Annotated in this window: 44 protein-coding genes; 25 read left to right on the top strand and 19 right to left on the bottom strand. The window is 64.7% G+C overall.

Translation table 11 applies throughout. From position 1 onward, the window contains the following. Positions 1-1,019: 1,019 nt before the first annotated feature. Positions 1,020-2,198: an OmpP1/FadL family transporter gene (locus JYJ84_RS02590; RefSeq protein ID WP_175222107.1), complete on the top strand. Its 1,179-nt coding sequence runs from the start codon at positions 1,020-1,022 to the stop codon at positions 2,196-2,198. An 81-nt stretch (positions 2,199-2,279) separates the two neighbouring features. Here the strand turns inward: JYJ84_RS02590 and JYJ84_RS02585 are convergent, their stop codons facing one another. Beyond that, positions 2,280-3,095 carry a TetR/AcrR family transcriptional regulator gene (locus JYJ84_RS02585; RefSeq protein WP_174956588.1) on the bottom strand — a complete coding sequence of 272 codons (816 nt, stop codon included), beginning with the start codon at positions 3,093-3,095 and terminating at the stop codon, positions 2,280-2,282. A gap of 131 nt (positions 3,096-3,226) precedes the next feature. Here JYJ84_RS02585 and JYJ84_RS02580 point away from each other — a divergent pair, with 131 nt between their 5' ends. The 12 genes from JYJ84_RS02580 (at position 3,227) to fabG (ending at position 18,718) form a co-directional block, all read left to right on the top strand. Next, complete coding sequence (locus tag JYJ84_RS02580) at positions 3,227-4,480, top strand: alpha/beta hydrolase (protein WP_175222108.1); 1,254 nt, start codon at positions 3,227-3,229, stop codon at positions 4,478-4,480. Positions 4,481-4,512: 32 nt separating this feature from the next. Beyond that, positions 4,513-6,258 carry an AMP-binding protein gene (locus JYJ84_RS02575; protein WP_175222109.1) on the top strand — a complete coding sequence of 582 codons (1,746 nt, stop codon included), beginning with the start codon at positions 4,513-4,515 and terminating at the stop codon, positions 6,256-6,258. Positions 6,259-6,287: 29 nt separating this feature from the next. After that, the gene (locus JYJ84_RS02570; protein WP_175222110.1) at positions 6,288-7,148 is read left to right on the top strand and encodes a VOC family protein; all 861 of its coding nucleotides are present in this window, start codon (positions 6,288-6,290) and stop codon (positions 7,146-7,148) included. After that, positions 7,145-8,299: an FAD-dependent monooxygenase gene (locus JYJ84_RS02565; protein WP_175222111.1), complete on the top strand. Its 1,155-nt coding sequence runs from the start codon at positions 7,145-7,147 to the stop codon at positions 8,297-8,299. The genes JYJ84_RS02570 and JYJ84_RS02565 overlap by 4 nt, the downstream gene beginning before the upstream one ends. Before the next feature lie 17 nt (positions 8,300-8,316). Continuing rightward, positions 8,317-8,754, top strand: coding sequence for a thioesterase family protein (locus JYJ84_RS02560; protein ID WP_240201824.1), 438 nt, complete (start codon positions 8,317-8,319; stop codon positions 8,752-8,754). After that, a complete protein-coding gene (locus JYJ84_RS02555; RefSeq protein WP_275890700.1) occupies positions 8,751-9,509 on the top strand; it encodes an Asp/Glu racemase in 759 nt (252 codons plus the stop codon). The genes JYJ84_RS02560 and JYJ84_RS02555 overlap by 4 nt, the downstream gene beginning before the upstream one ends. Before the next feature lie 72 nt (positions 9,510-9,581). Continuing rightward, positions 9,582-10,766 carry an acetyl-CoA C-acyltransferase gene (locus tag JYJ84_RS02550; protein ID WP_175222113.1) on the top strand — a complete coding sequence of 395 codons (1,185 nt, stop codon included), beginning with the start codon at positions 9,582-9,584 and terminating at the stop codon, positions 10,764-10,766. 48 nt (positions 10,767-10,814) lie between these two features. Beyond that, positions 10,815-12,080, top strand: coding sequence for an MFS transporter (locus JYJ84_RS02545; protein ID WP_164462766.1), 1,266 nt, complete (start codon positions 10,815-10,817; stop codon positions 12,078-12,080). A 44-nt stretch (positions 12,081-12,124) separates the two neighbouring features. Continuing rightward, positions 12,125-13,354, top strand: a complete 1,230-nt coding sequence (locus JYJ84_RS02540; protein ID WP_236027200.1) for a porin — start codon at positions 12,125-12,127, stop codon at positions 13,352-13,354. Between the two features lie 87 nt (positions 13,355-13,441). Then, positions 13,442-15,550, top strand: a complete 2,109-nt coding sequence (locus JYJ84_RS02535) for a hydantoinase/oxoprolinase family protein (RefSeq protein WP_175222114.1) — start codon at positions 13,442-13,444, stop codon at positions 15,548-15,550. 21 nt (positions 15,551-15,571) lie between these two features. Further along, a complete protein-coding gene (locus JYJ84_RS02530; protein ID WP_122948438.1) occupies positions 15,572-17,899 on the top strand; it encodes a hydantoinase B/oxoprolinase family protein in 2,328 nt (775 codons plus the stop codon). Between the two features lie 78 nt (positions 17,900-17,977). After that, positions 17,978-18,718: a 3-oxoacyl-ACP reductase FabG gene (fabG, locus tag JYJ84_RS02525; protein ID WP_122948439.1), complete on the top strand. Its 741-nt coding sequence runs from the start codon at positions 17,978-17,980 to the stop codon at positions 18,716-18,718. Positions 18,719-19,031: 313 nt separating this feature from the next. On the opposite strand, the gene JYJ84_RS02520 is transcribed toward fabG, so the two are convergent. The 6 genes from JYJ84_RS02520 to JYJ84_RS02495 form a co-directional block, all read right to left on the bottom strand. Next, complete coding sequence (locus tag JYJ84_RS02520; RefSeq protein ID WP_164462767.1) at positions 19,032-19,499, bottom strand: hypothetical protein; 468 nt, start codon at positions 19,497-19,499, stop codon at positions 19,032-19,034. A gap of 83 nt (positions 19,500-19,582) precedes the next feature. After that, a complete protein-coding gene (locus JYJ84_RS02515) occupies positions 19,583-20,074 on the bottom strand; it encodes a hypothetical protein (protein WP_164462768.1) in 492 nt (163 codons plus the stop codon). Between the two features lie 46 nt (positions 20,075-20,120). Beyond that, the gene (locus JYJ84_RS02510; RefSeq protein WP_122948442.1) at positions 20,121-20,561 is read right to left on the bottom strand and encodes a hypothetical protein; all 441 of its coding nucleotides are present in this window, start codon (positions 20,559-20,561) and stop codon (positions 20,121-20,123) included. Positions 20,562-20,737: 176 nt separating this feature from the next. Further along, positions 20,738-21,784, bottom strand: coding sequence for a bifunctional transcriptional activator/DNA repair enzyme AdaA (locus tag JYJ84_RS02505; protein WP_122948443.1), 1,047 nt, complete (start codon positions 21,782-21,784; stop codon positions 20,738-20,740). Further along, on the bottom strand, positions 21,771-22,544 hold the full coding sequence (locus tag JYJ84_RS02500) for an isocitrate lyase/phosphoenolpyruvate mutase family protein (RefSeq protein ID WP_122948444.1): 774 nt from the start codon (positions 22,542-22,544) through the stop codon (positions 21,771-21,773). The genes JYJ84_RS02505 and JYJ84_RS02500 overlap by 14 nt, the downstream gene beginning before the upstream one ends. Before the next feature lie 134 nt (positions 22,545-22,678). Continuing rightward, positions 22,679-23,614, bottom strand: a complete 936-nt coding sequence (locus tag JYJ84_RS02495) for an AraC family transcriptional regulator (RefSeq protein WP_122948445.1) — start codon at positions 23,612-23,614, stop codon at positions 22,679-22,681. A 298-nt stretch (positions 23,615-23,912) separates the two neighbouring features. Here JYJ84_RS02495 and JYJ84_RS02490 point away from each other — a divergent pair, with 298 nt between their 5' ends. From JYJ84_RS02490 to JYJ84_RS02465, 6 genes are all read left to right on the top strand, one after another. Further along, positions 23,913-25,133, top strand: coding sequence for a cytochrome P450 (locus JYJ84_RS02490; protein WP_122948446.1), 1,221 nt, complete (start codon positions 23,913-23,915; stop codon positions 25,131-25,133). A 6-nt stretch (positions 25,134-25,139) separates the two neighbouring features. Next, complete coding sequence (locus tag JYJ84_RS02485; RefSeq protein WP_122948447.1) at positions 25,140-25,373, top strand: ferredoxin; 234 nt, start codon at positions 25,140-25,142, stop codon at positions 25,371-25,373. Next, positions 25,366-26,355 carry a PDR/VanB family oxidoreductase gene (locus JYJ84_RS02480; protein WP_164462769.1) on the top strand — a complete coding sequence of 330 codons (990 nt, stop codon included), beginning with the start codon at positions 25,366-25,368 and terminating at the stop codon, positions 26,353-26,355. Before JYJ84_RS02485 ends, JYJ84_RS02480 begins: the two co-directional genes overlap by 8 nt. 97 nt (positions 26,356-26,452) lie before the next feature. Beyond that, a complete protein-coding gene (locus JYJ84_RS02475) occupies positions 26,453-27,319 on the top strand; it encodes a fumarylacetoacetate hydrolase family protein (protein WP_240201823.1) in 867 nt (288 codons plus the stop codon). 72 nt (positions 27,320-27,391) lie between these two features. Then, positions 27,392-28,210 carry a polysaccharide deacetylase family protein gene (locus JYJ84_RS02470; protein ID WP_174976646.1) on the top strand — a complete coding sequence of 273 codons (819 nt, stop codon included), beginning with the start codon at positions 27,392-27,394 and terminating at the stop codon, positions 28,208-28,210. A gap of 113 nt (positions 28,211-28,323) precedes the next feature. Continuing rightward, entirely contained in the window at positions 28,324-29,253 is a 930-nt protein-coding gene (locus JYJ84_RS02465) for a transporter (RefSeq protein ID WP_122948451.1), read from the top strand. A gap of 183 nt (positions 29,254-29,436) precedes the next feature. On the opposite strand, the gene JYJ84_RS02460 is transcribed toward JYJ84_RS02465, so the two are convergent. The 11 genes from JYJ84_RS02460 to JYJ84_RS02410 all read right to left on the bottom strand — a co-directional run bounded on the left by JYJ84_RS02460 (position 29,437) and on the right by JYJ84_RS02410 (position 42,944). After that, positions 29,437-30,372 carry a 3-hydroxyacyl-CoA dehydrogenase NAD-binding domain-containing protein gene (locus tag JYJ84_RS02460; RefSeq protein WP_122948452.1) on the bottom strand — a complete coding sequence of 312 codons (936 nt, stop codon included), beginning with the start codon at positions 30,370-30,372 and terminating at the stop codon, positions 29,437-29,439. 28 nt (positions 30,373-30,400) lie between these two features. Next, positions 30,401-31,606, bottom strand: a complete 1,206-nt coding sequence (locus tag JYJ84_RS02455; protein WP_122948453.1) for an acyl-CoA dehydrogenase family protein — start codon at positions 31,604-31,606, stop codon at positions 30,401-30,403. 24 nt (positions 31,607-31,630) lie between these two features. Next, positions 31,631-32,386 (bottom strand): acetoacetate decarboxylase, encoded by a 756-nt coding sequence (locus JYJ84_RS02450; RefSeq protein WP_122948454.1) that lies wholly within the window; start codon positions 32,384-32,386, stop codon positions 31,631-31,633. A 69-nt stretch (positions 32,387-32,455) separates the two neighbouring features. Then, a complete protein-coding gene (locus tag JYJ84_RS02445; RefSeq protein WP_175222115.1) occupies positions 32,456-33,688 on the bottom strand; it encodes a CaiB/BaiF CoA-transferase family protein in 1,233 nt (410 codons plus the stop codon). Positions 33,689-33,766: 78 nt separating this feature from the next. Continuing rightward, a complete protein-coding gene (locus JYJ84_RS02440) occupies positions 33,767-34,570 on the bottom strand; it encodes an enoyl-CoA hydratase/isomerase family protein (RefSeq protein WP_122948456.1) in 804 nt (267 codons plus the stop codon). 106 nt (positions 34,571-34,676) lie between these two features. Continuing rightward, on the bottom strand, positions 34,677-35,033 hold the full coding sequence (locus JYJ84_RS02435; protein ID WP_205183368.1) for a DUF3331 domain-containing protein: 357 nt from the start codon (positions 35,031-35,033) through the stop codon (positions 34,677-34,679). Positions 35,034-35,446: 413 nt separating this feature from the next. After that, positions 35,447-35,911 (bottom strand): two pore domain potassium channel family protein, encoded by a 465-nt coding sequence (locus JYJ84_RS02430; RefSeq protein ID WP_122948458.1) that lies wholly within the window; start codon positions 35,909-35,911, stop codon positions 35,447-35,449. A 91-nt stretch (positions 35,912-36,002) separates the two neighbouring features. Continuing rightward, the gene (locus JYJ84_RS02425) at positions 36,003-37,397 is read right to left on the bottom strand and encodes a CdaR family transcriptional regulator (RefSeq protein ID WP_240201822.1); all 1,395 of its coding nucleotides are present in this window, start codon (positions 37,395-37,397) and stop codon (positions 36,003-36,005) included. Positions 37,398-37,502: 105 nt separating this feature from the next. Then, on the bottom strand, positions 37,503-38,450 hold the full coding sequence (locus JYJ84_RS02420; protein ID WP_174976647.1) for an alpha/beta hydrolase: 948 nt from the start codon (positions 38,448-38,450) through the stop codon (positions 37,503-37,505). Positions 38,451-38,612: 162 nt separating this feature from the next. After that, positions 38,613-40,061, bottom strand: a complete 1,449-nt coding sequence (locus JYJ84_RS02415; RefSeq protein ID WP_122948461.1) for a catalase — start codon at positions 40,059-40,061, stop codon at positions 38,613-38,615. 156 nt (positions 40,062-40,217) lie between these two features. Further along, positions 40,218-42,944 carry a LuxR C-terminal-related transcriptional regulator gene (locus tag JYJ84_RS02410; RefSeq protein WP_164462771.1) on the bottom strand — a complete coding sequence of 909 codons (2,727 nt, stop codon included), beginning with the start codon at positions 42,942-42,944 and terminating at the stop codon, positions 40,218-40,220. A gap of 856 nt (positions 42,945-43,800) precedes the next feature. Here JYJ84_RS02410 and JYJ84_RS02405 point away from each other — a divergent pair. From JYJ84_RS02405 to JYJ84_RS02380, 6 genes are all read left to right on the top strand, one after another. Further along, positions 43,801-44,883: a porin gene (locus JYJ84_RS02405; protein WP_122948463.1), complete on the top strand. Its 1,083-nt coding sequence runs from the start codon at positions 43,801-43,803 to the stop codon at positions 44,881-44,883. Positions 44,884-45,061: 178 nt separating this feature from the next. Further along, positions 45,062-45,496: a YtcA family lipoprotein gene (locus JYJ84_RS37590; RefSeq protein ID WP_240201821.1), complete on the top strand. Its 435-nt coding sequence runs from the start codon at positions 45,062-45,064 to the stop codon at positions 45,494-45,496. Between the two features lie 14 nt (positions 45,497-45,510). Continuing rightward, entirely contained in the window at positions 45,511-46,566 is a 1,056-nt protein-coding gene (gene mdtN, locus JYJ84_RS02395; protein WP_122948464.1) for a multidrug transporter subunit MdtN, read from the top strand. Positions 46,567-46,573: 7 nt separating this feature from the next. Continuing rightward, positions 46,574-48,667 (top strand): FUSC family protein, encoded by a 2,094-nt coding sequence (locus JYJ84_RS02390; protein ID WP_122948465.1) that lies wholly within the window; start codon positions 46,574-46,576, stop codon positions 48,665-48,667. After that, positions 48,664-50,148, top strand: coding sequence for an MdtP family multidrug efflux transporter outer membrane subunit (locus JYJ84_RS02385; RefSeq protein ID WP_122948466.1), 1,485 nt, complete (start codon positions 48,664-48,666; stop codon positions 50,146-50,148). The genes JYJ84_RS02390 and JYJ84_RS02385 overlap by 4 nt, the downstream gene beginning before the upstream one ends. Continuing rightward, positions 50,148-50,618 (top strand): MarR family winged helix-turn-helix transcriptional regulator, encoded by a 471-nt coding sequence (locus JYJ84_RS02380; protein WP_122948467.1) that lies wholly within the window; start codon positions 50,148-50,150, stop codon positions 50,616-50,618. The genes JYJ84_RS02385 and JYJ84_RS02380 overlap by 1 nt, the downstream gene beginning before the upstream one ends. Before the next feature lie 308 nt (positions 50,619-50,926). On the opposite strand, the gene JYJ84_RS02375 is transcribed toward JYJ84_RS02380, so the two are convergent. Next, positions 50,927-51,548, bottom strand: a 622-nt coding sequence (locus tag JYJ84_RS02375; RefSeq protein WP_205189112.1) for a membrane integrity-associated transporter subunit PqiC, incomplete at its 5' end; no start/stop codon positions are given.

Below are 51,548 nucleotides of genomic sequence, written 5' to 3'. Positions count from 1 at the left end.
TTGCCAAGCGTGTATCCGATAAATTGGTAGTCAATGATCGGGTCAATCGGGGTGGTTAAAGAAAACGCTGCAGTCGAATACTGTGTCTGCCATGCGTCGAGCCGGTCGGCAGGTGAATAATCCTGTAAGGAAAAACGGAAAGGTGGATTTGCCGCGCCGCTCATCTTGTGGCCCTCGATGTCGTATTTTCGCTTGCTGAATTATAGAGATGTTTATTAAAGGAAGGGGGTGGGGCGGGGTGGTTTGTTATATGGATTTTATTATATCTATATAATTTATATGGGGATTTTAATTGCATAGGGATTGAGCGCGGTTTTGTTGCTTTTAATGGGGTTCAACCGCGTGAAGTGTCTTGCGGAGCAGTGGGTTTGCTCCTGTCTATCCCTCCGGAATATCGCTGGAACAGACTCGTTAATATTGCGAATCAGGCATTCGACAGATGTCCGCCATGACGCCATCCGCAAAAATTTTGTCCTCCCATGTCTGGATTCCCTTGCCGGCTGCCGGAAGTGGCACAACCACGGGGCAGCCGGCGTGCATGTCAGGATTTCCGAACCCCAGCCCATTTCGTCTTCCTTCGGCCGAGGCCCTGAGCTGAAGCGAAGTACCGCATCAGGTCGCGTGATCGGTTCAGCCTCGCTTGAATGCGGCGCCATACGAGCTTCGGTGCGCCAGAGGGCGAGTCACCCGGGACAACGTGCCATGAGCGCACCGGGTGGTTGGCGGTCGGGCGACGTCGATTCCCGGTACTGATCCATCACGACGTCAGGGTTTGTGCCGACCTCGATAGTATTTGACACCCCTATCAATTCTGCTACATTTCCAGAAAATTGATACCCAGTCAAATTCGAAGTCAACGGTGAGCGACCTGATCGTGACGGCGTGAGGTTCGTCGCGTCCATGATCCGCGGAGGCATGACATCGAGACGGGCCCGGGGCTGCGCAATGGGTCATCAATTTAGTAGTGCGTTCTATTTGATCGAACCACAACAGAAGCCTATCGAGGCATGGAGACAAGGATGAGCAGTCTTGCACGACGGAATGTAGGTCTGGCGTTGTCCGCTACCGCACTTGCTGCGGCAACCAGCGCGTTTGCGACCGACGGCACCTATTTCACCGGGAATGGCGCGTCGTCGTCAGGCATGGGCGGAGCCGCGATTGCGTTCCCGCAGGATGTCGCGTCGGCGGTGGACAACCCTGCGGGGCTCGCGGAACTGGGCTCGCGAGTCGATTTCTACATGGTGGCGCTGCCGGTTTCCGCGAACTCGACGTTTGGTTCGCCGGACAATCACCTGTTTTCCCGCAAGATCGTCGTGTCGCCGGGCTTCGGCTTCAACTATCAGATTGCGCCGCAGTGGACGTTCGGCGTGGCCATGACGGGCGCGGGGGCAGCGTCGAACTATGGCCGGCCCGTCCTGCCGGTTCCCGGCGCCGGCGATGCGAAAGCGAGTCTCGTCATCGTCAATACCAGCCCGACGATTACGTACAAGCCGCGGTCCGACCTGTCGATCGGTGCGTCGCTGGTGCTGGGTGTCGAGCAGTTGCGCCTGAACGGCATCGTCGCGCCCGGCGCAGACGGCGCGCTGCAACCCGTGCCCAGTCACGGCAATGCCAATGCACTGGGTATCGGTGCAGGTGTCGGCGTGCTCTGGACACCCGTACCGATGGTGTCAGTCGGCGCATCCTATTTCACGAAGACGTGGTTTACGTCGTTGCAGGGCTACAAGGACGATGTGCTGGCCTCCAGCCGAGGGCATATCGACAGCCCGGCGCGATACGGCGCCGGCGTGGCGATCCGGCCGCTTCCGGGGCTGACGCTGGCGATGGACTATCTCCGGATCGAATGGGCGGGTGCCGCGGGCTACAACAGCACGGGCACATGGGGATATCGAAGCCAGAACGTCGGCCGTATCGGCGTCTCCTACGATATCAACCCGAAATGGACCGTGCGGGCCGGATATAGCTTCGCCAACAACAACGTGGACTCCGACCATACGATCGCGAACATGTATGGCCCGGGCATCAGTTCGCGAGCGGTAACGCTCGGCGCGACCTACGCAATCGACAAGAACAACCTGGTGACTGCCGCTTTCGAGTACGACATCCCGACGACGATCATCGGCACAGGGCCGAGCCAGGGTACGAACATCCGGGCAAGTTATCAGGGATACACGATCGGCTATACGCACAAGTTCTGACACGCCGCGTCGACTCCCGGCCTCGATCGACGGTGCGGGAGCAGACACCGGGGCCGCGTCGATCGGCCCGGGGTCTCGTCGTTACCGACGCGCCTTGCGGGGCGCCGGGGAATCGACCGCCGGTTTCGACAGCCACGTCTCGAATCCGTCGAGCATGAGCTGCAGGCCGGCGCCGAGCCGTTTCTCGCTGTCGATATTCGCGAAAGGCTCGACGAGGAAGGCCGCACCCGGAATGGCTTCGCGGTCGAACTGGGAGACGTGGCGGACGATGAATTCCTTGTGCTCGCCAGGCGCCTGCCGGTTGGCGAATTCGACGCTGATGCTCGTCACGAACATCATCGTCAAGTCGTACGCGAGTGCCGCTTGCGCAGGTGTAAAACCGGCGTGCTCGAGAATGCGCCCGAGATGATCGAAGTAGGCAAGGCCGTAATCCGTCTCGCCCGGCTGGACGCGCTGAAACAGCCTGAACCGGTTTTGCGTCGCGATATAGTTCGCGATGCCTGGCCAGCGTGCGAGGACGTCCAGCGACGATCGGCACACCCCTTCCAGATCGACGCGCCAGTCTCCCGTCACGGCCGGAAGTGCCAGCACCCGCTCGCGGAAAGCCGTGTTCAGCACGGCACTGAGCAAGTCGTCCTTGCTGCCGACGTAGTAGTGAACGAGTCCCGGCGCAACGCCCATCTCGCGAGCCACGCGAACCATCGACACGTCGAAGATCGATTCCTTCTGCGCGAGTTCGACCGCACTGCGGATGACGGCGTCGCGCGACAGCCCGGAACCCGGCGTGTCGCTTTTCGGGCGTCTGCCGGAGCGCCGGGGTGTGGACGGAACGGCTTCTTCTGGCGCGATTTTGGTTGATTTCATAGAGCAGGGTAAACGATAGCGTCGAGGCTGCACGCTTTAAATTGACACCGTCTCAACTCTAGCACTATTCTTTGCTCATGCGCATTTGAGGCGGTCTCAATTAATCTTAAATTGAGACTGTCTCAAATAATGTCGGATCAACGAGACGGGAAGACGGAGCACTCATGAAACAGCAGGGTTCGAACGGAAGAGTCGCCGTGACCGCCGGGTTGCGGGGGGCGTCGTGGACGCCTGCCCGCATGCAGGTTCCCTACACCACGACACCCTTCCCGTTGACGACGCAGGATGGGCAGGCGACGCTGGGCGTGCTCTTCTCACGAGCGCCCGTACGGAAGGTCGTATTCATCATGCACCCCCGCGAATTCGTGATGACGCACTATCTGGTGCCTGAAGCGCTGGATGCCGGATGGGCCTGCTGGGTGCAGGCGCCGCGTTCGATCGGCAGCGACCTGCGCCTTGAACACGAGATTGCGCTGCACGATGTCGCAGCGGGCATGCGTCAGCTTCGCGAACTGGGGTTCGAGACGATCGTGCTGGCAGGGAATTCGGGCGGCGCCGGGCTGTTCGCGTTCTACAACCAGCAATCGCGGCTCCCTGCCGAGGAGCGGATCCGCCGCACGCCGGCGGGTCGCCCGACGGGCCTCGACACCGCGGTCATGCCGGTCGCGGACGGCATCGCGTTCGTCTCGCCTCACCCGGGACAAGGCGTGTTGCTGATGAATGCACTGGATCCGTCGGTCACGGACGAGAGCGACCCGTTCTCGAGTGCTGCGGAGCTCGATCCGTTCAGCGCGGCAAACGGCTTTCGCCGTCCACCGGAATCATCCAGCTATGCGCCTGAATTCATCGAGCGTTACCGTCGTGCGCAACGCGAGCGCGTTGCCCGGCTCGACCAGCGCGCTCGGGAACTGGTCGAGCGCAGGCAATCGGCGCGCGCGCGACTGAAAGAGGCGCCCACGCGTACCGACAAGCAACTCGCGAGTCATGGCCCGATCCTGACGGTGTGGCGAACCGACGCCGATCTGCGCTGCTGGGACACGTCGCTCGATCCGTCCGAACGCCTGGTCGGCTCGCTATGGGGCGCCGACCCGTCGGTGTCCAACCTGGGAAGCGTGGGCTTTGGCCGGCTGGTGACGCCGGAATCGTGGCTGTCGACCTGGTCCGGCCTGTCGTCGAACGCATCGTTTGCCAAGTGCGCGTCGTCGATCGTGCAGCCGACCTTGTTGATCGAATACACGGGTGACAACAGCGCGTTCCCGGGTGACATCGATGCCATGTTCGCGTCATTCGCGACTGCCGACAAGGCGCGTCACCGTGTACGCGGCAATCACCACGGATTGCCGCTGGACGATGGCGAGGTTTCCGGTCAGGTGCTGGCAGGCCAGCATCTGCAGGCCTGGCTCAACGCGAAGTTCTGACAAGACATTACAAAACCATGGAGACGGTAAGGATGGACTCGGTACGTAATCCTCATGAAGCGGGTGCCTCGCCAGTCGATGCCGCTGCCGCACCGACGTCGGCCGCCCGTGCGGCGCACGTGCTCAACCCGATTCCGGGCGTTGTGTATCCGGATCAGGCCGATCTTGACCGCTATGTTGCGGAAGGCGTGCTCGGATTCGAAACACTCGCGGACGGGTTTCGTGCGGCGGCGGCACGCCATCCCGACAACCTGGCGCTCGTCGGGCCGGCATTGAGCATGACTTACGCCGAACTCGACTCGAAGTCGAACAGGCTCGGCGCGGCGCTGCTGGCGCAAGGCCTCGAACCGCTTGACCGTGTGGTATTCCAGCTCGGGAACAGCGCCCAGCTCGTCGTGATGTTCCTCGCCTGCGTGAAGGCTGGCCTGATCCCGATCTGTACGTTGGCGGCGCACCGGGAGCACGAGATCGGATATCTCGCGAACCTGGCTGAAGCGAAGATTCATTTCGTCCAGGGTGACGATCCGAAGTTCGACGATATCGCGTTTGCACGAGACATCCAGTCTCGCGCGCCGACGATGAAACTGATCCTGCAGGCACGCGGCGAGCCGCGTGACGGCGTGCTCCATCTCGAGCATCTGATCGAATTGATCGACGATGAAGCGGCCGCGGCGCGGCTGGCGGAAGTCCGGCTTGATCCGTTCCAGGTGGCCGTATTCCAGCTTTCCGGCGGCACGACGGGCGTGCCGAAGATCATTCCGCGCTTCAACAACGAATATCTCTACAACATGCGCGCGGTCGCGGAATGGCTCGGTTTCCAGCCGAGCGACGTGCTGTTCATGCCGCAGCCGATGGTGCACAACCTGAACATGGGGTGCTGCTTCGGACCGTTCCTGATGACGGGCGGCACGGTGACCGTGCCGCCGGATCTGGCACCGGAGACGTTGATCTCGTTGATCGAGACGACGCGACCGACCTGGCTGATGCTCGGCGGGCCGATCATCGCACGGATCGAGACGGCCATTCAGTCCGGGCGCATCGATCTGTCGAATGCGCGCGGTGTCATCGCGGCAAACAGCGCGCCGAAGCTGCGCGCGCTGCTCGGCGTGCCCGTGTTTCACATCTTCGGCATCACCGAGGGCGTGATCATGTTCACGCACCCGGACGATTCGCAGGAGGCGCTCGATACGACCAATGGCCGCCCTGTCAGCGCGTGGGACCGTATCCGTCTCCTCGGCCCCGGCACGGAAGAGCCGGTTCGCGCCGGTGAAATCGGCGAACCGGCGTTCAAGGGGCCTTACACGATCCACGGCTATTTCCGGGCCGAAGAGCGCAACAAGGAAACCTTCACGAGCGATGGCTATTACCGCTCGGGTGATCTGATGGAGGCGCGTGAGATCGACGGCAAGACCTACTTCGTGTTCCGCGGCCGTTTCAAGGACCTCGTGAGCCGTGGCGGCGAAAAGATCAACTGCGAAGAGGTGGAGATGGCCGTTGCCGGACATCCGTCGATCGCGCAGGTCGTCGCGGTGCCGTATCCCGATCCGGTATTCGACGAACGGCTGTGTGCCGTGCTCATCCTGCGTGACGGGCATGCCGCGCCCAGCCTCCCGGAACTTGGTGCCTTTCTGAAAGAGTACGGCCTCGCGAAATTCAAGTGGCCGGAGCGCATCGAGGTGGTCGACTCGTTTCCGTTGACCGCATCGGGCAAGCTCAGCCGTCAGTCGCTGCGCGAAATGGTCGCGCGACAAGTCGTCGGTTCCGAAAAAAGCTCGTGAATCTGATTGACCCATTACTGGAGAACACAGTGAATTCCACGCAACCGGTGCTGAAGGGCGTGCACCATACCGCCCGGCCTACCTGGAAACTTCGGGAAACCGTCGAGTTCTACCGAGACAAGCTCGGGCTGCCGCTCGTTCATGCGATTTCGGCGCGCGGCTGGGGGCCGGCGAACCATCCGGACTTCCTCCACTTTTTCTTCGAAAGCGGCAAGGGGAGCACCATCGCGTTCTTCTACTACATCGACACGGAGCAGCCGGATTACACGCGCGCCGTTGCCGACTATCGTTTCGAGGCGACGCATACTGCGTGGGCAGTGGACACGTACGAGGAATTGATCGCGTGGCGCGACCGGCTCGAGGCAAATGGCATTCCGCTGATCTACCAGATTCGCCACGAACTGATCGAGTCGATCTATTTCAGCGATCCGAACGGGTACTACCTCGAGATCACGCTGCAGCAACGTCCGATGAACCTGCTCGATGCGGACGATGCGAAACGAACGCTCGACGCAGCGATGAAGGCCGAGGACGCGATGTTCGCAGGCACCGGCGAATTCAAGTCGATCGACCAGGTCTGGCGCGACAAGGCGCACGGGATCGGTGAATCGAACGGCGAGAACGACGGCTCGGAAGCGGTGCTCTATGTGCTCGATGTGCCCGAATTCGAACCGCTCGTCGAATCGAGCAAGAGCAACCCGCGCTACCACGTCGACGGTCCGACCAACGGCTACTGGAAGATCTGCTCGCCCGACGCGATCGTCTTCGACCGCAAGGCACTGGGTTTCGTGCCGGCACTCTGGAACGCGTCGCTGACGGGGGGATTCGACGGCAACGTCAAGACCTTCGACCGCTATACGCTTGAAATCACGCCGCGGGGGGAGCAATGAAAATCGCGATCGTGGGGGGCGGCCCGTCCGGGCTGTATCTGGGGCTCCTGCTCAAGCGCAAGGCGCCTGACTGGCAGGTCGACGTGATCGAACAGAACGTCGCCGACGCCACGTTCGGGTTCGGCGTTGTGCTCGCGGATACCGGCATGCTGCAGTTGCAGGAGGCCGACGAGCGTTCCTACACCGCACTGTGCGACGCGATGCGCTACAACGATCGACAGGTCATCGTCCAGCGCGAGGAGCCGATCGAGATCAAGCTGAACGTGAAGGGCGGCGCCATCCCGCGCCTCGCGTTGCTGCAGGTCCTTCAGCGCGAAGCGGAGGCGGCTGGCGTTCGGATTCATTTCGGCCGCCGGATCGAGACGACCCTCGATCTCGCGTCGTTCGGCCTCGACGATGCGGATGTCGTGGTGGGCGCGGATGGCATCAACTCCGTGGTGCGCCGGCAGTATCCGGACGCCTTCGGTACCACGCAGCGATCGCTGAGCAACCACTTTGCGTGGTATGGCACGAAGCGCGTGTTCGAGGCGCCGGCACTCGTCTTCCGCAATTTCAATGGTGGCCATTTTGTTGCGCACTACTACGCATATAGCGACAACATGAGCACGTTCGTCGCGGAGTGCGACGACGCAACGTGGAACCGTCTCAACCTCGACGAGTTGACCGACGACGATCGCCAGCACCTGTTCGAGGAGATTTTCGCGCCCGAGCTCGGCGGCCTTCCGCTGATCTCGAACAAATCCGTGTGGCGGCAGTTCCCGGTCATCCGTAACGAAAAGTGGGTAAACGGCCGCCACGTGCTGATTGGTGACGCACTCGCAAGCGCGCATTTCTCGATCGGCTCGGGCACGCGCATCGCGATGACGGACGCGATCGCGCTGGCACGGGCGCTGCTCGATTGCGACGGCGACGCGGCACGCGGGCTCGCTGCGTTCGAGCAGGATCACAAGCCGCAGAAGAACAAGCTGATCGATGCGTCCGAACGTTCGTACATGTGGTACGAGGACGTCGCGACGTGGATGGACAACTACACGCCCGAGGAATTCGTCTACCAGTTCATGACGCGAACCGGGCGGATCGACGATGCGCGCCTGCGCAGCGAGTTTCCCGAACTCGTGCAACGGCTCGCAGGCAGCGCGGGGGTCCTGTGAACGAAAGCTCCGAAATCGTGGTGGCCGATCTGCCGTTCACGGTGCGGCGCATCGCGCGCTGGTCCGACTGCGATCCGGCCGGCGTCGTGTTCACCGGCCGCTTTACCGACTACCTCCTGGGCGCCGTCATGCATTTCTATCGACATATCGGTTACGGCGCCGTCGGGCGAGCAGGGCGCGAGAGCGGGGTCGGCTTGCCGTGCAAGCACATGAGCCTGACGTTTCACGCGTCGCTCTACCCCGAAGACGTCGTCGATATCCGTGTCGAAGTGGGCGAGATCCGCACGCGTACGTTCGATCTGATTGCACGCGCCTTTCTCCCGGACGGGCGCCTCGCGTTCGAAGGCCGGTTCACGCCGATTGCCATCCGCGAGGGCGTTCGAGAGAGCATCGAGATCCCACCCACATTGCGGGCGGCGCTCGAACCGTATCTGACCTCCAAGGAGCCAGCATGACTGCAAGAACCTACCGAATCGGCCAGATCGTGCCGAGTTCGAATACGACGATGGAGACCGAAATTCCCGCGATGCTGCGCGCGCGCGAAAGCATTCGCCCGGAACGCTTCACGTTTCACAGCAGCCGGATGCGGATGCACAAGGTGACGCGCGAGGAACTCGAGGCGATGAACCGCGAAGGACTGCGGTGCGCGGCGGAACTGGCCGATGCGCGGGTCGACGTGATGAGCACGGCCTGTCTGGTCGCGATCATGGCGATGGGCAACGGTTACCACCGCGAAGTCGAGCGCGAACTGACGGCGGTGGCCCGGGAGAATCACTGCAACTCGCCCGTGATGACGTCGGCCGGTGCGTTGGTGGAAGGGCTGAAGATCATGGGGGCAAAGAAGATCTCGTTGCTGGCGCCGTATATGCGCCCGCTGTGCGATCGGGTCGTCGAATATGTCGAAAACGAGGGCATCGAAGTCATCGATTCGCTCGCGTTCGAGATTCCGGACAACCTCGAGGTCGGACGGCGCGATCCGGCACGCCTGGTCGACGACGTGAAGAAGCTGAACATCGCGAATGCCGACGTCGTCGTGCTGTCGGCCTGTGTCCAGATGCAGTCGCTGCCGTCGATCCAGCTCGTCGAGGATGCCCTTGGCGTTCCGGTGACGTCCACCGCCATCTGCACGACGCGACGGATGCTCGATCACCTGGGGCTCGAACCGGTCGTGCCGAATGCCGGCGCCCTGCTGAGTGGCGCCTATCGATAGACGAATCGCGTTCGAATCATCTGGAAATAGTCCGTCATATAGTACGGAATCCTATTTATTGGAGTGGATGCAATGAGAGAAGCAGTCATCGTCTCGACGGCCAGGACGCCCATCGGTCGAGCCTATCGCGGGGCGTTCAACGCGACGAAGTCGCCGAGTCTCATGGGGCATGCGATTCGTCATGCGGTGGCGCGTGCCGGCGTCGAGCCGGGGCGCATCGAGGACGTCATTGTCGGCACGGTACTGGCGGCGGGCACGGCAGGTTCGAATATCGCGCGGAACGCGTCGTTTGCGGCCGGGCTTCCGCATACCGTCGCCGCGCAATCGATCGATCGCCAGTGCGCGTCGGGCCTGATGGCGATCGCGACCGGCGCGAAGCAGATCGTCGTGGACGGCATGGACGTCGTCGTGGCCGGCGGGCAGGAAAACATCTCCGCGATCCAGGATCGGTACTACGACTGGGTGTACGCGGAGAAGGACGCCGAGGTGCTGCGCCACGCCGAGCACGCCTATATGCCGATGCTCGAGACCGCGGAATGCGTGTCGACACGCTACGGCATCACGCGCGAGCAGCAGGACGCGTATGCGCTGGCATCGCAGCAGAGAACGGCGGCTGCACAGCGCGACGGCCTGTACGACGACGAAATCGTGCCGATCACGGTCTCGACGCGGGTGACGGACAAGCAGACCGGCGCGATCGACGTGCGCGAGATCACGCTCTCGAAAGACGAAGGAAACCGTCCGGACACGACATTGCAGGGGCTTGAGTCGCTGAAGGCGGTGCTCGCCGGCGGCACGGTGACGGCTGGCAACGCGAGCCAGCTCTCCGACGGTGCAAGCGCGTGCGTACTGATGGATGCGCGCTCGGCCGAACGTGCAGGGCTCGCCCCGCTGGGCATCTACAGAGGGATGGCCGTGGCCGGGACCGCGCCGGAAGAGATGGGCATTGGTCCGGTCTACGCGATTCCGAAGCTGCTCAAGCAGCATGGCCTGACGATCGACGATGTCGGCCTGTGGGAGCTGAACGAGGCATTCGCGTGCCAGGTGCTCTATTGCCGAGACCGGCTCGGTATCGATCCGGACCGCTACAACGTCAACGGCGGGGCGATCGCGATCGGGCATCCGTACGGGATGACGGGTTCGCGGCTGGTTGGACATGCGTTGCTCGAAGGACGGCGCCGGCGCGTGAAGCATGTCGTGGTTGCGATGTGTGTCGGTGGCGGAATGGGGGCCGCCGCGTTGTTCGAGGTGTGTTGATCGGGCGGGATGAACGCGCGTAGCGATAAAGATATTGGAGACAGACTCGTGGAAAACAACACAACCGTTGAGCTGGCACCGGACGCGACGCTGGCCGGCTCCGTCCGGAGCGCGCGCATCGTGTTCGGCTGCGCCGTGGGGATGCTCGTGGGATTCTCGGCCACGTACTTCAGTACGTTGTCGATCTTCCTCAAGCCGATCGCGCAGGCATTCGGGTGGACACGCGCCGGGACCTCCGCGATCGCGGGCCTGGCGCAGCTTGGCCTGGCCATCGGCGCACCCGTCACCGGGCACCTGATCGCACGCTACGGCGTCCGGCGGGTCGTGATGACGTCGTCGGTGCTGTTCTCGCTCGGGTTGTTCGCGCTCTCCGTGTCGCCCAGCAACATCGTGTTGTTCGGCGGCCTGACGCTGCTGCTCGGGTTCATGGCAGTGGGCACGACCCCGACCGGCTATCTGAGCGCGTTGCCTGCGCATTTCGACAAGCGGCTCGGGCTGGCAATGGGCATCGCGATGATCGGCCTCGGAATCGGCAACGCGCTGATGCCGTTGCTGGCGCAGCAGTGGATCGACGACGGTGGCTGGCAATCGGGCTATCGGCATCTGTCGCACGTCGTGCTCGTCGGCGGGCTCGCGGCCTACCTGTTGTTGCCGAGCGGTGGCCGTACGAACCGGGTGTGCGCGAAGGTGTCGCCGTCTGCGGCCAATGCGTCACGCGCCGGCCAGCGCGCGTGGCATGCGATGCGGACGTGGCGATTCGCGATGCTGAGCGCGGTGTTCTTCGTTGTTTCATGCGCGGGCCTCGGCGCCATCGTCCACATGGTTCCGTCATTGACCGATCGTGGCATGGCCCCCGCGCAGGCGACGAAGATCGCCGCGTTGATCGGCATCGGCGTGATGGTCGGTCGCGCGGTGACCGGACTGCTGATCGACGTCCTCTCCGCGCGCCACGTCGCCGCAGTTCAGTTCCTGCTCGGTGGCGCCGGTCTCGCGTTGATCGCGGGGAGCCCCGGTTCGCAACTGCCGATGGTTTCGGCCGGCGCCTTCGCATTCGCGTTCGTGATCGGGGCGGAAGGCGATTTCGTGCCGTTCTTCGTCCGCCGCTACTTCGGCGTCGAGCATTTCAGTTTCCTGTACGGCGTCCTGTTCCTGTTCTTCGCACTGGGCGGCGTGGCCGGACCGATCGCGTTCGGCTGGGTATTCGACCACTTTCATACGTACGCGATTGCGTATGCAGGGGCCGGCGCGGCATGCGCGATATGTGCCGCGCTGGTGTTGACGCTCGGCGAGTACGTCTATCCGGTCGACCGGTGAGCGTTGCGTCAATCATCACCTATAAAAATATCTGGAGACTTTTCATGCAGACGAAATGGAGATTGCCGGCCTTCGCGTCGTTGGCGATGACCTCGGCGGTACATGCGCAAAGCTCGCTGACGCTCTACGGCCTGATCGACGAGGGCATCACGTACGTGAATTCCGCGCAGACCGGACGCGCGGCGGGCAAGCCGACCGGAGCCTCGCAGTTCGCACTGACCGACGGGCATGCAACCGGCGTATCCGGGAGCCGCTGGGGATTGCGCGGTCTGGAAGATCTGGGCGGCGGGCTGAAGGCGACCTTCGTACTGGAGAACGGATTCATGGCGAACACGGGATCGCTCGCGCAAGGCGGCGCCGAATTCGGCCGGCAGTCGTATGTCGGGCTGGCCAGTGATCTTGGCACGCTCACGTTGGGCCGCCAGTACGATCCGCTGGTCAACTTCGTGCAGCCGTATGCGGCAGCGGGAACATGGGCGGGATACATGGGCTCGCATGCGGACGACGTCGACAATTTGTCGAACACGAACCGGATCAACAACGCGGTGAAGTTCACCTCCGCGACCTACCACGGATTCGCGATGGCCGCGATGGTCAGCCTGGGAGGTGTCGCCGGACACACCGGACAGAATCAGATCTGGTCGATCGCGGGCGGATACACGGGAACCGCATTCGCGTTCGGACTCGGGTACCTGAACGCGCGCGATCCGAACGTATCGTTCTATGGGAACACCCCGAACAAGGGAAGTGCCGTCGCGAACAACATCGGCTCGCCCGGTTCGGCCACGACGCCGCAGGCGTATCCGGTGTTCGCCGGCTATGCGTCGGCCAAGACGCTCCAGATCGCGGGCGCGGGCATGTCCTGGTCGTACGCCGGTTCGGTGGTCTCGGTGAGCGCAACCAACACACGCTTCGGCGGGCTTGGCTCGTCGTCCGGCCCGAATCCGCTCGGCTATTCAGGGCTGGCAATGTTCACGAGCGTCGACCTGAATGCACGCTACCGCGCTACGCCGACGCTGCAGTTTGCACTGGGTTTCGACTACACCACGCGGAGCTCGGTCAAGGGCGACGACGGCGCCCGGTATCTGCAGATGAATGCGGCGGTCGACTACAGCCTGTCCAAGGCAACCGATCTTTATGTGCTCGCGGCGGGCCAGCGCGTATCGGGAACGGACTCGCTCGGGCAGCCGGCCGTCGCGTCGATCGCGGGATTCAATCCGTCGGCAACGAACAAGCAGGTCGCGTTCCGCCTCGGCGCGATTCACAGGTTTTAGCCCCCAACCGGATGCCGGTCCCGCTGCCGACGGAATTCGGACGGACGAGACCGAAAGCCGGAATACGACATTCATAGGAGACATGAAATGGGATTCGTAGTAGGAGTCGATGTAGGCGGAACCTTCACCGATGGTGTGGCGGTCGACGATCGCGGCGTCATCGTGTCGGCCAAGACGCCTTCCACGCCGCCCGACTATTCGGCCGGTGTCTTCAACGTGCTGGGTCTGCTGGCCGAGCAATTCTCGATGTCGCGCGCCGAGTTCCTGCAGAACACCGATCACATTGCACACGGCACGACGTCGTCCCTGAATGCGCTCGTGATGGGCAAGGTGCCGCCCGTCGGATTCATCACGACGCGCGGGCACGGCGACTCGATCGCGATCATGAACGTCGAGGGGCGCTACCTCGGCCGCTCGTCGATGGAGTTGCAGAACGTGCTCGGCCACGCCAAGCCCGCACCGCTCGTCGCGAAGCGTCTGATCAAGGAAGTGACGCAGCGGATGGATCGCGAGGGGAACGTACTCGTCGACCTCGACGATGCGGAAGTTCGCGACGCGGTGCGCGATTGCGTGGCGCAGGGGGTGTCGGCAATCGCCGTGTCGCTGCTCTGGTCGTTCCGGAATCCGTCGCACGAGCAGCGCGTGCGCGAGATCATCCACGCAGAGGTGCCGGATATCTACGTGGCATTGTCGTCGGACGTAAGCCCGCGGATCCGCGAATATGCGCGCCATGCGACGACGATCATGAGCACACAGATCGGCCCGGGCCTGCGCGACTACCTGACGAACCTCGAAGCGGGCCTGCGCGGCGAAGGGCTCGCCGGGCCGCTGCTCGTGATGCAGAGTTCGGGCGGCGCGATCACGGCGGCCGAAGCACCGGCCACCGCGATCACGACGGTCGGCTCGGTGCTGACCGGCGGCGTGGTCGGCGCGATGCAGCTCGCGGGCCAGCTCGGCCATCGCAACGTGATGGCAACGGACGTGGGCGGCACGACGTTCCTCGCGGGCCTGATCGTCGATGGCGAGCCGGTGCGCGCGGCGCAGACCATCATCAATCAGTCGCCCGTCAACGTACCGACGCTGCGCGTCGAGGCGATCGGTTCCGGCGGCGGTGCGATCGCGTGGATCGATGCAGGCGGCAATCTGCGGGTCGGCCCGCTGAGCGCCCAGGCCGCGCCAGGGCCGGCCTGCTACGGCGCCGGCGGCATGGAGCCGACCATCACCGACGCGAACCTCGTGCTGGGCATTCTGCCGTCGCGTGGGCTGCTTGGCGGCAAGCGCCCGCTGTCGATCGAACTGGCGCGCGATGCGATCCGGCGACGGATCGCGGAACCGCTCGGGCTGAGCGTCGAGGACGCGGCCGCAGCGATCTACGCGGTGCAGAACGCGCAGACGGGCGACCTGCTCCGCAAGATCGCGGTGGAGGCCGGCCATGATCCGCGCGATTTCGTCGTCTACGCGTTCGGCGGCGCGGGGCCGGCCCACTGCGCGGCGTACACGTTCGCGGTCGGCGCGAGCGAAGTGCTGGTGCCGCTCGGTCCGGTTGCATCGGCGTTTTCCGCGTTCGGGCTGGCGGCGTCGCAGGTCAACGTGATTCGCGAGCTGTCCGATCCCGCGGTCGCACCGATCGATCCGGTGCGCGTAACCGAGAACTTCAAGCGGCTGGAGGAAGAGGTCAGCGCGGTGCTCGAGCGACAGGGCATCAAGTTCGTCGAAACGAAGCTCTATCGCGAGATCGACATGCGCTACGGGATGCAGATGGGCGAGGTGTCGACGCCGCTGGCGTCGGGCCCGATCACCGTCGAATCGCTGCAGGATGCCGTCGACAAGTTCGAGGAACGCTACGCACAGCTCTTCGGTGCCGGTTCCGGCTTCCGCGATGCAGGCATCCAGGTACTGACCTACCGGGTTCGTGGCGAAGGCATCCTGCCGATCTCGCCGGAACTCCCGGAAATCGAAGCCGCGAACGGCACGCCGGTCGAGCATGCGGTGATCGAACGCCGCCCGATCTGCCTCGATGCACACGACGGATTCGTCGATACCCCGGCCTACGACTACACGCTGCTGCGTGCCGGGCATGTGGTGGAGGGCCCGGCCGTGATCCAGGTGCCGACGACGACGGTCGTGGTCCCGAACGGGATGCGGGGCGTCATCGACCACCTGGGCAACCTGTCGATCAAGATGAACGCGGCGTGACCCGCGAATAGGAGAACTGTCATGCAATCCACGATTCCGGGTTCCGAAATTTTCGTCAGCCGACCCGTTGCCCCCGAAGTTCTGCTGCGGTCGCTGCCGCCGTCGCTGAAGGCGCACACCGTGTCGGACGACGTCATCGACGCGCTGCATCCGCTGACTTACGAGGTGATCCGCCATCGCCTCTGGTCGATCACCGACGAGATGGGCGAGACGCTGAAGCGCATGTCGGGCAGTCCGGTCGTGTCGGAAGCGAACGACTACGACTTCACGATCAACGACGAAGCGGGACAGGAGGTGCAGATCGGCCTCTACAACACGATGCTGGCCGGCGCGATCGATCTCGCGATCTACTGGACGCTGCAGAACCGTGCCGACAATCCAGGCATCCAGGACGGCGACATGTTCCTGTGCAACGATCCGTGGATCGGCGGCGGTTTGCACCAGAGCGACGTGCTGGTTTTTTCGCCGATCTTCCATGACGGCGAGCTGTTCGGCTGGACGAGCGCGATTTGCCATGAGCCGGATCTCGGCGGGGTGGCGCCCGGGTCGATGCCGATCGCCGCGCCGGACGTGTTTTCGGAGTCGCTGCCGACGCCGCCGATCAAGATCGTCCGGAATTTCGAGCTGCAACGCGACGTGGCCGACATGTGGGTACGCCGCTCGCGCGTGCCGCAACTCATCGGCCTCGATCTGCGCGCGAAGATCGGTGCGAACCTGGTCGGGCGCAAGCGCATTCTCGCGCTGATCGAGCAGTACGGCCCCGACACGGTCAAGGCGGTGATGAAGCGGATGATGAACGACGCAGAGCGACGCCTGCGCGACAAGCTTCGCAATGCGCCGGACGGGACGTGGCAGGCGACGAGCTACATGGATCAGTCCGAGGCGGGCGACCGTCGTCCGCACAAGCTGACGCTGTCGATGACGAAGCGCGACGATCACCTGACTTTCGATTTCACCGGCACCGCGCCGCAGGCGGGCGTCATCAACTGCACGTATGCGGGGTCGCGTGGCGGCGTGATGCTGGCGCTGCTGCCGACGCTCGCCGGCAATATTCCGTGGGCGGCCGGCGGCCTGATGCGTTGCTTCGACATCGTCACGCCCGAAGGGACAATGAACAACGCGACATTCCCGGCCGCGATCAACAAGGCGCCGATCGCGACGGCATGGGCGATCGGCAACCTGGCCGCGCAGTGCCTGTCGCAGATGCTCGACTGCACGGTCGACATGAAGGCGAACGTGCAGGCGACCTGCTGCGGCACCTGGAACACGGCGGTACTCGCCGGCGTCGATCAGCGCGGCAAGCACCACGCGCCGTTCGTCGATGTCGTGATGGAGTCGATGGCCGGCGGCTACGGCGCGCGTCCCGCTGCCGACGGCATCGACACGGGCGGGCTCTTTTGTATTCCGATGGGCAAGCTGCCGGACGTCGAAATGACCGAGTTGCTGTATCCGCTGGTCGTACTCTGGCGTCGCGAGGAGCCGGACTCGGGCGGCCCGGGCCGGCATCGCGGCGGCGTCAGCGCGTCCGTCGCGATCACGCCGTATGGCTCGTCGCTGCCGATGGCGATGGTGCTCTCGAGCTCGGGGATGGCGACTGCGCAAAACCAGGGGCTCGCGGGCGGCCATCCGGGCAATACGGGGCACAACGTCGTGGTGCGCGACGTGCCGCTCGACGCGATGTTTGCAAAGGGTGAGGTGCCGACCGACCTGTTCGCGCTTGGCGGCGAGCTGACGACTGCACAGTGCATGGCGGCAGGTGAACTCAAGCAAGGCGACGTCCTGTATCTGCATTGCCAGGGTGGCGGCGGCTACGGCGATCCGATTCGCCGCGATGTGCAGGCGGTCGCGACCGACCTGCGCAACGGCAAGATCGGTGGCGGCGCGGCCGAGCTCGTCTACGGCGTGATCGTCGACGCGGCGGGTCACGTCGACGCCGGGAGAACGGAGCACCGGCGCGCGGCGATTCTCGGCGAGCGCCGGAAATATGCGGAGGCGGCGCCGAAGCTGCTCACGGGCCGTTTCGATCCGGAGAAGGCGCGCGCGATCGACGACAACCTCGGCCTTGCGACCGTATCGGGCGGATCGGTTGTGGTCTGCCGGCACTGCGGGCATCAACTGAGCGATCACGACAAGCAGCTGTCGCTGGCGTGCCGCGATTCCGATCCGGTGTCAGGCAGCTCGAACGTGCGTGTCGATCCGTCGTATTACGTCGATGCGGAGATCGTGTTCCGCGAGCACTTCTGCCCGAGCTGCTGGACGACGGTGCATTCCGGCCTGGTGCCGAAGGATCACGTCGACGTGATCAGCGGGATGACCACGCTCGGTGCGGCGGATACGGCGTCGGCATAGGCGCTACGGGGCGTCGTGCGGTTGGCCGGCGGTCGGCGATCGCGCGACGCGATTCTTTCGGGTAACGAGGCAAAGGACATGAAACTCAAGGACAAGGTTGCGATCATCACGGGCGCTGCGGCGGGGATCGGGCAGGCAACGGCCCGGATGTTCGCGAGCGAAGGGGCGATCGTCGTGTTGTGCGACCGCTCCGGAGACGCGGTGCAACACGAGGCGCGGCACCTGAACGAGCGCGGCCATTCGGCGGTCGCGCATATGCTCGACGTGACCGACAGGGCCGGTATCGACGCGGTGATCGCGAGCGTGAAGGCGCAGTTCGGCCGGATCGACATTCTCGTCAACAACGCGGGCATTACGCAGGATGCGCGGCTCGTGAACATGAGCGAGGCGCAGTTCGACAAGGTCATCGACGTCAACCTGAAGGGCGTGTTCAACTGCACGCAGGCGGTCGTCGACACGATGCTCGAGCAGAAGCGCGGCGTGATTCTCAACGCGTCGAGCGTCGTCGGCATCTACGGGAATTTCGGCCAGACGAACTATGCGGCCAGCAAATTCGGCGTGATCGGCTTCACCAAGACGTGGGCCCGGGAACTCGGCCCCAAAGGCATTCGCGTCAATGCGGTATGCCCGGGCTTCATCGAGACGGACATCCTCAAAACGATGCCGGACAAGGTGCTCGACGGCTTTCGGGATGCATGCTGGCAGCGGCGGCTTGGCGCGCCGAGCGAGATCGCGAGTGTTTACGCGTTCCTCGCGTCGGAAGAAGCCAGCTTCGTGAACGGTACGGCGATCGAGGTTTCGGGCGGGTTGTCGGTGTAACGGCAATCGTGGGGCGAGGGCCGGGCAATGCCGCTTTGAACGGGATTGAAACGATGGATGACAACATCAGGGCGAACTCGCGCCCCGTGTCGCACGGGAGGTGATGCTCGCGCTCCCGGTTGTCGCTACGACAGCCGCGGCGGATGAGGGTTGGGGGGCGGTCGTCAATCGATACGCCCGTTGATATGCAGCGGCCCTTTGGACGAGACTGGCGGCCGGTCTGCCACGAAGGCCGGCGCCCGAGAAGCCCTCCGGCACGTCACCGCCGTGATCCGTCAGGTCGCCCTTGCGAGCAATGGCCGTCATGCAGCGGCTACACCGCCCGGTGCTTCTTCACCAGTTCCAGGGTTTCGCATGCTCGAAGAATCGTGTCTTGCGAGAATGGCGACAGCGGATGTCCGTCGAGCCACACGATCCACGCGATCACGGCATCGCACTCGATGTCTGTCAGCTTGGGCCAGCGCTGCAGAAAATAGTCATCCCAGTATTGCGCAACCGGCGATCTGTCCAGCGACCCCATCAAGCTCTCGATGACCGTCAGTGCAACCTGATTGTCTTCGACCGAAACACGGATGATCCCGGGTAGAAAGTAGCAGAATGCTTCTGGCGTCAATCGATAAATGGCGTCGGAGTATTGTGTCCAGTCGTGAGCAGTAGTCTCATCCCAGAGCAGGTTTGAGAAGTGCAACGCGTCGTCGTAGTCGTTCGTGTGGGATGAGACGGCCGGAACGACCGACGCCGGCCTCATGCGTTCGGAGAAGGCCGTTCTCACCTGTTTCATCACGAGACGCCCGACGTCAGCTGTGTGCATTTTCGGTCACTGCTTGCTGGTGGAGTACGACGCCGAGTATGGCTTCGACGGCCTCAACTTGGCTTGCGCCATACAAGCGAACGCGCCCAGCCGGCGATCGCGACAAACGTCAGGCCGGGGGAACACATCAATGCGACGAACAGGTCGAAGCCTTTGGAAAGCTCGGGCTCGGCGGCCCCAAAAATCCAGCGACTGATCGCCCGCATCACGGCGTACCATACAGCCGCACCACCTGCCGAATACAATCCGATCAAGAGCCAGGGCTTCGTTTCCGGTTCAACCTTGCGCCAGATATAAATCGCATACACAGCCCACGCGGCGTAGATTGGAATCCACAGCGGTCGAGGGATGTCGGAAGACGGGACGAAAACCGACAGGATCGCCACAAGGATCACGAGAACAATCAAACCTGTGATGTCCGCGAAGTATCGGCTTCTTTGCACTGTGAGCATGGGTATCAGCCTTTCATTCCTTGAATGCTGAATGGCGACCTGTGCAGGCGTGCTGAAACGACGGAGGCCCGGCGCCTGGCTGGCAGCTAGCATACACGTCTGCGACGGCGCCTGGATGGAGATGTTTGGGATACCGCGCCTAGATGATTCGCTTCCATGCTCCGTGTTCCGCTTTCTCCGGCTCGACGAATGCCCAGATCGAGCGACAGCCGGTGCAGCGACAGTACATGACCGAACCTGCCGAATCGGGTCCTTCGGAAGAGAACTGAGGCTGAGGAATGTTGGTGAGGACGCCGTTTGCGACGGCCGAGTCGCGACGATCGGCGTATTGCCGATACTCATGACGTGATTCGAATGCTTTGGGCTCGCCGACACCGAGACAGTGCATGCAGGCCGGCAGCAAGCGCGCGATCGCACCGTTGCTTTGCGCTTCACTCCCTCGCATGAGCTTCAGCCATTCACCGCGCGGGATTTGTGCGCCCACACGCGTTCTTTCGCCGTCAAGCCACACGCGCAACTGAGGCAGGTCGACATCTCGCTCGCGATAGCGGCGGAGCATGTTCTGAATATCGTGGTCCATTGTGGTCGTGTACCTGACTGTCGACGGGCGTCGTCCGGTTGACGCAGCGAGATCTGCATCGCCACCACGATGCCGCTCACAAAATAACCGAGACCCAGTATGCCTCGGGATCCGGATACGACGGGTAGCGATCCGCCACGTTCTCCTTGATGGGTTGTGCCTCCTCCCGACGCCCGCTATGCATGACGCTTCTCATGCTCCAGAAGCCATTGCTTCCGCGCCAGTCCGCCGCCATAACCGGTGAGCGCCCCGTCCTTCCCCATGACCCGATGACAGGGGACGACGATCGCCACTCGATTGGCGCCATTGGCGCCGGCCACTGCGCGAACCGACCGGGGGCTACCAAGTTTCTCCGCCTGCTCGCCATAACTGGCCGTGCTGCCAAACGGAATGGCCTGCAACGCCTGCCATACCGATTGCTGGAATGGGCTGCCGGGCGTGTCCAGCGTCAGATCGAACTGCTTGCGCGTACCGGTGAAGTACTCGCCGATCTCGCGCTCGGCCTGGCGTGTGTGCGCGTTTTCTCCCGTCAGGATGCGTGCCCGCAGGAGTCGTTGAAGATCCTTGAACTCGGTTTCCAGCATCCGCCGATCGACGAATTCGAGCAGACAGACGCCCCGCTCGGTGGCGCACACGAACATCGGCCCCAGGGGCGTGGTAAAGCGGTGGATGAGGATGACGTTCGCGGCCTCGGTCGGCGCACGCCCCGTCAGTTTCCTGCAGGTGTAGCCGAAGCCGCTGAGCGAGTCGTAGCCGCTGTCGAGCGCGACGTCGATGGTGCGACGGCCAGCCTTCAGTTCCTCCAGTGCCGTATTGATCCGCAAGGAACGCTGGAACGCCTGGAAACTCATCCCGTAGTGCTGCTGGAACCAGCGGCGGATTCGCTCCGGGCCGAGCCCGCGCTGCCTGAGGCGCGCGTCGCTCAGGCGTTCCTTCGGATGGGCGCGCACCCAGTCAATGGCCTCGGCCACTTCCGGTGGCGCCGCATGCGCGTTCTCGGTCGGCCGGCAGACCTTGCAGGGCCGAAAGCCCGCATTGAGCGTCTCCCGGAGGTCCGTGTAGAACACCACGTTCTCGCGTTTGGGTTTGCGTGCCCGACAGGTCGCGATGCAGAACACGCCCGTCGTTTTCACCCCGACATAGAAGATGCCGACGTGATCCGCCGCGCGCTCGACCAATGCGCGGTAGTAAGCGTCGATTTGCCGGATGTCAGTGACCAGCATGGCAGAACACCGGATCGAAGGATTGTTCGGCGCGTACGTCACCGAAAAGCTGCTGCAGTACGTGGTGCGCCCGCTGGTGCAGGAAATTGCCCATGCTGATGCGCTTGACGCCCAGTGCGGCCAGGCGCCCGAACGACGGCAGGGCCGGCATGCACATGACATTCAGCGGGAGCGGGACGCCGCCCACGATTGCAGCGATATCCGCTTCGTCGGTCAATCCGGGCACGAAGAGGCCGTCCGCCCCGCTTTCGGCATAGCGTCGGCCGCGTGCGATGGTTTCCTCCCGCGCACGGTCGACATTCAGCAGACAGGTGTCGGTGCGCACGTTGATGAACAGGTCGACGCAGGCAGCCTGCAAACCCGCACGAATATCGCGCAGGCGCCGCGCAAAGGGCTCGACGTCGACCAACGTACGCTGGCTGCCGCGCACCACGCTGTCCTCCAGGTTGACACCGACGACGCCCAGCGCAGCCAGTTCACGCAGGTTGGCGACGACAGCCTCGGACGTCGCGCCATAGCCGGCTTCGACGTCAACGGACAGCGGCAGGCTGGAAACCAAACGGACGCGGGCAACCAACGCCTTCAGTTCGTCAAAACGGACCCCCTCGCCATCGGCGTAGCCCAGTGAGTCGGCAATGGCGGCGCTGGACGTCCCGATTGCCGCGTAGCCGGCCGTTTCCGCGGCACGGGCGCTGGCGGCATCCCAGACGTTGGCGAGCAACAGCGGTTCGGCTTGTTGATGGAGCTGGGAAAAAGTCATGATGCGTTTCTCGGTTGAGCGGGAGGAAAGTATGGGTTTCCCGTCGATCGCATCACAACCGAAAACTGGACAACCATTTTTTGTGGCTACGCGACTTCTTGTGGTGTCCATCGGCCCCGAAAGCGGCAACCTTATCAGAACGGCGGGGTCGCGCCACCGCGAAACTGACGGGGTTGTACTCCGCTGTATCGCTTGAATGCGATCGAGAATGCCGCTTCGGACTGGTACCCCACCTGCCACGCGATCTTGCCGACCGAAAGCGAGGTGGCCATCAGGAGCCGCGAGGCTTCCTGCATGCGAAAGCGCGTGACATAGCTGAAGATGCCTTCGCCCAACTCGTGTTGCGCTGCAGCGATCAACCGCGAACGCGATGTCCCGGCCACGGTTGCAAGCATCTCCAGTGTCCAGGGCCGGGAAATGTCGCGATGAAACTCACGTAAGGCCGTCGCCACCCGGGAATGGTCCGGCAGCGATATCCACGCCGGCAACTGACGCGTATGCGATGCGATGTAGTGCCGAATGACATCGATCACGATCAGTTCGGCCTGACGCGTTGCCACCGACCGGAATCCCGGGCGCTGCCACGTCAGTTCGTCTCGAATGGCGTCAGTCGCGCGACACAGCCACACCGGCAACTCGTCGAAGTTCAACAGCAACACGTCGGGCAACGCATCGAATAGCGAGGGGCTCACGCCTTTTGCTGGCGCCATGCCGATGAAAAATGTCGACGTCACGCCCTTGTCCGGCGACTCGCCGAACGCAATCGTCTGGAAGCGATCGACATTGGCGGGATTGCGCAGATCGACGGGCTGGTTGGGGCGGGTGAATAGCGCGTCCTGAACGATGTGTTCCCGTGCGCGAAGGATCAGGCACACGCTTTTGTCGTGCAACGCATTCCGCTGTCCCGACTGCGTCATGAACAGGCTGCACGTCGCACCGGTAAAGACATACAGCGTGACCGGCCATACGTCGCCGGGCATACGTACCGCCCACGGGCTGCTTGATTGTGCGTGACCCGCCTCGATTTCCGCGAAGCGGCACGTATCGAGCGCAGCAGTTATCGGATCCATTTACCGTACTCCATTCATCCCTGCATGTCGTCGGACGCCGGTTCCCGCACCGGGCATCCCGCCACAAGGGAAACACCGCGGGCTGCCGCGCGCAATCCGTAGATGCCTCGATTCGCTGAATCCGCCGCGATGGCGGCGGCCGGCCGTGATGGTGCTCTCGCAAAAGGAAATGAGTCCTTCGGATGGGAGCGGCAAACCATACTCCCACCAGACCGATGTGCAGACGCTTCGAGCACTGGAGACGCCAGGCCGAAGCCGGCAACGCACGACGGATTGCCTACCCTTTCCGGATAATCAGATGCGCCCTTTCGATACCCCCGATCTGAAGTCGGCCACTTTTCTCGCGGACCGGTACCCGACCTACCGCACGCTGCAAAGCAACTTTCCCCATTTCGAAATCGACATCAACGGCGAGCGCTGCATCGTCCTGACGCGATACAGCGACGTCGACGAGGTGCTGCGCAACCCGCTGGCGACCGTCCAGCAGGCGCCCGGCACGTTTCCCGAGCGCATCGGCACGGGCGCGGCGGCGCGCTTCTATCGCGAATCGCTGCCGAACATCGATGCGCCCGATCACACGCGCATCCGCCGTATCGTTACCCCGGCGTTCAATCCGAAAACCGTTGCGAACATGCGAGGTTGGGTCGAAAAGGTCATCCTCGACCATCTGGACAAGCTCGAAGGCGAGACCGAGATCGATTTCGTGTCCGACTTCGCGGATCCGGTTCCGGCTGAAATCGCTTGCCGGCTGCTGCACGTGCCGCTTTCCGATGCCGGCGAACTGTTCGCGCGGCAGCACGGCCTGAACGCGGTACTGAGCGTGTCGGACATCACGCCGGAGCGCCTGGCCGAAGCAGATGCGTCCGCCACCTTCTATTACGAGTACATGGACGATGTACTCGACACCCTCAAGGGCAAGCTTCCCGAGGACGACTTCGTCGGCGCGTTGATCGCGGCGGAAGGCGCGGACAACGGCCTGACGCGTTCCGAACTGGTCACGACCCTGATCGGCTTCCTGGTCGCCAGCTATCACACGACCAAGGTGGCGATGACCAACACGGTGCTGGCGCTCCTGAATCATGAAAGCGAGAAGGCTCGCCTGATGGCCCAGCCCGACCTCGCCCGCACGGCCTGGGAAGAGTCGTTGCGCTATGACGCCCCCGTGCATTTCGTGCACCGCTACGCGTCGGAGGCGATCGTGATCGGCGGCACGACCGTCGAGAAAGGCACGCGCCTGCTGCTCGGGCTTCACGCGGCCAATCGTGACGAAACCCGCTTCCCGGATGCCGGCCGCTTCGTTATCGACCGCCCCGACAATCGTCATCTGGCATTCGCAGGCGGTGGCCACTTCTGCCTGGGATCCCAGCTCTCCCGCCTGGAGGGCGATGTTCTGCTGCGCACGATCTTCCAGCGTTTCCCCGGGATGCGTCTGACGGAAACGCGCTTCGAACGCGTGCCGGACCTGACGTTCCCGATGCTGCTTCGCATGGCGGTTTCGCTTCGTGCCAACGCGGGGTGATCGCTCATGAGTCAGGTCACCGTCGAGATACAGGGCGATATGTGCTGCGGCTTCGGTAACTGCGCCAGCCTGTGTCCTCAAGTGTTCGTGCTCGACTACGACACGAACCGCGCGCAGCTGGTGCCCGATGCACCGGTGGACGCCTATGCCGCCCGAATCGCGCAGGCCGCCAGCGAATGCCCGACGCAGGCCATTTTCTTCAGTCAATCCGGCGACGACGAGTGGAAATCGCATGCGTGACCCAGCCATCCAGCGCGCGATAGCCGAGTGGCGGCCGATGCGCCTCGTGGATCGCTACCGGCTCGCCGAGAACATCTTTGCGGTGACGCTCGCGAGCGAGTGCGGGATACCGCTTCCGGAGATCGCACCGGGCGACCACATAGAGGTTCAAGTGCCCGGAGGCACGCGCGCCTATTCACTGTGCAACCCTCCCGGCGCACGAGGCCACTATCTGCTGGCCATCCACCATTCGACCTCGCGGGGTGGCGCACATTACCTGTGCGACACGTGCGGCATCGGCGACACCGTGCAGGTGCGTGGCCCCGGCAATTGCTTCGCATGGTCGCCGACGCATCGACGCGTCGTGTTGATCGCGGGAGGTATCGGCATCACGCCGATCATCTCGATGGCGGAGCATCTGGCACTGCTGGGCGTGGATTTCGACATGCATTACAGCGCGCGTAGCCGTTCGGCGGCGGCGTTCGTGGACCGGCTCGACGGCAGTGCGTACCAGGATCGGGTTCGCTATCACTTTCGGGACGATCCGCGATGTGAACGGCTGGATCTCGACGCGCTCTTCAAAAGCCTCGATGCCACCCGGAACGTCTACCTGTGCGGGCCGAACGCGATGCTGGCCGAGGCCAGGGCATTGAGCGAACGGTATTCGCTGTCAGACCGTCTGCATTACGAACGTTTCGGTGCGAGCCGCCCCGCATCGGATCTGCCGGCGCCGACCGGCGGCTTCGATGTATGGGCGGCCCGAAGCGGCCGGCGTGTCGAAGTGCCGGCGGATTGCTCGATTGCCGCCGCCTTGACCCGGGCCGGCGTCGATGTGCCGCTTTCCTGTGAGCAAGGCGTCTGCGGCATGTGCATGACGCGGGTATTGGACGGCATCCCGGACCACCGCGACGCAGTGCTTTCGGACGCGGAGCGCGCGGCGAACGACGTCATCCTGCCCTGTGTGTCGCGCGCGAAATCGGCCTCGCTCACGCTGGATCTATGAGGTGGCCTTCGCGGCTTCCAATCCCGATTACGCCGATTGCTGTGGTCCCTGCCGGGGACACCCCACAAAACACTCAGGAGAGAAGATGAGACTTGCGATGTTTCGCGAAGGCGGCACCGACCGCATTGGCGTGGTCGAGGCGGACACCATCATCGACGTGACCGCCGGCCTGCCGGCGCTATCGGCGGAACTCGCCGACTGGTTGCCCGGACTGGCGACCTCGTGGCGCATGCTCGCGCTGCTGGCACGCGAATCGACCGCGCGCTTGCCGTTGTCGGCCGTCCGCCTTTTGCCGCCGATACGGCGACCGTCGACGTTCCTGGCGATCGGTGGCAACTACGCGTCGCACCTCCGCGAAATCGCACATTTGAACGTGAGTGTGGGGGAGCACCAGATCTGGTTCAACAAGCAGGTCTCGTGCATCACCGGGCCGTTTGACGACCTCATCGTGCCGGCAGGCATGTCGACGCTCGACTACGAGGTCGAACTGGCGGTGATCATCGGCCGGCGCTGCCGCAACGTGTCGGCACGGGATGCCGTGCATTACATCGCCGGATATACGGTCTGCAACGACGCGAGTATCAGGGAACGACACGGCCGCAGCCCGACCATCACGCTGGCGAAATCGTTCGACTCGCTCGGCCCGCTCGGCCCGTGGATGGTGACGGCGGACGAGATCCCCGACCCGCACGCGCTACAGGTCCGCACGTGGGTAAACGGCGAATTGCGGCAAGACGGCAATACGGCGGAGATGCGCTTCAACATTTTCGAGCAGATCGAAGAGCTCAGCAGCGCCATGACCCTGGAACCCGGTGACGTATTGGCCACCGGCACGCCGGCCGGCATCGGTGCCGCACGCCAGCCACCGTTGTTTCTTTCGCCGGGCGACGTCGTGCGCATGCAGATCGAAGGTATCGGCGAAATCGAGAACCGGGTAAGCGCCGCGCGCCCTGCACGCACCTGATCGGCGTCGTCGCGTGCCGTATTGCAGTCATGCGCAGGACGGGATCATTCATTTAAATCAGGATTGCAGATCATGCTGTGTATCACATTCGACAATTTCGGCAATGCGGCTGGCGATTCGCTGCCGTGGGACTGCCCGGCCGATGTCCCTCCGGTGGAATGGGCCGCCTACAACAGAATCGGTCTGGAACTGGGCCATCCACGCATCCTCAAGCTTCTGGACGATCTGCACATCCGTTGCACGTACTTTGCGGAAGGGTACGCGGCCGTCTTGCATCCGGACGAGATGAGGCGCTGGCATGCCGCCGGCCATGAACTCGCCGTGCATGGCTGGAAACACGAGCTCTGGTCGGGCATTGCGTCGCGCGAAGAAGAGGATCGCCTGGTCGGACTGGCCGTGAAGCGCATTCACGCCGTCACCGGGGAGGTGCCGACAGGCTTTCGGCCCCCGGGGCTCGCCATCAATCCGTGGACGGACGACGTCCTGGCGGCTCACGGCATCCGGTATGTCTCCCGGTTCCTGCCGGGTTCCGGCGCGGGAGTGCATGGCGAGGATGCGAAGGCAACGGTCGCAAGCCGGCTCGATGTGCTGCCCACCGATCCGGCGCTGATCGACGGCGCCGTGATCCACCCGCGGTTCGGCGGAATCTTTGGCGCACTCGATGCGGCGGCTGCCTACGACAAGTTCCACCGGCTGGCCGTTGCACATGAGCGCACGCGCCCGGACGAACCTTGGGTGCTGGTCGTTCATCCGTTCACGTCGGGCAACCGGGCGTGGTTCGGGTTCGAGGACTTCATGCGGCGTCTTGCCGGTGAGTTCGGCGCATCCCGCTTCTGCCTGGCGAAAGACGCGGCATCGACGACGCTGCGCGCCAGCACGGGCATCCGCTGATGCGGGGGGCGCCGTCGCACGCCGATCGGCTCACGCCCCACACGGTGCGCGTCAGGCATGGCCATGACGGACGCATTTCAAAAAATAGAAAACACGAAAAAAGGAGACAAACCATGAGGCAATTCATCTTTCTCGGACTCTTTCTCTGGGCACTCTCGCGTGGTGCGATGGGGGCGCAAGGGGTGACCTACGGCGGTCCGGTCGGCGGTACCGACATCCAGAACGCCTATCTCCCGCCGGCGCCAGGGCTGTATGGATCGTTCATTGGCGTCGGCGCGTATGGCGATCAGTTTTACGACAACGCGGGGAAGAGTTCCGCGATGTCGGTCAGGATGCCGGGCGGGATTGCCGAGTTCGGCTTGCTGTACGTCTATCCATTCAAGCTGTTCGGCGGAACGCTGGGCAGTTCCGTTGCGACCGGGTACGGGTGGGGCAACATCACCATCAATGGCAGGCGTGAGAATTTCAAGGGCATCAACGACATCTATACCGACGTGCTGACGTGGAGCAAGCACCTCGGATCGTTTGAGGGAGGCATGCCGCGAGGGTTGACCGTGAAGCTGGGCTATTCGATGGTGATCCCGACCGGGAAATACAACACCACCGATCTGTATACGACCGGACAGAACACGTACTACTACATTCCGAACGCGGCGCTCACCTATCTGACCGGGCCCAATTTCCTGGGCGACGGCACCGAGTTCAGCGTGCACTTTTTCCTGGATGTGGCCGGCAAGAACACTGCGAAAAACTACACGAACGGTGTGGTGGCAGACGTCGATGTGGCGATCAGTGAAGTGATCGGCAGATGGCAGGCAGGTGTGGCGGGCTATTACGCGCGGCAGTTTACCGACGACAGGGAGAGCGGGCAGCCTGTCCCGGGTGGAAACCGGTTTGCCAGTGCGGCTGTCGGGCCCGTCGTCGCGTACAACATTCCCGAGTGCAAGTGCAGCGTCAAGTTCAAGGCCCAGTTCTCCGTGTTCACGCGAAATTCGCTCGCGCCCAACGCGGCCTATCTGTTTTTCAACAAGGCATTCAACTGACCGGGGAGGGGGGGGGCGCGCGTCGGCATGCACGGGCTTCCGCCACGAAACCTGGCCGAGCGGGCGCCGTTTAGGTGGGCCGTTCGGAACTTCCGGCCTTCCGTTCCGGGCGGCGCCGGCGGCCGTTCGGCCGGTGACCGATCGGCTCGGCCGCCGCGATGCACGCGGCGGCCGACGCATGCGTTACCGCTCTTCCGCCCGAAGGGACAGCAGGCCGAGCAGCACCTCGTCACGGCGAGCGGCCAACTGGTCGATCGAGCGACCGTCCACCTCGTCCTGAATGCCGTCGATCATTTTCCGCCGGACCTCCGGCGTGATTTGCGGCGACCCCAGCACCTTCCACCACGCGGTCATCGGGCCGGTGAACTGATCGAAGAAATGCTCGATGCCGCCTTGTCCGCCACCGAGATGAAACAGCAGGTTCGGACCCATCACGCCCCAGCGCAGGCCCGGCCCCCAGCACACGGCCGTATCGGCATCCTTGACGCTCACGACGTCTTCCGCGACCAGATGGACGATCTCGCGCCAGAGGGCCGCCTGCAGGCGGTTGGCGACATGGCCGGGCACTTCCTTGTTGAGCCGGATGGTCTTTTTCCCGAGGCGCGTGTAGAACGCCGTCGCGCGTTCGATCGTTGCCTCCGATGTCCGGTTGCCGCCGACGATCTCGACGAGCGGAATGAGATGCGGCGGATTGAACGGGTGGCCGATCACGCACCGTTCGGGGTGGCGCTCGCACGCCGACTGGATGTCGCTCATGGTCAGGCCGGACGAACTCGACGCGATGATCGTGTCCGGCGCGAGAATCGCGTCGAGATGCTTGTATAGATCCTGCTTGAAGTCGATCCGCTCGGGGCCGTTCTCCTGGACGAAGTCGGCGCCGGTCACCGCTGCGTCGAGGTCGGTCGTGAACTGCAGCCGTGCGCGCGAAGCGCCCGGTGCGAGGCCCATGGCTTCGAGTGCGGGCCATGCCGCGTCGATGAATGCGTCGAGCTTTGCGCCGGCGTCCGGCGCGATGTCGGTCGCGACGACGTCCAGCCCTCTGGCGAGAAACAGCGCCGCCCAGCTTGCGCCGATGACGCCGGTGCCGATGATGGCGACACGGTTGATTGCCTTGCTCATGGCTTGCGATCCTTCGAATGGAGTGAGGTCAGACGAACGCGCTGAAACCGGTGATCGCCTTGCCGACGATCAGATGGTTCATTTCGCGCGTGCCTTCGTACGAATAGAGGGCTTCCGCGTCGGCAAAGAAGCGTGCGACGTTGTAGTCGAGCACGATGCCGTTGCCGCCGAAGATTTCGCGTGCCCAGGCGACGGTCTCGCGCATGCGGCTCGTGCAGAACGCCTTGGCCAGCGACGATTGCTGATCCAGCAGCTTGCCCTGGTCCTGCAGCTCGGCGAGCCGGACCACCATGCATTGCGACGCGGTGATGTTGCCGAGCATCTTCGCGAGGTGGTCCTGAATCATCTGGAACGATGCGATCGGCCTGCCGAACTGTTCGCGGGTCTGCGCGTAGCGCAGTGCATGCTCGTAGGCACCCATGCTGCAGCCGACGGCCTCCCATGCGACGTATTGGCGGGTCAGGCGCAGCACGCGCGCCGTGTCGCGGAACGACATGTCGCCCTGGAGCCGGTTTTCCTCTGGCACGCGGCAGTTGTCGAGGGTGATCACGCCGTTCTGCACGACCCGCAGCGCGATCTTGTTCTCGATCTTTTTGACGGAAAAGCCCGGCGTGGTCTTGTTCTCGACGATGAAGCCCTTGACCTGGTTGTCGTCGACGTCGCGCGCCCAGATGATCGACAGGTCGCACCAGGGCGAATTCCCGATCCAGCGCTTCTGGCCGTTGAGCACCCACGTATCGCCTTCCCGCTTGGCGGTGGTCAGCAGGCCACCGCCGGAACCCGACCCGACCAGCGGCTCCGTCAGGCCGAAGCAGCCGATCTTCTCCAGGCGTGCCATCGGCGGCAGCCATTTCTGCTTCTGCTCTTCCGACCCGCCGAGATAGATCGATCCCATCGCCAGCCCGCTATGGACGCCGTAGAAGGTCGAGATGGACGAGTCGACGCGCGCCAGCTCCATCGCGATGAAGCCGTCGAGCAGCGTGCTGCCGCCGGGGCAACCGTAGCCTTCGAATCCGATGCCGGCGATGTTCAGGTCCCGGATCTCGGGAATCAGCTCGAACGGGAACGCGTCGTCGGCCCAGTAGGTGTTGATGATCGGTGCGACGCGGCTCTCCATGAACGCACGTACCCGTTTCATCAGGGCGAGATCGGACTCGCTCAGGAATTCACGGATCAGGTAAAAGTCGCTGTCGGGGGCTGGAAGCGGGTGATTCGGCTTCGCGCTGGCTGTCATGATGATGTCCTTGTGAGGCGGAATTCAGGAGGCGTTCGACGGCGCATGCAGATAGTCGTGAACGACTTCCGCGCCGGCGATCGTCAGATCGGTCAGGAGATGGACGGCGGAAACGACTTCGAGCACCGGCAGCCTGGCGACCGGCGCGAAGCAGTGCGGATGCAGTTCCAGCGAGGCCGGGCCGGTCCATGCGCCTTTCACCGTGATGTCGGTCACGTAGTACCGGACCAGTTCGCAGACGCGGGCCGTTCCGTCGACGTGCGGCAGGATCTTCAGCAGGAAGCCGGGCGCTTCGAGCGTCTTGCGGACGGCGGCGAGATCCAGCGGCTCGTACTTGTAGGCCATGGTGGCGGTGGCCACGCGCACGCCGTTGTAGTCGAGGGTGCCGACCAGCGCGTCGTTTCGCACTTCGAGCTTCGGTTGCGCGAGCACCTTGGGAAAGCCGAGCAGTTCCCGGCCGGACGCGATGCCCGCTTCGCTGTCGAGGTACATGGCATGCGTGAAGCCGCCGGGCGCGCCGTTGAACGAGACGGGGACGACCTGGCCCGATTCGGTATACGAACCGAGCCCGCTCGAGTCGGGCATCTTGATGAACTCGTACTTGACGAGCGGCTCGGTCGGCCGCAGCGGCTCGGGGACGATGCGCGCCAGCGCTTCCGGATCGGTGCGATAGGTCACGATGATGAATTCGCGATCCACGAACCGGAACGGTGGCTTGGGATAGGCCGGGCTGCCGAACGGCATCGCGTACGCGCTGGCGCGGATTTCAGCTTCAGTCATGAAATGCTCCGAATGGGCGGCTGGCATGCGCCAGCCGGTGTGTTGGGTCGGAAGAGGGGCGGGCGTGTGTCAGTTCGCGTCGTCGAAGCGGGCAACCGCGCCCGAATCGTGAAGGCGAGCGATATCGGCATCGTCAAAGCCGATCTCCGCCAGGATTTCGGCGCCGTGCTCGCCGAGTTGCGGTGCCACGCCGGGCGCCACCTTCTTGCGCCCCTTGATTTGAATCGGATTGCTGACCGTTCGCGTGGCCGGTTTGCCGGGGATGTCGAGCGGCACGACGATTTCGTTGATCTCGAGCTGGGGATCGTGAATGATTTCGTCGGCGATCTGAACGACACCGAAGATCACGCGCTCGGCCGCGAGCGTCTGCTTCCAGAAGGACAGCGGCTGGCTCGCGAACAGCGGATCGAGTATCTCGACCAGCGCGGCCGCGTGCTCGACGCGCAGTCGCTCGTCGGCAAAGCGCGGATCGTCCAGCAGCGCAGGCAAGCCGGTCGCACGGACGAAACCCGGCCACTCCTTGCGCTGTGCCGCGACCAGCAGGATCCAGCGGCCGTCGCTCGTCCGATACGGGTTGAGCAGCGCATTCGGCGGATTCTTGCGGTCGTGCTGCGGAAAGAACCGGCCGCCGTTGAGGCCGCCTTCGACCCAGGCCGCCGCCGCCCAGATGCCGTTGGCGATCAGCGACGTCGTCACGTGGCTGCCCTTGCCGGTCCGGGTGCGCTCGTAGAGCGCGGTGACGATCGCGGCGTACAGGGTCGTCGCGGTGGCGTGGTCGCCGATTCCCGGAATGGGGAGGGTCGGCGGGCTGCCCGCATCGTGCGTGACTTCCATGAGGCCGGAGCGCGCCCAATAGGCGGTGACATCGAATCCCGGCGTGTCGGCATCGGGGCCGTCGGATCCGTAACCGGTAATGTCGGCGTAGATCAGCCGGGGATTCAGCGGCGCGAGATCGTCATAGGTCACGCCCAGGCTGGCCCGCACACGCGGCGGGAAATTGACGACCACGACGTCGGCCCATTGAACGAGGCGTGCCAGCACGGGCCGCGCGTCGCCCGATTTGAGGTCGAGCGCGATGCTGCGCTTGTTGCGGTTCGTCAGTTGCCACGCATAGTTCGTCGCGGCAACCGGGTTCGGCGGAATGCTCGAAAAGAAGCGATAGACGTCACCGGTGCCTGGCGGTTCGATCTTGATGACGTCCGCGCCGAAGTCGGCGAGGATCGTCGTGGCGGCAGGGCCGGCAATGTAGCTCGCGAGGTCGAGCACCTTGAGGCCCGAGAAAACGTGTTGTCCGTCAGTCATGGAAGTGTTTCGAATTCGAGGTTGAGAGAGGGCGTGGCGTCGAGGGGAGCGGCCCCGGACGCACGATGTCGTCGTGCATCAGCGCCCGTGGAATACCGGCGCGCGCTTCTCGAGAAAGGCCGCGGTGCCTTCCTTCTTGTCGTCGGTCGCCGCGCACAGCGCGAACAGCTTTCCTTCCAGTGCCAGTCCTTCCGGCAGGGCCGCGTTCAGGCCGAGATGGACGGCGTCCAGCGCATAGGCGACGGCCAGCGGCCCATTGGCGGCGATCTGCGCCAGAATCGCTTCCGCGCGGGCGATCAGCCGGTCGGCTTCGACGATTTCATTGACCAGCCCGATCCGGTGCGCTTCTTGCGCCGACACCATTTCGCCGGTCAGGATGAGTTGCAGCGCGATACCCTTTCCGACGAGACGGGGCAGTCGTTGCGTGCCACCGAAACCGGGGATGAGCCCGAGCCTGACTTCAGGCTGGCCGAACTTCGCGGCGGGGCTCGCGAGCCGGATCGTGCACGCGAGCGCGGTCTCGCATCCGCCGCCGAGGGCGAGGCCGTTGACGGCGGCGATCACGGGTTTGCCGAGATGCTCGATGAAGTCGAGCAGTGCCTGGCCGGCGCGCGTGCGCCGCTCCGCGTCGATCGGCGTCGCCGTGGCCAGTTCGCCGATATCCGCACCGGCGATGAACGCGCGCTGACCCGCGCCGGTGAGGATGACGCCGCGAATCGATGGATCGTTGCGCGCATCGTCGAATGCCGCATGCAGTTCGTCGATCGCCTGCTGGTTCAGCGCGTTCATCACGTCGGGGCGGTTCAGCGTCACGTAGGCGATCGCGGCCCGCTTTTCATAGAGCAGGGTATCGAAGCGGGGGGATGACAAGCTGTTGGACATGCGGTCGGTTTCTCCGAGGAAGGGCGCTTGCTGATCCGGGACCAGGGGCGTCCGGATGGCGGGAACGAAGCGGCGTGGTGGTGTGTTGCAGCGCGAGAGGCAGGCGTCAGGCGTCGGGCATCCGGGTGTCCTCGACGGCGGCGGCGAGGATCATGAAATTCAGGTTCACGGGCTTCGATTGCAAGCGGATCCGGCTCGGCCGATAGACGAGGTCGCCGGCGTATATCGCGCCATGCGACAGCGCGCAGACGCCTGCGCCGCGAGCGATGCCGATCTTCCAGATCTGATCGCCGTAGTGGCAGGCGGTCGGGTCGAGCCATGACACGCAGATGGTCGATTCGCTTTGACGCCCGAGGACCTTGACCTTGGCGACCGACGAACCTGCGCCTGCGGGCGTCCTTTGCCCATCATCGCGGCCGCGCGCAGCGACCGGGGACGTGCGCCGATGCCCGCTGTCGAGCATGTCTACCAGGTGCGACCATATCGAACGATCCGGACTGCCACGCTCCATCCATGTGACTCCTCTTACCTTCACTTCATTCAAGTAAGTGGTACTGATTTGAAACAATCCTAAGGCGGTGCCGATCCTGCGCCTATGTGGGTTCCCACAAAGGCATTAGCTTTTTTTCCAAACGCGAATGCGCTCGATGCGCGGGGGCAGTCCCGGGAGGCAGGTGAGGCGTGGGGAGGGGGCGCAATCACGTGACGGGCGCGGGAATACCCGGATCGCGAGAGGGTGCAAGAGGGTTCGAGATGGCGCGCGGGACGCGAACACGCAGGCCATCTGCTGCATGGCGTCGCGCACAATCCATGCGGCACGCGGTGAGCGTCAGTCGTCCGATACCGGCATGCCGCACGGTATCGGACGTCGATCCGCTATCGGGAGGACGCGGGGCGATGCAGCGAGTGGGCGATCGCAGCGAAGTCGGCCTGAATGACCGCGAACAGGAACGCGGTGGACATGCCGAACAGCAGCACGCCGTCGGATGACTCGATCGCGCCGAGCATGCGCCAGTTCGGGGTCAGCGAAAGGCCGGATGCGCCGCGTGTGGCCATCGTGTCGAGCGAGAAGAACAGTGCGTCGCTGAACGAGCCGAGCGCCTTCAGATGAACCAGGACGACGGCCCACAGAGCCGCTTCGAGCGTATGCAGCGTGCCGAGCGTGATGCAGATGAAGGTGACGATGCCGACCAGCTTGCGCAGTTGCACGTGAATGGTGTTGTGCTGCATGTCGAGTGCGCGGCGTATTCGACGCGCGCCGACGGCCAGGAGGACCATCGCCGCCGCGTGAATCAGGATGTTGATCATGCTGAGAAGCGCACCGATCGTCCAGCTTTCCATGATGAATGTGTTTGTTGAGGAATGGGAAGGAAAATGGAACCGGGTCAGGCATCGGGCAGCGCGGGTACGGCAGCCTGATCGCCGGTTGCCGTCATGTGCGCGCGCTGCGCAGCTTGAGCGCGATGTCGAGCTTCGAGATCCAGCCGGCATCGTCCAGGCGCGCGCCGAGCATGTTCTCGATGCGCTCCAGGCGGTAGTTGAGCGTGTTGGGGTGGATGCCCAGGACGCTCGCAGTCGCCTTGAGTCGCTGGAACTGCGCGAAGTAGGTCTGGAGCGTCTCGAGCAATTCCGGTTCGATGGCCAGTCGTTCGATCAGGGACGTCAGGTAGCTCAGCGCACGCTGCGTGCCGCGGAGGCTTTCCTCGACGGCGATTTCGGCATACAGGCGGACGCGTTCGTCGTCGAGGTGGTGGCGGCCGAACCCGAGCGCCCGGCTCGCCTCGTTGGCGGACTGGGCCCAGCCCGATGCGCCTTCGCCCGGCAGGCCGACGCCGATCGCGGTGACTTCAGGCAGCGTATCCGCGATCGACGCGATCTGCTTCACCATCTGCGCGTCGTTCGTTCCCGCCGCGTCGCCAGGCCGGACGGGTATCCACATGAGCAAATGCCCGCGAAACCAGATGGCGAAAATGTCGTCGGCGGACAGTTTCAGGTGCCGGGCTGCCGCCGCGACGATGTGGTCGATCTCGCTCTTGAAGGTGATCGAATTGCTGTCGATCGACGCGATGTCGACAGCCAGCGCCACGCGCGGCACCGACACATCGAGACGTAGCGCCGCCGCCGTCTTGTTGAATTCGTCGGTGTCTTCGGGGAAGTTGAAGATGATGCCGTGCAACTGGTAGCGCAGCGAATCGCGCCAGCGCGCCTGTTTGTACTGCTCCTCCAGATAGGTCTGCGCCACTTCCTGCGACATGATGTCGAAGAATTCCATCAGATAGGGAGAAACGCGGAACAGGAGTTCGTCGCGCAGGCTGTCGTTGTCATCGGCGAGCCCGATATAGAAGCACCACAATTCGCGCGACCCGAGTCGGAACGCGCGGAGCAGCGCTTCCAGCGGAACGCCCTGGTAGACGCGCCGGCGCCCGTATTCGCGGAAACCCTCGAGAGCGTCCTCCGACGGCATCCGGCCCGATACGAGGCTTTCGAGCCACAGCGTCGACGACAGGGTGATCGAATGACGAATATCGAGCCGCGTTGTCGAATCGAGATCCGCGTAGGGCTTGACGACCATCAGCGCCTTGTACACGCGATCGACGAAGACGGCGTTGTTCTCGGCGACGCTGGCGGTCCACTGGCGCAGGGCCGGCGAGATCTCGGGGATGGCGGTGGTCATACGAATTCGCTCCTGACGAATGCCTTGCACGATCGGACGGTGCGCCGGGAAGCCTGAATGGTACGTCCGGGAGTGGTCGTGCTGTTGAACGGATTGAACAAAGCTTGGCGGTACAGAGGATTGCCGCTTGCGTCGCTGCGGTTCGCCGCCCATGCGCCCCTTGCGGGACCCTGCGGCAACGCCGCGCAACGGCCGGTTCACGCTACCGTCGTAGCCGTGCCGGCACCGTTGCGCGACGCGCGCCGAAGCTCATCCCATTCAGCGCTTGTCCAGCCAGCCGTTGACGTAGCTGGCCACATCCTTCCAGTTCTGATCCACGATCAGCACATGACATTGCCCGTCGAACTGATGGAAATCGGCGACCGACGAAGCGTCGCTGTATTTCTGGAAGTTCTTGAGGTTGAGCGCGGCAGGGATGATGTGATCGTCTTCGCCGCCAATCATCAGCAGCGGCCCGTGCGGCTTCGTGAAATCGATCTCCGCCACCTTGCTGCTGGTACCGCGCCCGACCCGGCGCGACTCGGGCACCGCATAGTCACGGTAAAGCTGCTGCGCTTCGGCTTCCGGCACGCAATTGGCAAACGCATAGCGGAAATCGTCGAACGTCGGCGCAAAGGGCTCATCGACATTCGCGAACGGGCTGATCACGGGCCAGTTGCTCTTGATGAACGACCATTTCGCCACGATCAGGCCCGACGCCGGCGCCGAATCGATGGCCACGGCTTTGGCGGCCAATCCCTCCGACAACAGCTTCTGCGCGACCAGTCCACCCATCGAATGCCCGATCACGATCGGCTTTTCCGGGAGCTGGCGCAGCACCTGTCGATAGCGCTCGATCACTTCGTCCAGCGTCAGCTTGCCCAGTGCCGCCTGGGCCTCCGGCGAGCGTTGCTGCTCGAGCGTGCCGTCATGCAGCGGCCATGCGGGCGCGATGGTGTGATAACCGAGCTTCTGGAAATAGGCCTGCCAGTTGTCCCATGCCTTGGGCGTCATGAACATGCCGTGGATGAACACGATCGTCCGCGGATGAGCGGCCGGCTGACTGGCGGTCGTGGCCGACACGGCAGCGGTGGAGGGCGCAGCGGCCGCAGCCGGCGCGCCGGACTGGTCGGAACAGGCCGCGGTCGAGGCCAGCAAGCCGGCCAGCAGCACGGAGCCGCAAAAGATTCTTGAAATACCGGTTCGTTTTTTGATTGCTTCAAACATCGCCATTGCTCCCTTGAATAAAACGCGTCGGCATCGTTGCCGGTGCGGTATCGCGCGAACCCTTGCCGGATTGGCGGGATCCGCCAGCTCGATCGATCGTGGCCACGCACCGTCGAGTGCGCCCCCGTGGACGCGAGCCGCACGGGGGCGAGCGCGGAGGATTTACAGCTTGCCGGCCTTCAGCGCGTCCAGTGCGGCCTTGACGCCGGCACCGTACGCAGGATCGGCCTGGGTGCAGTGCTCGATGTGCTTGTCGATGATGGGTTGCGATACGCCGTGGATGTTGCGCGCCGTATTCGCGAACAGCAGCTGCTGCTTTTCAGTCGTCATCAAGCGGAACAGATCGCCCGGCTGCGTGAAGTAGTCGTCATCGTCTTCACGGAAATTCCAGTGATTGGCATCGCCGTAGAGCTTTTCGACGGGCTCGGCGAACGCCGGTTGCTCCTGCCATTCGTTGCGGGTGTTGGGCTCGTAGCCGATGGTGCGGCCGTAGTTGCCGTCCACGCGCATCGCGCCGTCGCGATGGAACGCGTGATACGGGCACTTCGGTGCATTGACGGGGATCTGGTGATGGTTCACGCCCAGGCGGTAGCGCGCCGCGTCGGCATACGCGAACAGGCGCGACTGCAGCATGCGATCCGGCGACGGGCCGATGCCGGGCACGAGGTTGGACGGCGCGAACGACGCCTGTTCGACATCGGCGAAATAGTTGTCGGGGTTGCGGTTGAGCTCCATCACGCCGACCTCGATCAGCGGGAAGTCCTTCTTGCTCCACACCTTGGTCAGGTCGAACGGGTGGAAACGGTAGGTCTGCGCCTGTGCTTCGGTCATGATCTGCACGCACAGCGTCCACTTCGGGAAGTCGCCGCGATCGATGGCTTCGAGCAGGTCGCGCTGGCTGCTTTCGCGATCCTTCGCCACGACGGCTGCCGCCTCGTCGTCACTCAGGTTCTCGATGCCCTGCTGGCAGATCCAGTGGAACTTCACGTAATGACGCGCGCCTGCGGCATTGATGAGGCTGTACGTGTGCGAACCGAAGCCGTGCATGTGACGGTAGCCGCGCGGAATGCCGCGATCGCTCATGACGATGGTGATCTGGTGCAGGGCTTCCGGAAGCCCCGTCCAGAAATCCCAGTTGTTCTCGGCGCTGCGCAGGTTGGTGTACGGATCGCGCTTGACGGCGTGGTTCAGGTCTGGGAACTTGAGCGGGTCGCGGAAGAAGAACACGGGCGTGTTGTTGCCCACCAGGTCCCAGTTGCCTTCCTCGGTGTACATCTTCACCGCGAAGCCGCGGATGTCGCGTTCGGCGTCGGCCGCGCCGCGCTCGCCGGCCACGGTCGAGAAGCGGGCGAACAGGTCGGTCTTCTTGCCGACCTGCGAAAACACCTTGGCGCGGGTGTACTGCGTGATGTCGCCGGTCACGGTAAAGATCCCGAACGCACCCGAGCCCTTCGCGTGCATGCGGCGTTCCGGGATGACTTCACGATGGAAGTGCGCCAGTTTCTCCATGTGCCACAGGTCCTGCAGCAGCATGGGGCCGCGAGGGCCGGCGGTCTGCACGTCCTGGTTGTCGGCAACGGGTGCGCCGGCGGCGGTGGTGAGTTTATTCATCGATGAACTCCTTCCTGGGGGATGAAGCCGAACGGCGCGAACGCTGTTCAGCGGCTGGGTGTCGAACGTCGCCGCTCCGGACGAGCAACGTCGATTCGCTCTCTTATGCCGGGTGGGATAACCTGATCGTCAGGAATACGATACGTTGCGTTTGTTTCAGGAATTGGCTTCCCTGGCTTTGCCGCGCTCGGCCGGTGTCACGCCGAGCGCGCTCTGGACGGCCTCGAAGCGCGAGCCGACCTTGAGCTTCTCGAAGATGTTCTTCAAATGCCACTTGATGGTCTCGGGGGCGACGCACAGCGCCCGTCCGATTTCCTTGTTCGACATGCCGCGGGCAATGTGATTGAGGATCTCGATCTCGCGCGTGCTGAGCAGGTTCCGGGCGTCGCGCGCGTCGCCGTCGTCGGCCGGGGCGCGATGCGCATCGAACGCGGCGAGCAGCCGCTCCACGAAGGCCGGTTGAACGCCGCCGCGCTCGGACGTATCGCGGTTCCATGTCGTCAGCAGGCGCAGCACGGGTTCGCCTTCATCGACGAAGCTGCCGATCATGCCGTTCGGCTGCGCATAGCGCAGCGCGTCCGTCAGCGCGGCCGACGCCGCCTCATGCGCGTGTTCCTGCTGGAGCGCCACCGCGTACAACAGCGACATCCGTGCTTCCAGGTAGGTCATCCCGGCACGGGAGAGCGTGGTCCTCAACTCGCGCAGCCGTTCGGCCGCGCGGTCCGGCCGGCCTGTCGCGAGGTCGAGTCGTGCCTTGATCTCGCACCAGCTTGCCCACGTCTCGATGAAGCTGCCCATCGGCGTCGGGATCTGCTCCGGCATCAGCGCGTCCAGTGCGTCGGCGGCTTCCGTGGCGCGATCGACCCAGCCCTGCTGCAGACACAGCCGGACGATCTCCGCGTCGCACGAGGCGCGCATGCGCAGCCAGTGCCGGGAGGCGGCGATTTCGCTCGCTTGTTGCAGGCACAGCAGCGCGGACGCGATGTCGTCGTTGCGTGCATGAAGCCGCGCCGCGGTGCGGCAGTAGCTCGACAGGGAGCCGAGCGGGCAGGCTTCCGCCGTGATGGCCGAGCGGTCGTTGATCAGTTGCCGCGCGCGGGACAAATCGTTCTGCTCATAGCAGAGTGCCGCCAGGTAGCCCGCGGGAACCGCCGCCGCCGCCGAATGGCGGAACACGTTCGCCTCCGCATGCGCGATCGCCGATTCCAGCAGCGCGGCCGCTTCCGGCAGGCGGCCGTTCACCAGCAGGTTCAGCCCGAACATGCATTCGCGGTAGACGTTGGCGTAGATGAAGTCGTGATCGTCGGCCGGGACGGCGGCAGCGCCTTGCCTGAGCCGCTCGACTTCGTCGAAGCGGCTGTCGTAGATCAGGCCGAAGATGTGCGCCGTTTCCCCGAGCCGCCTGACCCATGCGGACGCGGGCAGCGACGAGAGGACGACTTCGCGCCCCAGCTCGAGCGACCGGTAGCTGTCGTCGTCGAAGCCGGAAATGGCCGCATCCACGGCAATCATCTCGATCGGCAGCGCCGTGTCGGGTTCGCCTTCCGTCCGTGTGCGATCGGCATGATGGCGCTCGAAGTCGGATTGCGCGTGCCGCAGCACGTCGCCGGCCTCCGGCATGCGCATCAGGAACGCGAGCGCCCATGCGTTCGCCAGTCGCAAGCGCAGCCGCGACTTCACCAGTTGACGCGGCAGCTTGCCGATCAGGCTCAACAACGTGTTGACGTCGCTGCGATCCATCAAGGCTGCCGCGCAGTTCTCGACCCAGATCGCGGCCTGCAGCGTGTCCCCGGCGGCGAGCGCGTGACGCACCGCGTCCGGCCATTGCCGCGCGTTCGCGAACCACTGGCTGGCGCGCTGGTGAAGTCGCGGCAATTCATCGGCCAGTTGCCGGGCGGCACGCCGCCGCAGCGCGTCGGACAGCAGCGCGTGATAGCGGAACCATTGCCGCTCGTCGTCGAGCGCGCGGATGAACAGGTTGTGACGCTCGAGCCAGTCGAGCTTTTCCCAACTGCGGGCGCCGGCGCCCATGATGGCGTCGCAGAGGCCGGGGCTCAGGTGATCGACGATCGATGTCCGCAGCAGGAACTGATACACGGGGCGCGGCAGGTGCGACAGGACGGCGTCGTCGAGATAGGCGTCGATGCCGAATCGATTGCCGGCGAGATCGCGCGCGACCTTGGTGGCGTCCGCTTCTTCCTTCAGCGACAACGATGCGAGCTGCAAGCCCGTGATCCATCCTTCGGTCGCGTCGGTCAGCATCTCGACGGCGCCGCGGTCGAGCGGCGCGGTGGCGGTACGCGCGAAGAACGCCTGTGCATCGTCCGCGGAGAAGCGCAGGTCCGATTCGTCGATCCGCAGAAGCTGGCCGTGAGTCCGGAGCTGGGCAAGCGCCAGCCTCGGCTCACCGCGCACGCCGAGCAGCACGTGGAAATTGGCCGGCGCGTAGCGCAACAGGCGCGACACCACCGCACATACCGGGGAAGACGTGAGCCGGTCGAAATCGTCGAGGATCAGAAAGACCTGCTTGCCGCACGCGGCGATCTCGTTGAGCAGCACGGAGATGACGGTCTTGCCGGGCGTCATCGGATCGTTGCGCAGCAGCTTTTCGGCCTGCTGACCGATGCCGCCCGTGCCGTGGTTCAACGCAGCCACGAGGTAGGCGCCGAGCTGGTCGGGATTGTCGTCGTCATGGTCGAGACTCAGCCACGCGACGAGCTGATGGCGGGTGCGGAGCACTTCGCACCATTCGGACAACGTCGTGGTCTTGCCGAACCCTGCCGGCGCAATCACCAGCGTGACCGCGTGCTCGGCCGCCGCGGCCAGCTTCTTCGACAGCGTCCGCCGCGCGACGCGGAACCGGGGCGGGCGCGGCGGCGCCATTTTTGTCTGTATCAGCGAGAGATTCCAACGAGGCTCATCGGATTCGGACGGCAAGTTCATGGGGGAGAGTCCGGAATGCACCACATCATGTTAATGATAGTCGCCACCACTGCGATGAGGGTTTTCCCACGGTAGGGGGGGAGTCGCATCGCGCCCCCCCGTCGCCACGCGCCGGCCTCCCCTTTGGAGGGGGGCACATCCACCGGGCCTGCTTTTAGTCTTGCATTCAGTTCACGTCGATCCGGCGCTGCGATACGGTCATCCTCGTTTCGCATGACATCGTGACCGACGTGCTTCGTCGAATCGAGCCCTACCGGAAGTATGTCAAGGAGTCCTTTGTGCCTACCGCATCGCCGATCGGTCAGACGTCATCGACCTGTACCTGCCTGCTGCCGATCACCCCTGCGGGCCCGACGAGGTTCGCCTCCTGACGCACGGGCGCCATCGTGCGCGGCGCCGCCCGTCGCGCGATGGCGCCCGCCTTTCCCTTCCTCAGCCGAGTGCGGCATCGGGCCGGATCGGCCTGCCATGGCCGCGGCCGCAACGTTGGCCCGCGCGGGTCGGCACGGGTCGGCGTGGGCGGTGACGGCTCGATCGCGTCGGTAGCGAATGCCGGATGGCCCGCGGCGATTGCCTGTCGCTCGACATGCAATGCCGTCGATGAAGGCCATGTGCGTCGTCGATCGCGTCGACGCATGTTCAGTTTCTGCCGGACGTGACGCGTCCGGATCGGGAAGCATCCGCGCGGCGCGAGAACCGGCCGTGACGGACCTGTTGTGACGTGTAGCGAAAGCGCCGATCGGCATCCAGCCGTGACGCGACATTGAAAATAACGATCTTGGGTTGGAGGATAGACATGAAATCGACATGGCGTCAGGGAACGCTCGGCCTGGCCATTGCTGCGTCGCTGGGCGCGACGTCCGGCATGGCGCATGCGCAAAGCAGCGTCACGCTCTACGGCGTGCTCGATGCCGCCGTGCTCTACACGAACAAGTCGCTGAATCCGGCGACCGGCGCGAACGCCGGCCACCAGTTCGCGATGGTCGACGGTGCCGCGTCGGCATCGCGATTCGGCTTGCGGGGCGTGGAGGATCTGGGCGGCGGGATGAAGGCCACGTTCGTCCTCGAGAGCGGCATCGACATCCCGAGCGGCGGATTCGGCAATTCGAACGGCAACATGTTCGGCCGCCAGGCGTGGATCGGGTTGAGCGGCGGCTTCGGGGCGGTCAAGGCCGGCCTGCAATACTCGCCGTTCGTGCTGTCGCTGATCGGCACCGATCCGCGCGACGTGGCGTATTTCGGCAGCGGTGCCGTCATCTATGTCGACAGCGTGCTGGTGACGGGGCTGTTCAACCAGAACGCGGTGTCGTATACGAGCCCGGACATCGCCGGCTTCCAGGGCAGCGCGATGTTCGGACTGGGCGGGAAGGCGGGCGATTTCCAGGCGGGGCGGCAGTATTCGGCGAGCCTCAAATACCAGCGAGGCGGATTCCTCGTCACGGCGGCGCTCTACAACGGCAACGCGGGCGGCACGGCGGGGACGCCGATTCCCAGCACCGTCCCGTTTACCGGCCGCACCATCGGCGCGGCATACAGTTTCGGCGACCTGACCGTCAAGGGTTCCTATGCGCTCTACAAGGTGAGCGGCGGGTTCGACAGCCGCGTGTACGGCGCCGGCGCAAGCTACACCATCACGCCTGCCGTCGAAGCCGATGCGGGCGCATGGGTGACGAGCGACGGCAACGATACCGGCAACCGCTCGGTGCTGACCGCGATCGGGCTGCGGTACTTCCTGTCGAAAGCGACGACGGTTTACGGGCAGGTCGGCGTGGTTCACAACCACGGCCTGATGAATACCGGGCTCGCGATCAACGGTGCGCTGCACGAGGGGCCCGGTACGACCGTCGGTACGGTGGTCGGCCTGCGTCATACGTTCTAGGCCGGCGCGCGCTGTCGGGGTGCCGAGGCCGCACCCCGGCGGCATGCTCGCGAGGCTCGACCGGCGGCACGGCGCCGGCCGGCGAAGCCCGGCATTGGAGATTTTCACAGTGTCGTTGTGCGATTTCACGATTCTCCGGCCGTGCCCCGCCCTCTAACATCGTGGATCGAGCCGCGCGGTGCCCGATCCCGGCCCGACAGGTGTTCCGCCAGGCGGCGGAACCCGCGTCCGGCTGTCGCGGCCACCCGCCCGCGCGTTCTCGCGCCCTGTTCGTTCAATCCATGAAGCCATTCGCCGGCATCCCGTCATGCCGTCCCTGCCCGTTGTCGTGAGTACCTTGCAGATGCGTTCGTCCATCGCCCTGACCATCGTTTCGATTGCGGCAAGCCTGTTGCTCGAAGGATGCGCGCCCGCGCCGTCGGTTGCCGTATTCGGCGCGGCTTTTCCGGATTGGCTGTTCTGCATCGTCGGCGGCGTGCTGGGCACCGTGGTCGTCCACGTCGCGCTGGGCAAGTGCGGCAAGCGCGATCTGCTCGCGCCGGTGGCGATCGGCTACCCCGCACTGTCCGCGGTGTTCGCGATGGCGTTCTGGCTGCTCTTCTTTCCTCACTGATCACGCGTACCGTTATGTCCGACGCTTCCGGCGCATCGCGCAAAAAGTCCATCGTTACCTGGCTCATCGTGGTGGCCGCGCTGGTGTTGCTCGGCGTCGTCCTGTGGCGGCTCGATCGTGCGCCGACGACCGACGACGCCTATGTCTATGCCGACACGATCAACGTCGTGCCGGAAGTGAACGGCAAGATCGTCGAGATGCCGGTACGCGACAACCAGCCGGTCAAGCGGGGCGACCTGCTGTTCCGGATCGACCCGCGGCCTTACCAGGACGCGCTGGATCAGGCGCGTGCCCGACGGGTCACGCTCGACAGGCAGATCGCCCTGACGCAGCGCTCGGTCAATGCGCAGCAGTACAACGCCGATTCCGTGAAGGCGGCGGTCGAGCGCTCGCGCGCGCAGGCCAACCAGGCGACGGATACGCTGCATCGCGTCGAGCCGCTGCTCGCGCACGGCTATACGTCGGCGGAAGATGTCGATCGGGCGCGTACCGCGCAACGGGCGGCGCAGGCGGAGCTGAACGCGGCGATGCTGCAGGCGCAGCAGGCGGCCGCGGCCGTGAGCGGCGTGGATGCGCTGGTGGCGCAGCGCGCGGAAGTCGATGCGCAGATCGCCCTCGCGGAGCTGAACCTCGAGTTCACCGAAGTGCGCGCACCGTTCGACGGCCGGGTGGCTGCGTTGCGCACGACGGTCGGCCAGTTCGCATCCGCGCTCAAGCCGGTCTTCACGCTGATCGATACGCGTCACTGGTATGTGATCGCCAATTTCCGCGAGACCGACCTGAAAGACGTGCGCGCGGGCATGCCGGCCACCGTCTACCTGATGAGCGACACGGGCCGGCGCTTCGACGGCACGATCGATTCGATCAGCTACGGGGTGTTGCCCGACGACGGCGGCGTGGTGCTGGAGGGCTTGCCGCGCGTGGCGCGCAGCATCAACTGGGTGCACGTGTCGCAGCGTTTCCCGGTGAAGATCGCGGTGCGGAACCCGGACCCCGAGACGTTCCGGATCGGCACCTCGGCGGTGGCCACGCTGCGGCCGGGCGCCGCCGTGCACGATGCGGCACGGTGAGCGTGACATGAGCGCCGGGCATCCCGCCGCGAGCCGCCTGCAGCGCTTCGCCCGCTTCATCGGCGGCGAAATCCGGCCGTACCCGGGGCGCCTGAACGTGACGCTGCGTTGCGTGCTCGCGAGCGCGCTCGTCATCGTCGCGTCGATGGCGTTGCAGGTGCCGCTGCTGGCGCTGTCGCTGATCGTCGTGTTTTACGTGACGCAGGCGAACGTGGTGGTGACGCGGCTGATCGGCGTGCTGTTCGTGATCGGCTCGACCGTGGCGGTCGGCAGCGCGATCCTGGTGCTCAAGTTCACCTACGACTATCCGTTGCTGCGGATTCTGCTCGCGAGCGTGCTGTTCCTGTTCAGCGTCTACATGATGCGGGTGGCGAAGATCGGGGTCGTGTTCTTCATCGTCGCGATCGTCGTCATTTACGTGCAGACGTTCGTCGATCGAACCGACCAGGCCGAACTGCTGGTGCGCACCACGTTGTGGGTGTGGGTCGCGGTCAACTACGCGATCGCGGTGACGCTCGCGATCAATACGCTGTTCCTGCCCGCGGAACCGGTGCGTCAGCTCGAGGCGGCCATGCGCGGCCAGCTGACGGCGATCGATGCGGCGCTGGCCCGGCTCGACCGTCGCGCATCGGCAGCCGGCGGGCCGGGCGCGCGAGACATCCAGGCCGGTGCGCTGACGCTCCAGAAGCTGCTGCGCTTTGCGACGATGCGGGATGCGTCGTATCGCGCGAATCAGGCGCTGCATCTCGCACGGGTGGCGACGGTGTCCCGCCTGTACGCGGCGGCCGGCCATCTGCAGGACGCCGCGGCCGGCACGACGGCAGACGCGATACGCGCACTGCGCGACGCATGCCGCGGTCTCGACGACGCGATCGAAACGGGCGCGCGATTCGTCGCGCCGCCGTCGCTGGTCGACTTGCCGACGGACGGCTTGCCCGGCGCGCTGGCGGAAATGCGCGACGCGTTGCTGGCGTTCGCGGATCGATCCGCCGCCCCGCCGGCCGCCCCGTCTCCGGCCGAGAAGGCGCGCCTGCTGGTTCCCGACGCGTTGACCAATCCCGCCTACGTGCAGTTCGCATTGAAGACGCTGATGGCCGCGCTGCTCAGCTACGTCTTCTATGTCGCGACCGATTGGCCCGGCATTCACACGATGATGCTGAGTTGCCTGATCGTTGCACAGCCGAGCCTCGGCGCCACGACCCAGCGGGCGGCGCTCCGGATCGGCGGCGCCGCGGTCGGCAGCGCACTGGCGCTCGCGATGGTCGTGTGGGTCGTGCCGCATCTCGACGATATCGTCGGCCTGTTGATGATGACGTTGCCGGTGGTGGCACTGGGCGCGTGGGTGTCCGCCGGGTCGGAACGCATCAGCTATGCCGGCACGCAGATCGTGTTTACGTTCGCGCTGGCCTTGCTGGAGAAATTCGGCCCGACCACCGACCTCACCGAAATCCGCGACCGGATGATCGGGATCCTGCTCGGTGTCGTCGTGTCGACGGTCGTCCATGCGTGCCTGTGGCCCGAGGCGGAAGGCGAAGCGCTGCGCCAGCGCGCCGCGCGGCTGCTGCGCCGGATCGGCGAGCATCTCCGTGCGGAGACGGTTCAGCCGGTGCCCGTCGGCCTCTGGAGCGAGCTGGGCGACAGCGAGGCGATGTCGGCGCGCGTCGCGCTTGAGCCGGGATGGCAGATGGCGGACGGCGAGCACGAAGGCCTGACCCTGCGCATGCAGGCGCTGCTGGCCCGGTCCCGGGAAATCCTGCTGGCGGTCAACGCGTTCGGCGCGGAGCGACGTGCGTCGTGGCCGGTGCGAACCGCGACCGCGGCAACCGCCTTCCAGCACGAGCTGGCCGCATGCCTCGACGGCTATGCGGACGCGCTGGCCGCGCATCCGCTGACGGTGAGCGCGCCGCCGCGCGCGTCGCTCGATGCGCTGGCCGAATGCTGCGCGGCGGATCTTGCGGCCGGGCCGACCGATGCCCTGCGGGCCGCGTACGACCGGCTGACGACCCGGGCTGAAAGCCTGGCCGGCCAGATCTCGGGCTTGCCCGCCTGGGCGCCGGAACCCGCCGGTCCAGTATTGACTTCTCGAGCTTCGCAAGCATGACTGATTCGTTGATTCGTCCCTTCCGTTCATCGTTGCGCCGTATCTCCGTCGCGGTGTTGCTGTGCGGCCTGTCCGCCTGTGCGTTGATCCGTCATGACGTGAAGCCGGCGGCGACGCTCGACGCCGAGCGCATCCGCTTGGCCGATGACATCCATCTGGCGAAGGACGGCTGGCCGTCGGCGCGCTGGTGGACGCGCTACGGCGATCCGCAACTGGACGCGCTGGTCGGGCGTGCGCTGGCCGATTCGCCGACGATGGCGATCGCGCGGACGCGCGTGTCGCAGGCCAAGGCCGACGTCGACCTCGTGAAATCGGGCACCGGCCTGCAGGTGGGGGCACTGGCCTCGGTGGACCGCGAGCGCGTGTCGGGCAACGGCTTCCTGGGCGCCTATTCAGGAAATGAACCGCTCATTGGCGCAACCGGGCCGTGGTACACGGAAGGCATCGTCGGTCTCGGCGCGAGCCTCGACATCGATATCTGGGGCAAGGCGCGCGCACAGGTGGCGGCTGCGCTGGGGGTGCACAACGCGCGGGTGGTCGAGACGTCTGCCGTCGAACTGGAGCTTTCCGCGGACGTGGTGCAGCTTTACTACGGTATCCAGACCACCTATCGGCTCATCGAGCTGCTGCAGCAGTTGCAGGACGTCGCGACGTTTTCGCTGAATGCGCACGCCGCGCGGGCGGCGCGGGGGCTCGAGCCGCAGACGCAGACCGAGGTCGCCCGCGCGCAGCAGCTGGCCACGGCACGGCAGATCGTGGCCGCCCGGGGGCGCATCACGCAACAGCGCGAAGCCCTGCGCGCGCTGATCGGCGCGGGGCCGGACGATCTCGCCGAGATCCGGCCCGTGCCGTTGCCGGCGCCGCCGTCCGCGTTGCCTGCGACACTGTCGTACGAACTGCTGGCGCGCCGCCCGGATCTGCAGGCGATGCGCTGGTACGTCGAAGCGTCGTTCGACAAGATCGACGCGGCGAAGGCCGCGTTCTATCCGAGCTTCGACATCAAGGCATTCTTCGGCGTCAATGCGTTGCATCTGGCCGACCTGTTCACGCATGCCAGCCAGCAGATCAACCTGGTGCCCGGCCTGACCCTGCCGATCTTCGACGGGGGGCGGCTCAACGCGAACCTCGGCAACGCCCGCACCGCGAGCAACCTGCTGATCCTGCAGTACAACCAGTCGGTGCTGAACGCCGTGCGCGACGTGGCGACGAGCGGCAACCGGCTGCAGGATCTCGACGCCGAGGCGGCCCTGCAAACCGAGAAGATCCGCGCGGTGACGTTCACCCAGGACAGCGCCGAGGCCCACTACCAGCGCGGGCTGGCGAGCCAGTTGACCGCGGTCGAGGCGAGGCAGGCCGTCATTCAGGAACGGATTGCGCTGCTCGACATCGACGGCCGGCGAATCGGCCAGGACATCGCGTTGGCGAAGGCGCTCGGCGGCGGCTACCGGTCGGACGCGCCTGTTGTCCTGAACCCGCGGTAATGCAGTACGTGCCCGACTCGCTCGCACGCTCCGGCCTGGGTGACGCATCGCGCGAGGCGGATGGATTTCGCACGATGCTGGGCGCGCAGCTCGCGATCAAGCACGTGCTGGACCAGACCATGCTGGCGGCGTTCGGTATCCGCTCCTCGCAGGGGCGTGCGCTGGTTCAGCTCGCACGCGGCGGCGCGATGTCGTGCCAGCGGCTCGCGAGCGTGCTCGGGTGCGGCACCAGCCGCCTCACGCGTCTGGCGCAGGATCTCGAACGTCGCGCGCTGATCGTGCGGTGCCGGGATGACCGGGATCGCCGGGCACTGGTGCTGACGCTCACGCCGGCAGGCATGGCCATCGCGGAGCGTGTCCCCGCCATCATCGCGGAAGCAGAGGCCGTCGCCATGGGGCCGTTGACGGTGGAGGAGCGGATGTTCCTCGCACGGCTTCTTCAGCGGATACTCGGCGAGCGCGACGCGTGACGCGTCGTTGTCGCCATCGTCACCCTCTCTCAATGCAGTGAAATCGGCCCGCCTCGATGCGCGCGTCGTCGATGTCGGAAGGCGCGCATGCGCGGCATGCGCTCGATTGCGCCTGTTGCCTGCCTGCATCGTTCGCAGACCTCGCTTGCTTCGGTTGAGCAGCCGGAGGTCGATCAGCCAATCTCTTCAATGAGTCGAGTCGGGACACGCAGCCTGGCGTTCGTCCACGGTCGTGCTCACGCGGCGCGATGCGCGGAACAGCCGCTTTTGCCGGCGCCGCCCCTGCGCCGGCGCGTTGCCGGCGGGCGTCATGACTGTTCGGGTGCGGCAGGGCAGCGCATGGCCGGCGACGCCGTATCGACGTTTTTGGCGATGCGCTGCGCGGTCGCCATTGCGCGTACCGTGCCGGCGATCTCCGTCGCAAGCTGGCCGATCGCCTGACGGTGCCCGGTCACGAGCGCGTCGTAGCCCGCCGTCACCGGCACGCTCGCGTGAGTGTGACAGGTCGTGACGCGCTGGCTGGAGAGCGAGCGCACGCTCCACACGGCATCGAGCACGGCACGCTGGCCAGGCCACGATTCGAACCGCTGTACGTCCACGCTTACCCGGTACACCGGTACGCCGGGCGGGTAGGCCGAATGGGCGACGTCGATCGTATCGAGCTGACGCGCCAGCGCCGACGAAAGCGCACTGCGAATCTCGTCGGCCGGCGCCGACGCCCAGCGTTCCTGCTCGAGCACATCGACTTGCCCGATGCTTTTCTGCACGACGAACTGATTCTTTGCAACCTGCTCGGGGACGCCGACGGCAGGTACCTGGATCAGGAAGGCCGGATTGGCCGACGCGGTGGGCGTGGCGGCCGATCCGTCGGCGGCGAGCGTGTAGAAGCGCAGTCTCATATACACATCAGACGCTCCCAACGAAAAGAGA

This window comes from Burkholderia sp. LMG 13014, assembly GCF_905232215.1.
Lineage (GTDB): Bacteria > Pseudomonadota > Gammaproteobacteria > Burkholderiales > Burkholderiaceae > Burkholderia.
Note: the sequence above shows the minus strand (reverse complement) of the source record. Positions and strands in the feature narration are given on the sequence as shown.

What these genes read in the sequence shown, in the direction of transcription:
- JYJ84_RS02590 (WP_175222107.1), top strand. Translation starts at nt 1,020, where the DNA reads ATGAGCAGTCTTGCACGACGGAATGTAGGTCTGGCGTTGTCCGCTACC.
- JYJ84_RS02580 (WP_175222108.1), top strand. Translation starts at nt 3,227, where the DNA reads ATGAAACAGCAGGGTTCGAACGGAAGAGTCGCCGTGACCGCCGGGTTG.
- JYJ84_RS02575 (WP_175222109.1), top strand. Translation starts at nt 4,513, where the DNA reads ATGGACTCGGTACGTAATCCTCATGAAGCGGGTGCCTCGCCAGTCGAT.
- JYJ84_RS02565 (WP_175222111.1), top strand. Translation starts at nt 7,145, where the DNA reads ATGAAAATCGCGATCGTGGGGGGCGGCCCGTCCGGGCTGTATCTGGGG.
- JYJ84_RS02555 (WP_275890700.1), top strand. Translation starts at nt 8,751, where the DNA reads ATGACTGCAAGAACCTACCGAATCGGCCAGATCGTGCCGAGTTCGAAT.
- JYJ84_RS02550 (WP_175222113.1), top strand. Translation starts at nt 9,582, where the DNA reads ATGAGAGAAGCAGTCATCGTCTCGACGGCCAGGACGCCCATCGGTCGA.
- JYJ84_RS02540 (WP_236027200.1), top strand. Translation starts at nt 12,125, where the DNA reads ATGCAGACGAAATGGAGATTGCCGGCCTTCGCGTCGTTGGCGATGACC.
- JYJ84_RS02535 (WP_175222114.1), top strand. Translation starts at nt 13,442, where the DNA reads ATGGGATTCGTAGTAGGAGTCGATGTAGGCGGAACCTTCACCGATGGT.
- JYJ84_RS02530 (WP_122948438.1), top strand. Translation starts at nt 15,572, where the DNA reads ATGCAATCCACGATTCCGGGTTCCGAAATTTTCGTCAGCCGACCCGTT.
- fabG (WP_122948439.1), top strand. Translation starts at nt 17,978, where the DNA reads ATGAAACTCAAGGACAAGGTTGCGATCATCACGGGCGCTGCGGCGGGG.
- JYJ84_RS02520 (WP_164462767.1), bottom strand. Translation starts at nt 19,499, where the DNA reads ATGAAACAGGTGAGAACGGCCTTCTCCGAACGCATGAGGCCGGCGTCG.
- JYJ84_RS02515 (WP_164462768.1), bottom strand. Translation starts at nt 20,074, where the DNA reads ATGCTAGCTGCCAGCCAGGCGCCGGGCCTCCGTCGTTTCAGCACGCCT.
- JYJ84_RS02510 (WP_122948442.1), bottom strand. Translation starts at nt 20,561, where the DNA reads ATGGACCACGATATTCAGAACATGCTCCGCCGCTATCGCGAGCGAGAT.
- JYJ84_RS02505 (WP_122948443.1), bottom strand. Translation starts at nt 21,784, where the DNA reads ATGCTGGTCACTGACATCCGGCAAATCGACGCTTACTACCGCGCATTG.
- JYJ84_RS02500 (WP_122948444.1), bottom strand. Translation starts at nt 22,544, where the DNA reads ATGACTTTTTCCCAGCTCCATCAACAAGCCGAACCGCTGTTGCTCGCC.
- JYJ84_RS02495 (WP_122948445.1), bottom strand. Translation starts at nt 23,614, where the DNA reads ATGGATCCGATAACTGCTGCGCTCGATACGTGCCGCTTCGCGGAAATC.
- JYJ84_RS02490 (WP_122948446.1), top strand. Translation starts at nt 23,913, where the DNA reads ATGCGCCCTTTCGATACCCCCGATCTGAAGTCGGCCACTTTTCTCGCG.
- JYJ84_RS02485 (WP_122948447.1), top strand. Translation starts at nt 25,140, where the DNA reads ATGAGTCAGGTCACCGTCGAGATACAGGGCGATATGTGCTGCGGCTTC.
- JYJ84_RS02480 (WP_164462769.1), top strand. Translation starts at nt 25,366, where the DNA reads ATGCGTGACCCAGCCATCCAGCGCGCGATAGCCGAGTGGCGGCCGATG.
- JYJ84_RS02475 (WP_240201823.1), top strand. Translation starts at nt 26,453, where the DNA reads ATGTTTCGCGAAGGCGGCACCGACCGCATTGGCGTGGTCGAGGCGGAC.
- JYJ84_RS02470 (WP_174976646.1), top strand. Translation starts at nt 27,392, where the DNA reads ATGCTGTGTATCACATTCGACAATTTCGGCAATGCGGCTGGCGATTCG.
- JYJ84_RS02465 (WP_122948451.1), top strand. Translation starts at nt 28,324, where the DNA reads ATGAGGCAATTCATCTTTCTCGGACTCTTTCTCTGGGCACTCTCGCGT.
- JYJ84_RS02460 (WP_122948452.1), bottom strand. Translation starts at nt 30,372, where the DNA reads ATGAGCAAGGCAATCAACCGTGTCGCCATCATCGGCACCGGCGTCATC.
- JYJ84_RS02455 (WP_122948453.1), bottom strand. Translation starts at nt 31,606, where the DNA reads ATGACAGCCAGCGCGAAGCCGAATCACCCGCTTCCAGCCCCCGACAGC.
- JYJ84_RS02450 (WP_122948454.1), bottom strand. Translation starts at nt 32,386, where the DNA reads ATGACTGAAGCTGAAATCCGCGCCAGCGCGTACGCGATGCCGTTCGGC.
- JYJ84_RS02445 (WP_175222115.1), bottom strand. Translation starts at nt 33,688, where the DNA reads ATGACTGACGGACAACACGTTTTCTCGGGCCTCAAGGTGCTCGACCTC.
- JYJ84_RS02440 (WP_122948456.1), bottom strand. Translation starts at nt 34,570, where the DNA reads ATGTCCAACAGCTTGTCATCCCCCCGCTTCGATACCCTGCTCTATGAA.
- JYJ84_RS02435 (WP_205183368.1), bottom strand. Translation starts at nt 35,033, where the DNA reads ATGCTCGACAGCGGGCATCGGCGCACGTCCCCGGTCGCTGCGCGCGGC.
- JYJ84_RS02430 (WP_122948458.1), bottom strand. Translation starts at nt 35,911, where the DNA reads ATGGAAAGCTGGACGATCGGTGCGCTTCTCAGCATGATCAACATCCTG.
- JYJ84_RS02425 (WP_240201822.1), bottom strand. Translation starts at nt 37,397, where the DNA reads ATGGGCGGCGAACCGCAGCGACGCAAGCGGCAATCCTCTGTACCGCCA.
- JYJ84_RS02420 (WP_174976647.1), bottom strand. Translation starts at nt 38,450, where the DNA reads ATGTTTGAAGCAATCAAAAAACGAACCGGTATTTCAAGAATCTTTTGC.
- JYJ84_RS02415 (WP_122948461.1), bottom strand. Translation starts at nt 40,061, where the DNA reads ATGAATAAACTCACCACCGCCGCCGGCGCACCCGTTGCCGACAACCAG.
- JYJ84_RS02410 (WP_164462771.1), bottom strand. Translation starts at nt 42,944, where the DNA reads ATGGCGCCGCCGCGCCCGCCCCGGTTCCGCGTCGCGCGGCGGACGCTG.
- JYJ84_RS02405 (WP_122948463.1), top strand. Translation starts at nt 43,801, where the DNA reads ATGAAATCGACATGGCGTCAGGGAACGCTCGGCCTGGCCATTGCTGCG.
- mdtN (WP_122948464.1), top strand. Translation starts at nt 45,511, where the DNA reads ATGTCCGACGCTTCCGGCGCATCGCGCAAAAAGTCCATCGTTACCTGG.
- JYJ84_RS02390 (WP_122948465.1), top strand. Translation starts at nt 46,574, where the DNA reads ATGAGCGCCGGGCATCCCGCCGCGAGCCGCCTGCAGCGCTTCGCCCGC.
- JYJ84_RS02385 (WP_122948466.1), top strand. Translation starts at nt 48,664, where the DNA reads ATGACTGATTCGTTGATTCGTCCCTTCCGTTCATCGTTGCGCCGTATC.
- JYJ84_RS02380 (WP_122948467.1), top strand. Translation starts at nt 50,148, where the DNA reads ATGCAGTACGTGCCCGACTCGCTCGCACGCTCCGGCCTGGGTGACGCA.